This window comes from Hydrogenophaga sp. NFH-34, from assembly GCF_021401345.1.
Lineage (GTDB): Bacteria > Pseudomonadota > Gammaproteobacteria > Burkholderiales > Burkholderiaceae_C > Hydrogenophaga > Hydrogenophaga electricum.
Genome location: NZ_JACBGE010000027.1, coordinates 1 through 54,906, shown reverse-complemented (window position 1 = coordinate 54,906; position 54,906 = coordinate 1). Strand labels below are relative to the sequence as shown.

The 54,906-nt window shown below is 67.8% G+C and carries 56 protein-coding genes (1 of these 56 only partly in view); 36 read left to right on the top strand and 20 right to left on the bottom strand.

Annotation, left to right across the window (positions count from 1 at the left end):
* The 5 genes in view from L0977_RS21535 to L0977_RS21515 are tightly spaced (at most 54 nt apart) and all read left to right on the top strand, a layout consistent with a single transcriptional unit that may run on beyond the window.
* A protein-coding gene (locus tag L0977_RS21535; RefSeq protein ID WP_234266934.1) for an ABC transporter permease crosses the window boundary here: on the top strand, window positions 1-801 show its 3' end. The gene continues 1,194 nt to the left of window position 1, outside the view; the window shows 801 of its 1,995 coding nt (coding positions 1,195-1,995); its start codon lies off the left edge, out of view; it ends in the stop codon at window positions 799-801.
* 8 nt (window positions 802-809) lie between these two features.
* Complete coding sequence (locus L0977_RS21530) at window positions 810-2,234, top strand: efflux transporter outer membrane subunit (protein WP_234266933.1); 1,425 nt, start codon at window positions 810-812, stop codon at window positions 2,232-2,234.
* Entirely contained in the window at window positions 2,231-2,923 is a 693-nt protein-coding gene (locus L0977_RS21525; RefSeq protein ID WP_234266932.1) for an energy transducer TonB, read from the top strand. Before L0977_RS21530 ends, L0977_RS21525 begins: the two co-directional genes overlap by 4 nt.
* A gap of 54 nt (window positions 2,924-2,977) precedes the next feature.
* Entirely contained in the window at window positions 2,978-3,790 is an 813-nt protein-coding gene (locus tag L0977_RS21520) for a MotA/TolQ/ExbB proton channel family protein (protein WP_234266931.1), read from the top strand.
* A 1-nt stretch (window position 3,791) separates the two neighbouring features.
* The gene (locus L0977_RS21515) at window positions 3,792-4,223 is read left to right on the top strand and encodes an ExbD/TolR family protein (protein WP_234266930.1); all 432 of its coding nucleotides are present in this window, start codon (window positions 3,792-3,794) and stop codon (window positions 4,221-4,223) included.
* Between the two features lie 28 nt (window positions 4,224-4,251).
* Here the strand turns inward: L0977_RS21515 and pcaF are convergent, their stop codons facing one another.
* The 4 genes from pcaF to L0977_RS21495 all read right to left on the bottom strand — a co-directional run bounded on the left by pcaF (window position 4,252) and on the right by L0977_RS21495 (window position 9,716).
* Entirely contained in the window at window positions 4,252-5,454 is a 1,203-nt protein-coding gene (gene pcaF, locus L0977_RS21510; RefSeq protein WP_234266929.1) for a 3-oxoadipyl-CoA thiolase, read from the bottom strand.
* A 31-nt stretch (window positions 5,455-5,485) separates the two neighbouring features.
* Complete coding sequence (locus L0977_RS21505) at window positions 5,486-6,394, bottom strand: alpha/beta fold hydrolase (RefSeq protein WP_234266928.1); 909 nt, start codon at window positions 6,392-6,394, stop codon at window positions 5,486-5,488.
* Window positions 6,391-8,475 carry an acetate--CoA ligase family protein gene (locus tag L0977_RS21500; protein ID WP_234266927.1) on the bottom strand — a complete coding sequence of 695 codons (2,085 nt, stop codon included), beginning with the start codon at window positions 8,473-8,475 and terminating at the stop codon, window positions 6,391-6,393. Before L0977_RS21500 ends, L0977_RS21505 begins: the two co-directional genes overlap by 4 nt.
* 83 nt (window positions 8,476-8,558) lie before the next feature.
* Window positions 8,559-9,716, bottom strand: coding sequence for an acyl-CoA dehydrogenase family protein (locus tag L0977_RS21495; RefSeq protein WP_234266926.1), 1,158 nt, complete (start codon window positions 9,714-9,716; stop codon window positions 8,559-8,561).
* Between the two features lie 156 nt (window positions 9,717-9,872).
* On the opposite strand from L0977_RS21495, the gene L0977_RS21490 reads away from it, so the two are divergent.
* The 14 genes from L0977_RS21490 (at window position 9,873) to L0977_RS21425 (ending at window position 23,327) form a co-directional block, all read left to right on the top strand.
* Entirely contained in the window at window positions 9,873-11,207 is a 1,335-nt protein-coding gene (locus L0977_RS21490; protein WP_234266924.1) for an MmgE/PrpD family protein, read from the top strand.
* 1 nt (window position 11,208) lies between these two features.
* Window positions 11,209-12,345, top strand: a complete 1,137-nt coding sequence (locus tag L0977_RS21485; protein ID WP_234266922.1) for an AbrB family transcriptional regulator — start codon at window positions 11,209-11,211, stop codon at window positions 12,343-12,345.
* Window positions 12,346-12,434: 89 nt separating this feature from the next.
* Window positions 12,435-12,800 carry a hypothetical protein gene (locus L0977_RS21480; protein WP_234266921.1) on the top strand — a complete coding sequence of 122 codons (366 nt, stop codon included), beginning with the start codon at window positions 12,435-12,437 and terminating at the stop codon, window positions 12,798-12,800.
* Complete coding sequence (locus L0977_RS21475; RefSeq protein WP_234266919.1) at window positions 12,790-13,650, top strand: alpha/beta fold hydrolase; 861 nt, start codon at window positions 12,790-12,792, stop codon at window positions 13,648-13,650. Before L0977_RS21480 ends, L0977_RS21475 begins: the two co-directional genes overlap by 11 nt.
* Window positions 13,647-14,537 (top strand): NAD(P)-dependent oxidoreductase, encoded by an 891-nt coding sequence (locus L0977_RS21470; protein WP_234266918.1) that lies wholly within the window; start codon window positions 13,647-13,649, stop codon window positions 14,535-14,537. Before L0977_RS21475 ends, L0977_RS21470 begins: the two co-directional genes overlap by 4 nt.
* A gap of 49 nt (window positions 14,538-14,586) precedes the next feature.
* Complete coding sequence (locus L0977_RS21465; RefSeq protein WP_234266917.1) at window positions 14,587-15,816, top strand: ABC transporter substrate-binding protein; 1,230 nt, start codon at window positions 14,587-14,589, stop codon at window positions 15,814-15,816.
* A gap of 54 nt (window positions 15,817-15,870) precedes the next feature.
* Entirely contained in the window at window positions 15,871-16,638 is a 768-nt protein-coding gene (locus L0977_RS21460) for an ABC transporter ATP-binding protein (protein WP_234266916.1), read from the top strand.
* A complete protein-coding gene (locus tag L0977_RS21455) occupies window positions 16,635-17,345 on the top strand; it encodes an ABC transporter ATP-binding protein (RefSeq protein ID WP_234266915.1) in 711 nt (236 codons plus the stop codon). Before L0977_RS21460 ends, L0977_RS21455 begins: the two co-directional genes overlap by 4 nt.
* 8 nt (window positions 17,346-17,353) lie before the next feature.
* A complete protein-coding gene (locus L0977_RS21450) occupies window positions 17,354-18,235 on the top strand; it encodes a branched-chain amino acid ABC transporter permease (RefSeq protein WP_234266914.1) in 882 nt (293 codons plus the stop codon).
* Window positions 18,236-18,238: 3 nt separating this feature from the next.
* Window positions 18,239-19,183: a branched-chain amino acid ABC transporter permease gene (locus L0977_RS21445; protein WP_234266913.1), complete on the top strand. Its 945-nt coding sequence runs from the start codon at window positions 18,239-18,241 to the stop codon at window positions 19,181-19,183.
* Window positions 19,180-19,962 carry an N-acyl homoserine lactonase family protein gene (locus L0977_RS21440; protein ID WP_234266912.1) on the top strand — a complete coding sequence of 261 codons (783 nt, stop codon included), beginning with the start codon at window positions 19,180-19,182 and terminating at the stop codon, window positions 19,960-19,962. The genes L0977_RS21445 and L0977_RS21440 overlap by 4 nt, the downstream gene beginning before the upstream one ends.
* Before the next feature lie 50 nt (window positions 19,963-20,012).
* Complete coding sequence (locus tag L0977_RS21435) at window positions 20,013-21,008, top strand: Bug family tripartite tricarboxylate transporter substrate binding protein (RefSeq protein ID WP_234266911.1); 996 nt, start codon at window positions 20,013-20,015, stop codon at window positions 21,006-21,008.
* 4 nt (window positions 21,009-21,012) lie between these two features.
* Entirely contained in the window at window positions 21,013-22,443 is a 1,431-nt protein-coding gene (locus L0977_RS21430) for an NAD-dependent succinate-semialdehyde dehydrogenase (RefSeq protein WP_234266910.1), read from the top strand.
* Entirely contained in the window at window positions 22,440-23,327 is an 888-nt protein-coding gene (locus L0977_RS21425; RefSeq protein ID WP_326491097.1) for an NAD(P)-dependent oxidoreductase, read from the top strand. Before L0977_RS21430 ends, L0977_RS21425 begins: the two co-directional genes overlap by 4 nt.
* 42 nt (window positions 23,328-23,369) lie before the next feature.
* Here the strand turns inward: L0977_RS21425 and L0977_RS21420 are convergent, their stop codons facing one another.
* Complete coding sequence (locus L0977_RS21420; RefSeq protein ID WP_234266909.1) at window positions 23,370-24,278, bottom strand: LysR substrate-binding domain-containing protein; 909 nt, start codon at window positions 24,276-24,278, stop codon at window positions 23,370-23,372.
* A 154-nt stretch (window positions 24,279-24,432) separates the two neighbouring features.
* Here L0977_RS21420 and L0977_RS25720 point away from each other — a divergent pair, with 154 nt between their 5' ends.
* The 4 genes from L0977_RS25720 to L0977_RS21405 all read left to right on the top strand — a co-directional run bounded on the left by L0977_RS25720 (window position 24,433) and on the right by L0977_RS21405 (window position 26,651).
* Window positions 24,433-24,678, top strand: a complete 246-nt coding sequence (locus tag L0977_RS25720) for a hypothetical protein (RefSeq protein WP_442786660.1) — start codon at window positions 24,433-24,435, stop codon at window positions 24,676-24,678.
* 120 nt (window positions 24,679-24,798) lie between these two features.
* Complete coding sequence (locus L0977_RS25635) at window positions 24,799-24,921, top strand: hypothetical protein (RefSeq protein WP_326491098.1); 123 nt, start codon at window positions 24,799-24,801, stop codon at window positions 24,919-24,921.
* 275 nt (window positions 24,922-25,196) lie between these two features.
* Complete coding sequence (locus L0977_RS21410) at window positions 25,197-25,703, top strand: DUF4148 domain-containing protein (protein ID WP_234266908.1); 507 nt, start codon at window positions 25,197-25,199, stop codon at window positions 25,701-25,703.
* Window positions 25,704-25,979: 276 nt separating this feature from the next.
* Window positions 25,980-26,651 (top strand): nucleoside-diphosphate sugar epimerase, encoded by a 672-nt coding sequence (locus L0977_RS21405; RefSeq protein WP_234266907.1) that lies wholly within the window; start codon window positions 25,980-25,982, stop codon window positions 26,649-26,651.
* A 109-nt stretch (window positions 26,652-26,760) separates the two neighbouring features.
* Here the strand turns inward: L0977_RS21405 and L0977_RS21400 are convergent, their stop codons facing one another.
* Together L0977_RS21400 and L0977_RS21395 are read right to left on the bottom strand one after the other, a co-directional pair.
* On the bottom strand, window positions 26,761-27,609 hold the full coding sequence (locus L0977_RS21400; protein ID WP_234266906.1) for a helix-turn-helix transcriptional regulator: 849 nt from the start codon (window positions 27,607-27,609) through the stop codon (window positions 26,761-26,763).
* Complete coding sequence (locus L0977_RS21395) at window positions 27,602-28,396, bottom strand: acetoacetate decarboxylase family protein (protein WP_234266905.1); 795 nt, start codon at window positions 28,394-28,396, stop codon at window positions 27,602-27,604. Before L0977_RS21395 ends, L0977_RS21400 begins: the two co-directional genes overlap by 8 nt.
* Window positions 28,397-28,513: 117 nt before the next feature.
* Between L0977_RS21395 and L0977_RS21390 the strand changes: the two genes are divergently transcribed.
* Window positions 28,514-29,248, top strand: coding sequence for a 16S rRNA pseudouridine(516) synthase (locus L0977_RS21390; protein ID WP_234266953.1), 735 nt, complete (start codon window positions 28,514-28,516; stop codon window positions 29,246-29,248).
* Between the two features lie 10 nt (window positions 29,249-29,258).
* On the opposite strand, the gene L0977_RS21385 is transcribed toward L0977_RS21390, so the two are convergent.
* Together L0977_RS21385 and L0977_RS21380 are read right to left on the bottom strand one after the other, a co-directional pair.
* Window positions 29,259-29,987 (bottom strand): DUF2726 domain-containing protein, encoded by a 729-nt coding sequence (locus tag L0977_RS21385; protein WP_234266904.1) that lies wholly within the window; start codon window positions 29,985-29,987, stop codon window positions 29,259-29,261.
* Between the two features lie 204 nt (window positions 29,988-30,191).
* Window positions 30,192-31,031, bottom strand: a complete 840-nt coding sequence (locus L0977_RS21380) for an alpha/beta fold hydrolase (RefSeq protein ID WP_234266903.1) — start codon at window positions 31,029-31,031, stop codon at window positions 30,192-30,194.
* 94 nt (window positions 31,032-31,125) lie between these two features.
* On the opposite strand from L0977_RS21380, the gene L0977_RS21375 reads away from it, so the two are divergent.
* From L0977_RS21375 to ntrC, 6 genes are all read left to right on the top strand, one after another.
* Window positions 31,126-32,022, top strand: coding sequence for an EI24 domain-containing protein (locus L0977_RS21375; RefSeq protein WP_234266902.1), 897 nt, complete (start codon window positions 31,126-31,128; stop codon window positions 32,020-32,022).
* Window positions 32,019-32,867, top strand: coding sequence for a competence/damage-inducible protein A (locus tag L0977_RS21370; RefSeq protein ID WP_234266901.1), 849 nt, complete (start codon window positions 32,019-32,021; stop codon window positions 32,865-32,867). The genes L0977_RS21375 and L0977_RS21370 overlap by 4 nt, the downstream gene beginning before the upstream one ends.
* 274 nt (window positions 32,868-33,141) lie before the next feature.
* Window positions 33,142-34,557 (top strand): type I glutamate--ammonia ligase, encoded by a 1,416-nt coding sequence (gene glnA / locus L0977_RS21365; RefSeq protein WP_234266900.1) that lies wholly within the window; start codon window positions 33,142-33,144, stop codon window positions 34,555-34,557.
* A 215-nt stretch (window positions 34,558-34,772) separates the two neighbouring features.
* Entirely contained in the window at window positions 34,773-35,291 is a 519-nt protein-coding gene (locus L0977_RS21360; protein ID WP_234266899.1) for a hypothetical protein, read from the top strand.
* Window positions 35,288-36,412 carry a nitrogen regulation protein NR(II) gene (gene glnL, locus L0977_RS21355; RefSeq protein WP_370465313.1) on the top strand — a complete coding sequence of 375 codons (1,125 nt, stop codon included), beginning with the start codon at window positions 35,288-35,290 and terminating at the stop codon, window positions 36,410-36,412. Before L0977_RS21360 ends, glnL begins: the two co-directional genes overlap by 4 nt.
* 38 nt (window positions 36,413-36,450) lie before the next feature.
* Window positions 36,451-38,022 (top strand): nitrogen regulation protein NR(I), encoded by a 1,572-nt coding sequence (ntrC, locus tag L0977_RS21350; protein WP_234266898.1) that lies wholly within the window; start codon window positions 36,451-36,453, stop codon window positions 38,020-38,022.
* 77 nt (window positions 38,023-38,099) lie between these two features.
* Here the strand turns inward: ntrC and L0977_RS21345 are convergent, their stop codons facing one another.
* From L0977_RS21345 to L0977_RS21320, 6 genes are all read right to left on the bottom strand, one after another.
* Window positions 38,100-38,864 (bottom strand): exodeoxyribonuclease III, encoded by a 765-nt coding sequence (locus L0977_RS21345; RefSeq protein WP_234266897.1) that lies wholly within the window; start codon window positions 38,862-38,864, stop codon window positions 38,100-38,102.
* 10 nt (window positions 38,865-38,874) lie between these two features.
* Window positions 38,875-39,375, bottom strand: a complete 501-nt coding sequence (locus tag L0977_RS21340) for a dihydrofolate reductase (protein ID WP_234266896.1) — start codon at window positions 39,373-39,375, stop codon at window positions 38,875-38,877.
* 4 nt (window positions 39,376-39,379) lie between these two features.
* Window positions 39,380-40,288, bottom strand: coding sequence for a DMT family transporter (locus tag L0977_RS21335; protein ID WP_234266895.1), 909 nt, complete (start codon window positions 40,286-40,288; stop codon window positions 39,380-39,382).
* 136 nt (window positions 40,289-40,424) lie between these two features.
* The gene (locus tag L0977_RS21330; protein ID WP_234266894.1) at window positions 40,425-41,237 is read right to left on the bottom strand and encodes a thymidylate synthase; all 813 of its coding nucleotides are present in this window, start codon (window positions 41,235-41,237) and stop codon (window positions 40,425-40,427) included.
* A 1-nt stretch (window position 41,238) separates the two neighbouring features.
* On the bottom strand, window positions 41,239-42,681 hold the full coding sequence (locus L0977_RS21325; RefSeq protein WP_234266892.1) for an FAD-binding oxidoreductase: 1,443 nt from the start codon (window positions 42,679-42,681) through the stop codon (window positions 41,239-41,241).
* Window positions 42,678-43,157: a DUF2069 domain-containing protein gene (locus L0977_RS21320; RefSeq protein ID WP_234266891.1), complete on the bottom strand. Its 480-nt coding sequence runs from the start codon at window positions 43,155-43,157 to the stop codon at window positions 42,678-42,680. Before L0977_RS21320 ends, L0977_RS21325 begins: the two co-directional genes overlap by 4 nt.
* 21 nt (window positions 43,158-43,178) lie before the next feature.
* Between L0977_RS21320 and L0977_RS21315 the strand changes: the two genes are divergently transcribed.
* Window positions 43,179-44,420, top strand: coding sequence for a YihY family inner membrane protein (locus L0977_RS21315; protein WP_234266889.1), 1,242 nt, complete (start codon window positions 43,179-43,181; stop codon window positions 44,418-44,420).
* 4 nt (window positions 44,421-44,424) lie between these two features.
* Here the strand turns inward: L0977_RS21315 and L0977_RS21310 are convergent, their stop codons facing one another.
* From L0977_RS21310 to L0977_RS21300, 3 genes are all read right to left on the bottom strand, one after another.
* A complete protein-coding gene (locus tag L0977_RS21310) occupies window positions 44,425-45,708 on the bottom strand; it encodes a cytochrome P450 (RefSeq protein ID WP_234266887.1) in 1,284 nt (427 codons plus the stop codon).
* 34 nt (window positions 45,709-45,742) lie between these two features.
* Window positions 45,743-46,561 carry an alpha/beta fold hydrolase gene (locus L0977_RS21305; RefSeq protein WP_234266886.1) on the bottom strand — a complete coding sequence of 273 codons (819 nt, stop codon included), beginning with the start codon at window positions 46,559-46,561 and terminating at the stop codon, window positions 45,743-45,745.
* Window positions 46,562-46,646: 85 nt separating this feature from the next.
* Window positions 46,647-47,960 carry an O-acetylhomoserine aminocarboxypropyltransferase gene (locus L0977_RS21300; protein WP_234266884.1) on the bottom strand — a complete coding sequence of 438 codons (1,314 nt, stop codon included), beginning with the start codon at window positions 47,958-47,960 and terminating at the stop codon, window positions 46,647-46,649.
* A 137-nt stretch (window positions 47,961-48,097) separates the two neighbouring features.
* Here L0977_RS21300 and L0977_RS21295 point away from each other — a divergent pair, with 137 nt between their 5' ends.
* Both L0977_RS21295 and L0977_RS21290 read left to right on the top strand, forming a co-directional pair.
* Window positions 48,098-48,568, top strand: a complete 471-nt coding sequence (locus tag L0977_RS21295; protein ID WP_234266883.1) for a CBS domain-containing protein — start codon at window positions 48,098-48,100, stop codon at window positions 48,566-48,568.
* Between the two features lie 158 nt (window positions 48,569-48,726).
* Window positions 48,727-49,494, top strand: a complete 768-nt coding sequence (locus L0977_RS21290) for a hypothetical protein (RefSeq protein ID WP_234266882.1) — start codon at window positions 48,727-48,729, stop codon at window positions 49,492-49,494.
* Window positions 49,495-49,513: 19 nt separating this feature from the next.
* Here the strand turns inward: L0977_RS21290 and L0977_RS21285 are convergent, their stop codons facing one another.
* Entirely contained in the window at window positions 49,514-50,731 is a 1,218-nt protein-coding gene (locus L0977_RS21285) for a polyhydroxyalkanoate depolymerase (protein ID WP_234266881.1), read from the bottom strand.
* A 157-nt stretch (window positions 50,732-50,888) separates the two neighbouring features.
* On the opposite strand from L0977_RS21285, the gene L0977_RS21280 reads away from it, so the two are divergent.
* Window positions 50,889-51,545, top strand: coding sequence for a glutathione S-transferase (locus L0977_RS21280; protein WP_234266880.1), 657 nt, complete (start codon window positions 50,889-50,891; stop codon window positions 51,543-51,545).
* 138 nt (window positions 51,546-51,683) lie between these two features.
* Here the strand turns inward: L0977_RS21280 and L0977_RS21275 are convergent, their stop codons facing one another.
* Entirely contained in the window at window positions 51,684-52,106 is a 423-nt protein-coding gene (locus L0977_RS21275) for a cupin domain-containing protein (protein WP_234266879.1), read from the bottom strand.
* Between the two features lie 252 nt (window positions 52,107-52,358).
* Here L0977_RS21275 and aroC point away from each other — a divergent pair, with 252 nt between their 5' ends.
* Both aroC and L0977_RS21265 read left to right on the top strand, forming a co-directional pair.
* A complete protein-coding gene (gene aroC / locus L0977_RS21270) occupies window positions 52,359-53,459 on the top strand; it encodes a chorismate synthase (protein WP_234266878.1) in 1,101 nt (366 codons plus the stop codon).
* 184 nt (window positions 53,460-53,643) lie between these two features.
* Entirely contained in the window at window positions 53,644-54,789 is a 1,146-nt protein-coding gene (locus L0977_RS21265) for an MFS transporter (RefSeq protein WP_234266951.1), read from the top strand.
* The last annotated feature ends 117 nt before the right edge of the window (window positions 54,790-54,906 follow it).

The window sequence follows — 54,906 nt, the reverse complement described above, 5'->3', positions numbered from 1 at the left end:
GTGGCCGAAGGGCGCTTCTTCACGCGCGCCGAGGACCACGATCTGGCCCCGGTGGTGGTGATCGGTGACAAGGTGCGCGAGCGGTTTTTTGGCGAGGGCTCCGGCGTGGGACAGCAGATGCTGATCGGCAACACACCGTTCATGGTGGTGGGGGTGATGAGCATCAAGGGCGCCGACAGCACGGGCCACAACCGCGACGACGTCGTGCTGGTGCCTTACCGCTCCGGCATCCTGCGGCTGTTCCCCGTTGGCCGCCGGTTCGACCCGCATTACACCGTGGTGCAGGCGGCCGATTCGGGCAGCGTGCACAGCGTGCAGAAAGCCATTGAGGCGCTTTTGCGCCAGCGCCATGGGCGCGAGGACTTCTACGTCTACAACTCGGCCGCTCGCTTGCTGGCCGAGGCGGAGGCCAAAGACTCCATGACCCTCATGCTCAGCCTGATCGCGGCGGTGTCGTTGGTGGTGGGGGGCATCGGCGTCATGAACGTGATGCTGATGACGGTCAAGGACCGCACGCGGGAGATCGGTATCCGCATCGCCACCGGCGCGCGCCAGCGCGACATCTTGCGCCAGTTCATCACCGAGTCTGTGCTGCTGACCATGGTGGGCGGGACGGTGGGCGTGGTGATCGGGCTGGTGATCGGCGCGGTGCTGGTGGCCTGGAGCGTGCCGATGGTGTTCTCCGCCTCGGCCATCCTGCTGGCGTTCGGCAGCGCGGTGGCCACAGGCCTGGTGTTCGGGTTCATGCCAGCACGGACGGCGGCGCGACTGGATCCAGTCGTCGCGCTGGCGGGGGAATGACGATGCAGATGAAAGTCTCTGTGCTGGCCATGGCCAGTGCGCTGCTGGCCTCGGGTTGTGCGGTGGACACACGACCGGCAGACATGACCGTGCCGGCGCTGCCCGCTCAGTGGGTGGCGGCCGGCCTGGCGACAGGTGCGGCGGGCGCTGTCCAGGAGGACTGGTGGCGAAGCTTCGGCAGCGCCGAACTGGACGCACTGGTCGAACGTGCCCGGGCGCAAAGCCACGACCTGGCGGCGGCGGTGGCCCGGGTGGGGCAGGCCGAAGCGGTGGCACGGGCGGCGGGTGCGGCGTCATGGCCGGCCCTGACGGGCCAATTGAACGCCAGCCGCGAAGGCCGGATCGATGGCCACGCCAGTGTGGCGGGAACGGCCTATGGGACCGGGCTCGCGGCCAGCTACGAAATCGATTTCTGGGGCCGTCAGCGGGCCGATCGCGAGGGTGCGAGCGCCAGCCTGCAAGCGAGCGTGTTCGACCGCGACACGGTGCGCTTGAGCGTGACGGCGGGCGTGGCCAATGCCTGGCTGGAGGCCGTTTCCCTGCGCGAGCGGGCGGCCATCGGCGAGCGCCAGTGGCGCGGTGCCGAGCGCCTGCTGGCGCTGGTGGAATCGCGGGTCCGCGCCGGCGCGGCACTGCCGTTGGAGCAGGCCCAGCAGCGCGGCCTGGTGGCGGCACAGCGGCGCAGCGTCGAAGCGCTGCGACAGGCATCGCAGGCCGCCGAGACGGCGGTGGCGCTGCTGATCGGACAGGCCGGCGGTGTGGCCATCGGGACCGCGTCGCTGGCCGCGCTGCGGGTGCCGTCCATCGATGCCGGCTTGCCGGCCGAGCTGCTGGTGCGCCGTCCGGACATCGCCCGCGCAGAGGCCCGACTGGTGGCCGCGCAGGCCGATGTGGCAGCCGCCCGGGCGGCCCTGTTGCCCAGCGTGACCCTGAGCGCGGGCATAAGCTCGGGCGGTGAGCGTCTGCGGCACGTGTGGGACAACCCCGTCTATGCCCTGGCCGTTGGCCTGGCGGCCCCGATCTTTGATGCCGGCCGTCTGGCCGCCAGCCGCGACCAGGCCCTGGCCCAGCGCGAAGAACTGCTGGCCGGCTACCGCGCGGCCATCGTCGCCGCGTTTGGCGACACGGCGAACGCGCTCAATACCCTGGCCGGCGTGGACGCGCAAGCCCGTGCGCAGGCCGATGAACTGGCCGAAGCGCAGCGCGCGCTCACGCTGGCCGAGAGCCGGTACCGCGCGGGCGCCGACACCTTGCTGACCCTGATCGATGCCCAGCGCACGCTGTATGCCGCTCAGGACGTGGCGGCACAGCTGCGGGCGCAGCGCCTGCAGGCCTCGGTGGCGCTGTACAAGGCGCTGGGCGGCGGCTGGAGCCGGGGCGCCAGCACCGTGACCGCCGCGCGGGCCACCGCCCCCACAGGAGTTTCTCCATGAGTTCTGCGTTGTCTCTGTCGCCGACGGTACCCCGCTGGAAGGACGGCGGCCCCACGTTGTTGGCTGTGACCGGGGTGCACGCGGCCCTGCTGGCCGCCGTGCTGGTGGGCCTGAGCGAGCCGGCCCCCGACCCCGTGACGCCACCCACGCTGTCGGGCGTGCTGGTGGTCGAAGCCCCGGAGCAGGTGGCGCCGCCCGAACCCCAGCCCGTCGTGCAGCCCCGGCCGCAGCCAGCCCCCCGTCCTCGGCCTGCGCCACCGGTGAAAGCGCCCGCCACAGAGCGGTCGATCACCGCGCCGGAGGCGCCGCCAGAACCCGTGCAGCCCGTACCGGTGGCCAGTCTGCCCGCACCGCCTGCGCCTGCCGCTGTGGCGCCTGTGGCCGAACCCGTCGCGGCCCCCGCTGTCGCGCCGCCCATCGCCAATGCCAGCCACCTGAACAACCCGGCGCCGGTCTACCCGTCACTTTCCCGCCGGCGTGGCGAGCAGGGCACGGTGCATCTTGACCTGCTGGTGCTGGCCGACGGCACTGTCGGCGACATCGGTCTGAAACGATCCAGCGGTTTTGCCGCGCTCGATCAGTCGGCACTCAAAGCGGTGGCTCGCTGGCGCTTTGTGCCAGCCAGCCAGGGGGGCGTGCCGCTCGACTGGCGCTATGTGTTGCCGGTGACCTTCGACCTCAAGCGCTGAACGGTTTTCGCGCTTTCTGTTTCTTTCCATCCATTCGACTTCAAGGACTTACCCATGGATGCCAATACCTCACCCTACGGCCTGGCCGCGCTCTGGAGCCAGGGCGATCTGGTGATCAAGACCGTTGCCGTCATGCTGCTGATCATGTCCATCGCCTCCTGGTGGTTGATCATCACGCGCAGCTGGCGGCTGATGAAGCTGCGCCGTGCCGCCAAGGCGGCCGCGGCCTTCTGGCACACCAAGAGCTTTGCCGAAGGCTTGCAGGCCTTGCAGGCACCCGGCACCCCGGCGCCCGAACTCAACCCCTTCCGCCACGTTGCGCTGGAGGGCCAGGCCGCCGTGGCCCACCACGCGGGCAACCAGGAGGACCTGCACGGCCAGTTGAGCCTGGCCGAGTGGGCCGCCGATGCGCTGCGTGGGGCCATTGATGACAGCGCCGAACGCCTGCGCTCGGGCTTGTCGATCCTGGCGTCGGTGGGGTCTACCGCGCCCTTCATCGGCCTGTTCGGCACGGTCTGGGGCATCTATCACGCGCTGGTGGGCATCGGCACGTCGGGCCAGGCCAGCATTGACCAGGTGGCAGGCCCCGTGGGTGAAGCGCTGATCATGACCGCCTTCGGCCTGGCCGTGGCGATTCCCGCCGTGCTGGGCTACAACGCGCTCAACCGCGGCAACCGCTCGCTGACGGGGCAGCTCAAGCGCTTTGCGCGCCAGTTGCATGCCTATTTCCTCACCGGCTCGCCGGTCACCCGCGCCGCGTCGGGCTCCGCAGGCCACGGCGCGGAATCCGCCCCCCAACCACCGGCTCGCCCGGCCGTGCGCGCCGGCACGGCGGTCAACGGATCGCTGGCGGCACAGGGGCGCTGACATGGCTTCGGCGATCAACGACTTCGACGACGGCGACGATGCCGATGTCAGCGACATCAACATGACCCCGCTGGTCGACGTGATGCTGGTGCTGCTCATCATCTTCATCATCACCGTGCCGGTGCTCACCCACTCGGTGAAACTCGACCTGCCGCGCGCGCAGGCCGAGGTGAACCGGGTGGAGCCGCAGACGGTGACGATCTCTGTCGATGCGCAGGGCCTGGCCCACTGGGACGAGGTGGCCGTGAGCGAGGCCGAGCTGGCGTCGCGGTTGCAGGCCGCGGCGCAGCAGCAGCCCCAGCCCGAGCTGCACATCCGGGGCGACCGCAAGGCCGAGTACGAATCGGTGCTGCAGGTCATGGCCGCCGCGCAGCGCGCCGGGGTGCTCAAGCTGGGCTTCGTGACCGAGCCAGGCGCGGTGTCGGGACCCTGATGCCTGCCGGGTGTGCGGGCATCCGGCGTCAGACCCGCTCGATGACCAGCGCAATGCCCTGCCCGACCCCGATGCACATGGTGCACAGCGCGTAGCGCCCGCCCGTGGTGTGCAGCCGGTTGACCGCCGTGGTCGCCAGCCGCGCGCCGCTGGCCCCCAGCGGGTGCCCCAGCGCGATGGCACCGCCCCAGGCGTTGACCCGCTCATCGTCGTCCGCCAGCCCCAGCAGGCGCAGCACCGCCAGCCCTTGCGCCGCAAAGGCTTCGTTGAGTTCGATGACGTCCATCTGCGCCAGGGACAGCCCGGTCAGCGCCAGCACCTTTTCGGTCGCCGGTGCCGGGCCGATGCCCATCACACGCGGGGCCACCCCGGCCGTGGCCATGCCCACGACCCGGGCCCTGGGCGTCAGGCCGTAGCGGGCGGCCGTGGCTTCATCGGCCAGCAGCAGCGCGCAGGCGCCGTCGTTGACGCCGCTGGCGTTGCCCGCGGTCACCGTGCCGTCGGGGCGGACCACGCCTTTGAGCGCTGCCAGCTTGTCCAGGCTGGTCTCGCGCGGGTGTTCGTCGGTGTCCACCACGAGGGCCTCGCCCTTTTTCTGGGGGATGGTGACGGGCGTGATCTCGCGCGCCAGATGGCCGGCCTTCTGGGCGGCCACGGCTTTGAGCTGGCTGGCCAGGGCCATGCGGTCCTGGGCTTCGCGCTCGATCCGGTGGTCCGTGGCCACGTTCTCGGCCGTCTCGGGCATCGAATCGACGCCGTACTGGGCTTTCATCAGCTTGTTGACGAAGCGCCAGCCGATGGTGGTGTCGTAGACCGCGTTGGCGCGGCTGAAGGCGGCCTCGGCCTTGGGCATGACGAAGGGGGCGCGGCTCATGCTTTCGACACCGCCGGCGATCATGAGGCCGGCTTCACCGGCCTTGATGGCGCGCGCGGCGGTGCCCACGGCATCCAGGCCGGAGCCGCACAGGCGGTTGACGGTGGCGCCGGGCACCTGCAGCGGCAGGCCGGCGAGCAGCGCGCTCATGCGCGCGACGTTGCGGTTGTCTTCGCCGGCCTGGTTGGCACAGCCGTAGATGACGTCGCTCAGGGCGGCCCAGTCCACGCCGGGGTTGCGGGCCATGAGGGCTTTGAGCGGGATGGCGCCGAGGTCGTCGGTGCGCACGCTGCTGAGGGCGCCGCCGTAGCGGCCGAAGGGGGTGCGGATCGCGTCGCAGATGAAGGCTGGGGGCATGGTCGGGTCCGGGATCGGTCGAAGGCGGTGATCAGGAGGGACTGCAGGTGCCCGACGCGAACATGTCGAGCAGCAGGGCATGGGTGGCGTCGGGCCGTTCGTACTGCACCCAGTGGCCGGCATCGGGCAGGATGTGCAGGCGCCGTTCGGGCCGGCCTTGCAGCAGGGTCGGGCCGATCTGCTGGGGGCGCCCGGTGACGTCGTGTTCGCCCCAGAGCAGCAGCAGGGCGCCGCGGTAAGGGGTGAGGATGTCGGCCAGTTGTGCGTCGCGCGAGATGGCTTTGCTGCGAAAGCGCGTGGCGCGCGAGGCGTCGGCGTGCAATACCAGGGCATGCGCGTCGATGCGCGCGCGGTCGTGCAGCATCAGCAGGGCCAGGTTGTCGGCATGCGCCTGCCAGCGCTCAGCGCCGGCCAGTCTGCGCCAGTTGATCAGTTCGATGGTCCGCGGGCGCTCGCCGCCGTGGCCGGCGGTGCCCAGCAAGGCCAGGTGCCCCACACGGCCCATCGCCGGGCCGCAGGCCCATTGGGCGGCCACCAGACCCCCGAACGAGAAGCCGGCGAGGTCAAAGCGGGTGTGCGTGCCGATGAGCTGGCGCAGCCCCTGTTCGAGCGCCGCCACCAGGCGGACCATGCGGTCGGGGGCATGCGGAGGGCCGGGGAGGGTGTCGGAGTCGCCGAAGCCAGGCATGTCCGGCACCCAGACGCTGCGCCCGGCGGCGGCCAGGGCTTCGATATTGCGGGCCCAGTGCGTCCACGCGCCGTGACCGCCGTGCAGCAGCACCAGCGCGGGGGCGTCCGGCGGGCCCCAGTGGCGCCAGTGCAGGCGGGTGCCAGCCTCTCCGGTGGTGACGTGCGACTGGCCGTTCGCTGCCAGGGCGCGCAGCCCGCGCCGCGCCGCGACGAGGTGGCGGGCTGCGCAGGGGCCCTGTGCGTCGCTCATGCCTGGTAGATCAGTGCGTCGACTGCGGTCACGCCCTGGCCTTCCGGCAGGATCAGCAGCGGATTGACCTCGGCTTCCACCACGCGCAAAGCGGGCTGCAAGGCCAGTTGCGACAACGCGCTGACGGTGCGCGCCAGCGCTTCGAGGTCGCCGCGCGGCTTGCCGCGCAAGCCGGTGAGCGGCTTGAGGGCGTTGACCTCGGTGACCATCTCGCGCGCCGTCTCCACCGTCACGGGGGCCAGCCGGATGCTGCGGTCCTTGGCGATCTCGGCCCAGATGCCGCCGGCGGCCAGCATGATGATGGGGCCGGCTTCCGGGTCGACGCGGTAGCCCACCAGCACCTCGCCCAGCCCCTTTTGCATGGGCTGCACCAGCACCTCGTCGCAGGCCACACCGGGCGCCTTGTCGTCCAGATGCTGGCGCAGGGTGGTCATGGCCGCAGCGAGTGCCTGCTCGTCCTGCAGGTTGAGCAGCACACCGCCCACCTCGGTCTTGTGCGGGATCTCGGCCGAGCAGACCTTGGCCACGACCGGGAAGCCGAAGGGCAGCGGGGCGGGTGTGCCGGTGTCGTCGAAACGGCGCAGCGCGGCGGGGGCGTGTGGCACGCCGATCTGGTCGAGGATGCCGTAGGCCTGGGCTTCGCTGAGCGTGCGCACCTGGTCCGGCGTGTCTGCGGGCAGGGCCTGTGCCGGCGGGCCGGGCTGGCGGCGCGCGAACACCGCCGCGATGGCATCGGCACAGGCTTCGGGTGTGCGGAAGCAGGGCACGCCCGCGGCCGTGAGCGAGGCCAGGGCTTCGGGTGCATCGGGCACCAGCATGGCGGCCAGCGGCTTGGCGTGGCGGGCGCATTCGATGATGGGCTTGACCGCCAGATGCGGCTGGAAGCGCGCGGAAGAACCGACCACCGCGAGCACGAGATCGAATTCGGGCGCTGCGAGCAGGATGTCCAGCGCGGCCTTCATGGTTTCGTATTTGGTCCCGGCCAGGGTCAGGTCCAGCACGCGCCCGGGGGTGCAGGGCAGGCCGGCCTGATCGAGCAGCGCCAGGGTCTGCGCCGACGGCGGCTCAACCACCACGTCGCGCACACCGAGCTGGTCCACCGCCATCGCGGCGCCGCCACCCGTGGTGGTGACCACACCGACGCGTTTCGGTGCACTCTCCAGCGGAATGCGGCGCGCCAGCGGGAAGGTTTCCAGCAAGGCCTCGAGGATGCCTACGCGCGCGATGCCCAGGTCTTTGAAGAAGGCGTCGGCGATGTCGTCTTCGCCCGCGATGGCGCCGGTGTGCGTGGTGGCCATCTCGGCCGCGGCGGCGGATCGGCCCAGCTTGTAGGCGATCACCGGTTTGCCTGCGCGCCGTGCCGCGCGCGCGAAGGCCTGCAGCTCGGCGCCGTGGCGCAGGCTTTCGAGGAACAGCAGATAGCCCTCGATGTCGGGATCATCGAGCGTGGCCATGCAGATCTCGCCGATGCTCAGGTCGACTTCGTTGCCGACCGACACCAGGCCCGCAAACCCGACGCCCCGGGCCTTGCCGCGCGAGACCAGCGAACCGATCATGCTGCCGCTGTGCGAGGCCACCAGCACCTTGCCCACCGGCAGATCGGGCTCGGCGAACGCGGCGTTGGCGGTGAGCATCAGGCCGTTGCGCGGGTTCACCACCCCCAGGCTGCTGGGGCCGAGCAGGCGCAGGCCGGAGGCGGCGCAGAGGTCCCGCAGTGCCTGTTCGCGCGCCAGTCCCTCGGCGCCAGCCTCGGAAAATCCGGAAGCCAGCACGGTGATGGCCTTGACGCCGAGGCGGGCGCATTCGCGTGCCGCCTCGACCACGCTGCTGGTGGGCGAGAGCACGAACACGTGTTCAGGAACCTCTGGCAACGCCGCCAGCGAGGCCCAGGCTCGCTCGCCCTGCACGGTGGTGCGGTTTGGGTTGATGGGGTAGATCGCGCCGGCGAAGCCGCTGCGGCGCAGGTACTGCAGCGGGCGGCCACTGGTTTTCGAGGTGTCGTCGGACACGCCGACCAGGGCCACGCTGGTGGGGTTGAGCAGGGCCGAGGCCAGGGCGGCGCCGGTGGAAGGCTGGTTCATGCGTCTCGGTTTTCGGGAGTCGGGTCGGGCCCGGCCCGCAATGGGTACCGCGGGCCGGGAGGGCAGGGGCTGCGTGGCGCGAGTCAGTTCGCCGCTGGCGGGCGCTGCGAGAAGGTGCGGCCGAACACGCCTTCGGCGATGCGGTTCTTGAGCACCTCGATGGAGCCGCCCGCGATCATCCAGCCCCGCGTGCGCCGCACGCAGTATTCCACCAGACATTCCTGGCTGAACCCGGTGCCGCCCATGACCTGCAGCGCTTCGTTGGACACGTCCCAGCCCGCCATGTTGCAGGCCAGTTTGGCCATGGCGGTGCTCTGGGCCGATGGCAGACCGTGTTCGCCTTCGAGCGCGGCACGGTACAGCAGCATCTGGGCCTGCTCCAGCTTCATCGCCATCTCGGCAAACTTCCACTGGATGCCCTGGAATTCGCACAGCTCGCGGCCGAACTGTTTGCGGGTGAGCGCGTGTTCGCGCGCCAGGTTGAAGGCGTGTCGGCCCAGCGCGAGCGCGCGCGAAGCATTGCCCAGGCGCTCCACGTTGAAGCCGGAGATCTGCTTCTTGAAGCCACCCGGGCCCAGCAGCAGGTTGGCCACCGGGATGCGGCAGTTGTCGAAATACAGCTGGGCCCACTGCTCGCCGTTCATGAAGGCCGACGGCTCGCCGATCTGGAAGCCCGGCGTGCCGCGTTCGACCAGCACCGATCCGATGCCGCCCACGCCGGGACCGAAGCGCACGTAGATCAGGAACAGCCCGGCCTCCGGGCTGTGGGTGGAAAACACCTTGCTGCCGTTGATGACGTAGTGGTCGCCGTCGAGGCGGGCGCTGGTCTTGAGCTCGGTCACGGCCGAGCCGGCGTCGGGCTCGCTCATGCCCAGCGAAATCAGCTTCTTGCCGGCCAGCAGGTCGGGCAGGAAACGCGCTTTCTGCTCCGCGGTCGCATATTCGACGAAGGTGCGGATCGGGCCGAAGTTGCCGGCCTGCACGATGTCGGCGCTGCGCGGGCAGACCAGGGCGATCTGCTCGATGGCCAGCACCGCGTGCATGAGCGTGCCGCCCTGGCCCTGGTCTTCTTCGGGGAAGGCGATGCCGAGCAGGCCCTGTTCGGCCAGCAACGCGGCTGTCTCCCAGGGGTAATGGGTGGCGTGGGCCCGGGCGAGCGCGCCGTCCTTGAGTTTGTCGTTGGCGAAACGGGCGACCGAATCGGCAAAAGCCCGGTGTTCCTCACTGAGTGTGAAATCCATGCACTGTCCTGTGTGGTGGGTTCGATGACGGGCGGATATTGCCCGCGCCGACCGGGCTTGAGAACTTCCGCTTTTGTCATGAGCCTGAACAAATTCTCATACCAGCGCCACAAATGTGAAGTGGTCAGCGCCGGGCGCTGCGGCCAAGATCGGCCCATGACCGCTGCCCAGACTTTCGCCGCCTACGCCGCTTCCCTGTGCCACGCACCACTTCCTGCCGAGGTGGTGCACCACGCCAAGCGTGCCATCGTCGACTGGTACGCCGCGCTGCTGCCCGGTGCCGTCGAGGCGCCGCCCACGCTGCTGGAGAAGGCGCTGCAAGAAGACCTGGACCGCGGGGGCGCGCGCCTGGCGCTGGGCCGGGCGGCCACGGTGCGCGCGGCGGCGCTGATCAACGGAACGGCGGCCCACACGGTGGAGGTGGACGACATCTACCGCGAGGCCATCTTCCACCCGGGGGCGCCGACCATCGCCGCCGCCCTGGCCCTGGCACAGGCGCGTGGCGCCACGGGCCTGCAGCTGATCCGCGGTGTGGTCGCGGGCTACGAGGTGTCAACCCGCATCGGCGCCGCCATGGGGCGCGACCACTACCGCCACTGGCACAACACCGGCACCGTTGGCACGTTCGGCGCGGCCTCGGCCGCCGCGACACTGCTGGGCCTGGACGCCACGCGGCACGCGCATGCGCTGTGTACCGGTGCCACCTTCGCTGCCGGCCTGCAGCAGGCCTTCCGCATGGACTCCATGTCCAAACCGCTGCACGCCGGCCACGCGGCCGAGGCGGGCGTGCTGGCCGCACTGGCGGCCGAACAGGGGGTGACCGGTTCGCTCGATGTGCTCGATGGCGAGGCCGGTCTGGGCCGCGCCATGAGCGGTGACGTCGACTGGGCGCAGGCGGTGGCCACGCTGGGGCGGGATTTCCACATCACCCGCATGACCTTCAAGAACCACGCCTGCTGCGGCCACACCTTCGCACCCATTGACGGGGCGCTGGAACTGCGCGCGCGCATGGGCGATGTGCGCTGGCAGACGTTGCAGCGAGTCGAGGTGGCGACCTATGGCCCGGCGCTGGCGGTGGCCGGCAACTTTCACCCGCGCACGGCGGCCGAGGCGCGGTTCAGCATTCCCTTCGTGGTGGCCACGGCGCTGATTCACGGCAGCGTGCGGCTGTCGGCGTTTTCGGACGAGCGCCTGAGCGATCCCGACGTCCGGGCCCTGATGGCGCGCATCCACCTGAGCGTCGATCCCGAAATCGACGGGCGCTTCCCGGGGCAGCGCGCCGCGCGCCTGCGCTTCACCACCGAAGACGGCCGCACGGGCAGCTACCTGCAGCCCACGCGCAAGGGTGATCCCGAGCAGCCACTGACGGACGACGAGTTGTCCGGCAAATTCCTCGAACTGGCGGTGCCCGTGGTGGGCAGCGAGCGTGCGGAGCGCTTGCTGAGCCACCTGTGGACGCTGGAGGCGCGCGCGCAACTGCTGGACCTTTGAGATGGCGGTGGTTTCGCCCGGCGAACCGCCGTCGCCACGCCCCGATCTGCGCTTCAAACTGTTCACCCTGCTGCTGGCCTGGGCGGCGGCCGAGCTGTGCCTGTGGCTGCGCATGCCGATCCCGTGGATGCTGGGCCCGTTGCTGGCCACCGCGCTGCTGACCCTGGGCGGCCTGCCAACCCGCAGCGATCTGCGCCTGCGCAATGCCGGGCAGTGGGTGATGGGCGCTTCGCTGGGCCTGTACTTCACACCGCAGATCGTGGCGCAACTGCTGGGTCTCTGGTGGGCGGTGGTGTCTTCGGTGGTTTGGGCGCTGCTGCTCGGGCTGTTGTACGGTCACTGGCTGTACCGTTCGTGCTCGGGGCGGTTGCCGGGTGTGGACGACGCCGCGCTGCGGCCCTCGGCCTACTACGCCGGCGCGATCGGCGCCGCTTCCGAAATGACGCTGCTGGCCGAGCGCGAGGGCGCGCGCACCGATCTGGTCGCGGCCTCGCACAGCCTGCGCATGCTGATCGTGGTGCTGGTCATGCCTTTCGGCATGTTGATGGCGAAATCGTGGTGGCACCTCGATGTGGTGGCGCTCTCACCCGGCCTCACGAAAACCGCCAGCGTGGTGGGTCTCGCGCTGCTGGCGCTGGCCACCGGGGCGGGCGCGTGGCTCATGCGCTGGCGCCGTTTGCCCAACCCGTGGTTCCTCGGCCCCTTGCTGGTGGCGATCGCACTGGCCGTCACCCAGACCGCCCCGTCCGCGGTGCCCGCCGTGCTGTCCAACCTGGCGCAGCTGTTCATCGGTGTGAGCCTGGGTGTGCGCTTCAGCCCGGCTTTTGTGCGCACGGCGCCGCACTGGCTGTGGCGCGTTGCCCTGGGCACGCTGGGTCTGCTGCTGGCCTGTGCGGTCTTCGGCGGCTTGCTGGCGCTGGTCAGTGGCCTGCACCCGGCGACCGCCATGTTGGGGACCGCGCCCGGAGGCATGACCGAGATGTCCATCACCGCCAAGGTGTTGCAACTGGGGGTGGCCGTGGTCACGGCCTTTCAGGTCACGCGGCTGGTGGCTGTGCTGGTGCTGGTGCAGCCCGTGTACCGCCATTGGGCACGCCGCCTGACCGTGCCGGCAGGGGCGGGCGAGGGCGGCGCATGACAGTCATGACCAAAGGTCATTCCTTGCGGACAAATTGTCGGTTGTCCGGATGTGTGCGCTATGGAGAATCCACTTCCGGAGATGAACCCATGAACCCTACCCATCCGAACGACCCGAGTGGCGACTGGCTGGCCTACCGCGGCCGCTATGTCAACGTCACCTTCCTGCTCAAGAAGGGCGAGGCCGAGTACCTCGTCACCATCCACGAAGGCCGCGTGGTGCGCGTCCAGCCTGGTCCGCACGTGATGCCGCGCTGGACTTTCGCCCTCGTGGCCGGCGACGACACCTGGCAGCGCTTCTGGGCACCCACGCCGCAACCGCGTTTCCACGACCTCATGGCCATGGTCAAGTTCAAGACGCTCAAGGTCGAAGGCGATCAGGCCATCTTCATGAGCAACCTGCTGTATTTCAAGGAGCTGGTGCGCCAGCTCGGGAGCCAGATCCATGCGCGCTAAGAAAGAGGCCGTGGTGGGCGGCTATGTCAACGTCGAGATTGCGGGCCGTGCCTGCCGTGTCTACTATGAAACTGCCGGCGCCGGCCAGCCGCTGCTGTGCCTGCACACCGCAGGCAGCGACAGCCGCCAGTACCGCGGACTGATGAACGATGAGGCCATCACCTCGCGCTTCCAGGTCATCTGCTTCGACATGCCCTACCACGGCAAGTCGTCGCCCCCGGCGGGATGGGAGACACACGAATACAAGCTCACCAGCGACCTCTACGTCGAGACCATCACGGCATTCATGGACGCGATGGAGATCCATCGGCCCATCACCCTCGGTTGCTCCATCGGCGGGCGCGTGGTGCTGCACCTGGCGCTGCGCTGCCCTGAGCGCTTCAAGGCGCTGATCGGCCTGCAGTCGGGTGCGCACGTCAATCCCTATTACGAACTTGACTGGCTGCACCGCCCGGACGTGCACGGCGGCGAGGTGTGTGCGGGCATCGTCTCGGGCCTGATCGGCCCGCACGCCGACAACCAGGACCGCTGGGAAACGCTGTGGCACTACATGCAGGGTGGTCCCGGCATCTTCAAAGGCGACCTGCACTTCTACAAAGGCGAGGGCGATCTGCGCGGCATGGTGCAGAAGATCGACGTGTCGAAGTGCCCGCTGTACCTGCTCACCGGCGAGTACGACTATTCGTGCACACCCGAGGACAGTGAAGATCTGGCGCGCCTCATTCCCGGCTCGCAGCTGCAGATCATGCCCGGCATCGGTCACTTTCCGATGAGCGAGGCGCCGGCCGCGTTCATCAGCCACCTGCTGCCCGTGCTGCAGCGCATCGAATCCCCGGAAATCCAGCCATGAAAGTCGGCTTCATCGGACTCGGTCGCATGGGCTTTGCCCTGGCGTCCCACCTTGTGCGCAACCAGGTGGACCTCACGGTCCACGACCTTCAGATAGCGCCGGTGGACAAGCTGGTCGCGCTCGGCGCCCGGCGTGCCCCGGATGTGCAGCAGCTCGCGGCGGACGTGGACGTGGTGTTCACCATGCTGCCCGGCCCGAAGCAGGCGCGCGAAGTGATCCTGGGCGCAGGCGGTGTGCTGGCCGGTTTGAAGGCCGGGGCCCACCTGGTGGAGTTGAGCACCATCGACACCGACACGGTCGACGAACTGGCGCGCGCCGCCAGCGAGCGCCGCGTGCACTTTGCCGACGCGCCGGTGGGCCGGCTGGCGGCGCATGCGGACCGGGGTGAATCGCTGTTCATGCTGGGGGCTGAAGAGGCCGATCGGGCCGTGCTCGAACCCCTGCTGCTCAAGATGGGGACCACGGTGCTGCACTGCGGTGCGCCGGGCGCGGGCACGCGCATGAAGCTCATCAACAACCTGATGGTGCTGTGCTACTGCCAGATCAATTCCGAAGCCCTGGTGCTGTCCAGCGCGCTCGGGCTGGACGTGCGCAAGACCTTCGAGGTGCTCACCGGCACCACGGCGTCCAACGGCCAGCTCAAGGAAAAGTGGCCGGTCAAGGTGCTCAAGGGCGACCTCACGCCCGGCTTCGACATCGCGCTGGGCTTCAAGGACCTCACGCTGGCTTGCCAGGCCGCGCAGTCGGCCGGGGTGTCACTGCCCATGGGCAACCTGGCGCGCAGCCTGTTCCAGCTCGCACGGCATGCGGGCAAGGACGGGCAGGACACCTCGTCCATGACCGATTTCTGGGCCGAGTCCAACGGCCTGGACCCAATCCGCCTGTAGCGGCGGGCCGCATTTTCCCGTTCCACACACAAACCCTGGAGACACACTCATGAAACGGATTGCCCTTACCCGGGTGGCGCTTGGCGCTGCCCTGCTGGCCGCGTCGATGGCCGCCCACGCGCAGGATGCCAAGGCGAAGATCTCGGACGGCATGGTCAAGATCGGCGTGCTGACCGACATCAACGGACCCTTCATGGACAACGTTGGCCGCGGCTCCATCGTCGCGACCGAAATCGCGGTCGAGGAGTTTGGCGGCAAGGTGCTGGGCTACCCGATCCAGGTCGTGAGTGCCGACCACCAGAACAAGGCCGACGTGGGCTCGGCCCGGGTGCGTGAATGGCTGGACCGCGACAAGGTCGACGCTGTGACCGAACTGGGCAGCAGCGCCGTGGCGCTGGCCGCGATGAAGATCGCGCAGGAGAAGAACCGCATCTCCATCGTCACCGGCGCGGGCGCCGTGCGCATCTCCAACGAGGACTGCACGCCGACCAACCTGCACTGGGTGTACGACACCTATTCGCTGGCCAAGGTGGGCACGCAGTCCATCGTGAAGAACGGTGCCAAGAGCTGGTACTACCTGACGGCCGACTACGCCTTCGGCCATTCGCTGGAGAACGACGGCAAGGCGTTCATCGAAGGTGCGGGCGGCAAGGTGCTGGGTTCTTCGCGCTATCCCTTCCCCGGCAACGACTTCTCTTCGTACATCCTGAAGGCGCAGGCCAGCAAGGCCGACGCTGTGGCGATCGCCACCGCCGGGCTGGACCTGCAGAACGCGATCAAGCAGGGCAAGGAATTCGGTCTGGTCGAGGGTGGCCAGCAGGCGGTGGCCATGTTGATGAGCATCGTCGACGTGCACGGCATCGGCCTCAAGGACTCGGGCGGCATGCTGTTCGCGGAATCGTTCTACTGGGATCTCGACGAGTCCTCGCGCGCCTTCGCACGCAAGTTCTTCGAAAAGACCAAGCGCATGCCCACCGCGCTGCAGGCCGGCCAGTACTCGGCCACGCTGCAGTACCTCAAGGCCATCGAGAAGGCCAAGTCGGACGACGTGGCCGACGTGATGAAGGCCATCAAGAGCATGCCGATCAACGACGCCTTCGCCAAAAATGGCAAGGTGCGCGAAGACGGCAAGATGGTTCACGACATGTACCTCGTGCGCGTGAAGAAGCCGGCCGAGTCCAAGTCGCCGTGGGACTACTACACGGTGCTGGAAACCGTGCCCGGCGACAAGGCTTTCCATCCGCTGGCCGAGAGCAAGTGCTCCCTGGTCAAGAAGTGACCTGATCTTCCTGGGCATTGCCGGCCGTTCGTGGCCGGGGTGCCCCGCGCCCCCATGCAACCAGACATCATCCTCGAGGCCCGCTCGCTGGGCAGGGACTTCAACGGCTTCACGGCCGTCGACAAGGTCTCCCTGGCGGTGCGCAAGGGCGACATCCACGCCATCATCGGCCCCAACGGTGCCGGGAAGACGACGTTCTTCAACCTGCTGACCAGCTTCATCAAGCCCTCGCGCGGCCAGGTGTTCCTGGACGGCGCGGAGATCACCGGCAAGTCGCCGGCCGAGATCGCGAACCTGGGCATGGTGCGCTCGTTCCAGATATCGGCGGTGTTCGGCCACCTCACGGTGCTGCAGAACGTGCGCATCGCGCTGCAAAAGCGCGACGGCGGTGCGCCCAACTTCTGGAGCGCCAACCGCCTGCTGGAGCGTTACAACGAGCGCGCCCTGGAGATCCTGCGGCTGGTGCGCCTGGACAGTGCCGCCGACCGGCTGGCGGTGGAAATCGCCTATGGGCAGAAGCGCGCGCTCGAACTGGCGACCACCATCGCGCTGGAGCCGCGCGTGATCCTGCTGGACGAGCCCACGCAGGGCATGGGCCACGAGGACGTGGAACACATCATGGCGCTGGTGAAGTCGTTCGCCGCGGGCCGCACCGTGGTGATGGTGGAGCACAACATGAAGGTGGTGGCGGGTATCAGCGACCGCATCACCGTGCTGGCACGCGGCAGCGAGCTGGCCAGCGGCACCTACGCGGAAGTCTCGGCCAACGAGGCCGTGATCGAGGCCTACATGGGCCGCAAGAAGCACAGGAGTCCGAATTGACGAGCAGCCCTCTCGCCCTTGAGGTGAAGCACCTCCAGGCATGGTACGGCGAGTCCCATGTGCTGCATGGCATCGACATCGAGGTTCGCCAGGGCGAATGCGTGTCGCTGCTGGGCCGCAACGGCGCCGGCCGCACCTCCACCCTGCGCGCGATCCTGGGCCTCACCAGCCAGCGGTCCGGCGAGGTGCGCATCCATGGCCGCGACGTGATGTCGCTGCCGACGCACCAGATCGCCCGCCTGGGCGTGGGCTACTGCCCGGAGGAGCGTGCCATCTACGCCTCGCTCAGTTGCGAGGAGAACCTGCTGCTGCCGCCGGTGCTCAAGCCGGGCGGCATGTCGCTGGACGAGATCTACGACCTGTTTCCCAACCTGAAGGAGCGCCGCAAGAGCCAGGGCACCCGACTCTCGGGCGGTGAACAGCAGATGCTGGCGATGGCGCGCATCCTGCGCACCGGGGCCGACATCCTGTTCCTGGACGAAATCTCCGAAGGGCTGGCCCCTGTGATCGTGGAGAAGCTGGGGCAGGTGATCGAGGCCCTCAAACAGCGCGGCTACACCATCGTGCTGGTGGAGCAGAACTTCGAGTTTGCGGCCGATCTGGCCGACCGGCTCTACGTGATCGAACACGGGGAGGTGGTCTCGCACCTGCCGGCTGCAGAGATCGCCTCGCAACAGGCAGCGCTCAAAGAGCTGCTGGGCATCTGAGGACCACCATGGAGTTTTTTGGACTGCCACTGCCCGTCGTCATGGGCCAGATCGTCGTCGGTCTGGTCAACGGGTCTTTCTACGCGATTCTCAGCCTCGGCCTGGCCGTGATCTTCGGCATGCTGAACATCGTCAACTTTGTGCATGGCGCGATCTACATGCTGGGTGCGCTGCTGGCCTGGCTGCTGCTGACCAAGCTGGGCGTGAGCTACTGGTGGTCGCTGCTGATCGTGCCGTTGCTCATCGGCGCTTTCGGGTGTGTGCTGGAGCGCACCATGCTGCGCCGGCTCTACCAGATCGATCACGTGTTCGGCATCCTGCTCACGCTGGGGCTGGCCTACATCATCGAAGGCCTGGCGCGCTACTGGTTTGGCGCTGCGGGCATGTCCTTCGACGCGCCCGAAGCATTCAGCGGGGCCTACAACCTGGGCTTCATGCGCCTGCCCAAGTACCGGGTGTGGGTGATCGTGGCGTCGCTGGTGGTGTGTTTTGCCACCTGGGCCATGATTGAAAAGACCAAGCTGGGTGCCTATCTGCGTGCCTCGACCGAGAACCCGGCCATCGCGCGCAGCTTCGGCATCAACGTCTCGGTGCTGGTCACGCTGACCTACGGTCTGGGCGTGGCGCTGGCCGGCTTTGCCGGCGTGCTGGCCGCGCCGATCTACCAGGTCAGCCCGATCATGGGGCACAGCCTGATCATCGTGGTGTTCGCCATCGTGGTCATCGGCGGCATGGGGTCGATCCTGGGTTCCATCATCACCGGCCTGTTCCTGGGGCTGGTCGAAGGCCTCACGCGCGCCTACTGGCCTGAAGCCTCCACCGTGGTCATCTTCGTCGTGATGATCCTGGTGCTGATCCTGCGGCCCTCGGGCCTGTTCGGTAAGGAGTGACCCGTGAACACGCAAGCCACTGAAAAGAAAATCACGGTCGCTGTGCTGCTGCTGGCCCTGGTGCTGCCGGTCTGGCTGTACCCGGTGCTGATGGCGCAACTGGCCTGCATGGCCCTGTTCGCCTGCTCGCTCAACCTGCTGTTCGGCTATGCCGGCCTGCTGTCGTTCGGCCACGCGGCGTTCTTCGGCATCGCCGCCTACGCCACCGGCTACATGACCAAGGCTTGGGGCTTCACGCCCGAGCTGGCGCTGCTGGGTGCGCTGCTGCTGGTGATGTTGGTGGCCTTTTGCACCGGCTCGCTGGCGATCCGGCGCAAGGGCATCTATTTCTCCATGATCACGCTGGCGCTGTCGCAACTGGTGTACTTCATCATCGTGGCCGCGCCTTTCAGCAACAACGAGGACGGCTACCAGGGCGTGCCGCGCGGGGCTTTCCTCGGCCTGCTCGACCTGGGCAACAACTACGTGTTGTATTACTTCGTGCTGGCGATCGTGGTGCTGACCTGGTGGGGCGTGCACCGCGTGGTCAACTCGCCCTATGGCGAGGTGCTCAAGGCGATCAAAGACAACGAACAGCGCGTCACCTCGCTGGGCTACAACGTCAACCGCTACAAGGTGCTGGCCTTCACGCTGTCGGCCGGTGTGGCGGCCATCGCTGGCGGGCTCAAGACCCTCGTGTTCGGGCTGGCGAGCCTGTCGGATGTGCACTGGCACCTCTCCACCGACGGCGTCATCATGATGATCCTGGGCGGCATCGGCTCGCTCATCGCGCCGGTTTTCGGCGCCACCATCCTGGTGCTGGTGCACCACCTGCTGTCGGGCGAGTTCGATGCGCTGGTGCCCGTCATCATGGGCGTCATCTTCGTCGCCTGCGTGCTGGCCTTCCGCGGAGGCGTTGTGCAGTATCTGCACACCCTGGTGCGCCTGCTCACGAGGCGCGCTCCATGACCGCGCCGTTCGAGGTCCTGGCCATCAAGTACGCGACCGTGGAGCGCGTGCGCCACAGCAACTTTCTGCACCCGGTCGATGGCGATCCCGACGCGCCCATGGCACTGGATTTTTTCGTCTGGCTGGTGGTGGGGCAGGGCAGCGTGACGTTGGTGGACACGGGCTTCAGTCCGGCGTCGGCACTGGTGCGTCAGCGCCAGTACCTGGTATCGCCGCTGGAATCCCTGCGCCGCCTGGGCCATGCCCCCGGCGATGTGAGCGACGTGGTGATCACCCACCTTCACTACGACCACGCCGGCAATCTCGGCGACTTTCCTTCGGCCCGCATCTGGGTGCAGGACCGGGAGGTGCGTTACGCAACGGGCGACTGCATGTGCGACCCGAAGCAGAACCACTTTTTTTCCACCGACGATGTCGGTCTGCTGATCAAGCGGCTGTACCGGGGCGATGTGCGCCTGGTCGACGGCTTTCACGAACTGCGTGAGGGCCTGGAGTTGCACCGCGTGGGCGGCCACACCGATGGCCTGCAGGTGGTGCGGGTATGGACTGCGCGCGGCTGGGTGGTGCTGGCGTCCGACGCTGCCCACTACCGCGAGAACCTCGTCAAAGAGAACCCTTTCCCCGCCATCTACAGCCTCGACGACATGTTGCAGGGCTATGCCCGCATCCGCGCGCTGGCCGACAGCGAAGACCACATCGTGCCCGGTCACGACCCCATGGTCTGCACGCTGTACCCAACGGCCGGCGTGCCGGGCGTGCACGCCTACCGCATCGCGTGACCCGGCCCGCGGTGGTCATCCGTTCCGCCATCACCATCAGGAGACATTTCATGCGCTTTTCCCACAAACGGGGCTTCCTCATCCGCGCGGTCGCGCTGGCCGGCGCACTGGCCACCGGCAGCGGGGCCTGGGCCCAGACGGCCAGCGACTGGCCGAACCGTGCCGTGACCATCGTTGTCGGTTTCACGGCCGGCGGCCCCACCGACGTGGTGGCCCGCATCCTGGCCGAGCAGCTCAGCGCACGTTTCAACCAGAGCTTCGTCGTCGACAACAAGGCCGGGGCGGGTGGTGGTGTGGCGGCCACGCTGGTGAAGAAGGCCGCTCCGGACGGCTACACGCTCATGTTCGGCAGCAGCGGCACCTTGTCCATCGCGCCCAATCTGCAAAAGAGCCTGGGCTACGACCCACTGCGCGATTTCACCGCCATCGGGCTTGTGGCGAGCTATCCGTATTTCCTCGTCGTGCCCGCCACCTCGACCATGGCCACGTTCGACGACTTCCTCAAGAAGGGCCGTGACCCGGCGTCCAACCTGACTTACGCTTCGGCCGGCAACGGCGCGGTGAACCACCTGGCCGGCGAATGGTTCAAGGCCGAGACCGGTGTGAAGTCGGTGCACGTGCCGTACCGGGGTGACTCCGCCGCGGTCACCGATCTGGTGGGCGGGCGGGTGGACTGGGCTTTCCTGGCCGGCGCCGCCGCGCTGCCGCAGGTGAAGGCCGGCAAGATGCGCATCCTGGCGTCGGCCAGCGCCACGCCCGGGCGTGGTGGCGAAGGCATCCTCACGCTGGGTGAGTCGCGCTACAAGGGTTTTGCGGCCGAACCGTGGAACGGCCTGATGGCGCCGGCTGGCCTGCCGCAGCCCATCGTCGCCAAGCTCAACACCGCGATCAACGAAATCATGCACCGCAAGGACATCGTGGAAAAGCTGGCCGGCATGGAACAGTATCCGTTCACCGGCACGCCCCAGCAGTTCACGAACCACATCAAGGAACAGACGGAGCGCTGGGGCGCTGTGATCAAGGCGGCCGACATCAAGGTTGAGTGACGACATGCAGTATTCCCAGTTCATTGCGGGCGAGTTCCGCCAGGGGGCCTCGGCCACCCGTTTCACGGTCATCAACCCGGCCACTGGCCAGCCACTGGGCGATTACGCCCATGCCACGCGCGCCGATGTGGACGAGGCGGTGGCGGCCGCGGCCGAAGCCTTTCGCACCTGGCGCAAGACTTCGGCGCTCGAGCGCTCGGCGCTGCTGCGCCGTGTGGCCACCCTCATGCGCGAGCGCGGCCAGGCCATGGCCGAGCAGATTGCACGCGAACTCGGCAAGCCCTACGGCGAAGCGCAGAAAGAGGTGGTGACCGCCGCCGAGATGTTCGAGTGGGCCAGCGAAGAGGCGCGCCGCATTTACGGCCGCACCATTCCCGCACGCGGCGAAGGCATCACCCAGACGGTGGTGTGGGAGCCGGTGGGCCCCGTGGCGGCCTTCGCCGGGTGGAATGCGCCGGCCATCACGCCGTCGCGCAAGATCAGCGGCGCGCTGGCTGCGGGCTGCACCATCGTGATCAAACCGTCGGAGGAAACCGCTGGCGTGGCGCTGCTGATTGCCCGCGTGGTGCAGGACGCCGGCATCCCCGATGGGGTGGTGAACCTGGTGTTTGGCGACCCGGCCGAAATTGCCGACATGCTCTGCGCCGCACCGCAGATCGCGATGGTAACCTTCACCGGCGCCACTGCCATCGGCAAGATCATCGGCGCCAAGGCGGCGCAGACCATGAAGCGCGCCACGCTGGAGCTGGGGGGCCATGCGCCCGTGGTGGTGTGTGACGACGTCGACGTCGACCGCGTGGTCCGCATGGCGGTGGCCACCAAGTACCGCAATGCCGGCCAGGTGTGCACCTCGCCCACGCGTTTTCTCGTGCAGGCGCCCATCTACGCCGCGTTCTGCGAGAAGTTCGTGAAGGCGGCCGAGGCGGTGGTGGTGGGCGACCCGTTTGATGCCGCCACGCAGATGGGCCCGCTCAAGAACCAGCGCCGGCTTGATGCGATCGACCGCATGGTGCAGGACGCGCGCGAGCGCGGGCTGGCCGTGGCCACGGGTGGCGAACGCATCGGTCGCGAAGGCTTCTTCTACCGGCCCACGGTCATTCTGCAGCCCACGCTGGACAGTGATGTGGCGTCGATCGAGCCGTTCGGGCCGATCGCGCTGATCAGCCCGTTCGAGCAGCTGGACGACGCCATCGCAGAGGCCAACCGCCTGCCCTTTGGTCTGGCCGCGTACGCCTACACCAACCACCTGCAGCGCGCCCACCGCCTGGCCAACGAAATCGACAGCGGTGTGGTCTGTGTCAACGAATGGCAGGCCTCGTTGCCGGAGACGCCGTTTGGTGGCCACAAGGACAGCGGCCTTGGTTCCGAAGGCGGCATCGAGGGCGTGCAGGAGTTTCTGCGCATCAAGTGCGTGCGCCAGGGAGCCGCCTCGTGAGCGCCGCAGTGCTCGGTTTTGTCGGCGTCGGCGTGATGGGCGAGGGCATGTGCAGCAACTTGCTGCATAAGTCCGGCTGCCCGGTCCATGTGGCCGATCTCAACGCCGAAGCCGTGGCCCGCCTGGCGGCGCAGGGCGCGGTGGCGTCCAGCCTCGAAGGCCTGCGTCAGTCGGTGCACACGGTGTTCCTTTCGCTGCCCTCGATCGACCAGGTCGAGGCGGTGTGCTTGGGCACCGGCGGGCTGATTGTCGAGGGTGGCTCGATCCGCACCGTGGTCGACATGAGCACCAGCGACGTGCCCCGCACCCGCGCACTGGCCGCGAAGCTGGCCGAGCGGGGCGTGAATTTTCTGGATGCGCCGGTGGCGCGCAGCCGCGAGGCCGCCCGCAACGGCACGCTGCTGATCACCGTGGGCTGCGACGCCGCACTGTTCGAAGCGGTGGCGCCGCAGTTGCGCTGCATGGGCTCGGACGTGCTGCACTGCGGCGGCGTGGGTGCGGGCCAGGTGGTGAAGATCATGAACAACATGGTCCTGCTGTCCACCGTGCACGCGCTGGCCGAGGCCATGGCCATCGCGGAGGCTGCGGGCGTGGACAAGGCCCTGCTCGCGAACGTGCTGCGGCTCGGCTCTGCCGACTCCTTCGCCCTGCGCCTGACCGGCGAAAAATACCTTGCGCGCGACGACTTCCCGGAAAAGCTGTTCCCGACCGCTTATGCGCTGAAGGACCTGAAGCTGGCACTGGGCCTGGCGCACGCTTCGGGCATCCGACCCACGGTGGCCGAAGCCGCAGCCGACCTGCTGGGCCAGGCCGCCGACCAGGGCTACGCCATGAGTTACTACCCGGTGGTCTACCGGCTGATCCGGCCGAGCCCGCAGGCCTGAGCACCAGCGCCTGCCCGACGGTGCACCGCGCCGGCACCCGCCTCACGCGGTGGCCGGCGCGGGTGTTTCCTGGGCTTCGTGCAGCAGCCAGTCCTTGAACGAGGCGATCTTGCTGGAATAGCGCTGCAGCGAAGGGGTCACGATGTAGTGGCCCTTGCCGGTGCGCAGCGGGCTGGCGAAAGGGCGCACCAGGCGGCCCGCGCGGATGTCGGCGTCCAGCATGTGCTGCTGGCCGATGGCGATGCCCAGCCCGTCCATGGCGGCTTGCCAGGTCAGGATCGAGCTGCTGAAGATCATCTTCTCGGCCTTGTTGTACACGCCGTCCAAGCCCGCGTGGGCCAGCCAGGTGGGCCAGTCGTTCTTGCGGTACTTGGACACCAGCAGCCGTTTGCCGTGCAGCGCCTCGGGCAGGCGCAGGCCACCGTGGGCCGCTTCCAGGAAAGCCGGCGAACACACCGGCTCGATCACGTCTTCCAGCAGCAAGGTGGCGTCGGCGTCCGGCCAGTGGCCTTCACCGAACACGATGGCCAGGTCGCATTTTTCGGTGCCGAAATCCAGCGGGGCGCTGCTGTTGGCGATGTCCACCTCCACATCGGGGTACTGCACCTTGAAGCGCGGCAGGCGCGGAATGAGCCACCGCGCCGTGAGCGTGGTGTAGGTGCGCAGCCGGATGACGTTGTCCGAATATTTCTGCGTGATGAACTGGGTGGCTTGCGAAATCTCCTCAAAGGCCGGCCCGATGCGCTGCGCGTAGACCTCACCCACGTCGGTGAGCCGCACGCCCACGCGCTCGCGGGTGAACAGCTGGACGCCCAGGTATTCCTCCAGCACCGCGATCTGCCGGCTGACCGCCGACTGGCTGACCAGCAGTTCATTCGCCGCGGTGGTGAGGTTGTAGGTTCGTGCGACGACTTCGAAGACCTTGAGGGGATTGAGGGGCGGAATCTTCATGGTGGTGGCCGGTACCGCCCCATCATAGAGAAATCGACGCCGCCGGACCACGGTGATCGCCCATGTCCCCGTGCTGTGCGGGCCCGCGCCGGTGGCACGCGGATCAGGCCGCGGGGTGCCCTGCCGGACGCGGAAGTGGGCGGTCGAAGTGTCCATGCCGTCCGAAAGCATGGGCCGGCGCGCTTGCGTCTACCAGAGGGCGACCAGCCTCAACTTCGACGTCATCGTCTGCGATCTGCGCGAGCCCGCGCCACCGAGCTGGACGCAGCACGGTGTGAACTTCCCCCGCGAGATGCCCGATGACCTGACCCTGCGGATGCGGCCCGATGCCCGCACCGCGGTGGTGGCGCTCACGCACGACCCCAAGCTCGACGACCAGGCCTCGATCGACGCCCTGTAGTCCGAGGCGTTCTGCGTCGGCGCCATCGGTTCGCGCCGCCACACGCACCCGCGGCGCGAACGGTTTGCCTTGCGTGGGCCGGCAAGGCTCTGCATCGGCAGCAAGACCCTGGCCGAGATCGTGTCTGTCAAAAACGGCGCCAACCCCCACCCGATGCCGTTGCCGGTGCCGGTGGCCGAAGGCAAACAGGCGTTGGGCCCTGGCGCCGACACCGCATCACCAGCCACCGCCTGCGCGCTCTGACTGCATCACCTGGGTGCTCCGGCGGTTGGCTGGGTGCCTCGGTGGTTGTTGGGACGCCGGGTAGGCCTGACAAAATTATTTCTATTTTAGAAATTATTAATGGATGATTTTGTGATTTATCTTCTGATTCGGAAATTTTAAAGTTCATCCCAAGGCAGCGATACACGCACTGACCGCCGCGAAACGCGGTGAAACGCAGCGATACCGGGCCGAAAAGACCGCCGGGGTCGTGCCCGGCACGATGAACCTCTGACATTCCACCGAAAGGAACCATCATGAACACCCAACGTCGCTTCACTTCCGTTTTTGCTGCTGCCGTGCTGGCCATCGCCGCCGGTCAGGCCGTGGCCGCCGACCAGGGCCTGAGCCGCGAGCAGGTCCAGGCCGAACTGCAACAAGCCATTCGCAATGGTTCGCTGGTCGCCGGCGGCGACAGCGGCCAGACCCTGGCTGAACTCTCGCCCAACCGCTACCCGGCCGTGCAGGCCCAGGGCCTGAGCCGTGAACAGGTCAAGGCCGAGCTGCAACAGGCCCTGCGCGACGGTTCGCTGGTCGCCGGTGGTGACAGCGGCCAGACGCTGGCTGAGTTGAGCCCGGCGCAGTACGCGGCCAAGGCCGACGTGGTGAAGGTCCAAGCGGCCGCACCGGAGCAAGGCAAGACGCGCGCCGAAGTGAAGGCCGAGTTGCGCGAAGCGCTGCGCACGGGCGACATCGTGGCCGATGGCGACAGCGGCATGAAGCTCAACGAGCTCTTCCCCGGTCACTACCGCAACGTGCAGTAAACCCCGCCCATGCCCGCTGCGGGCATGGCGGATCTGTGCTTCTCCTGGAAATCTCCCTTCAAAGCCCGTCGGCGATCAACCGGCGGGCTTTTTTTGTACGACCCTTGTTGGGGGGGGCGTCTTGGCGGCGGGCGCTGTTGCCGGAGGTTGGCGCTTGGGTTGCCGGGCAGAATGGAGCGCGTTGACCGCACATCTTCCCCTCTTTGTGATGGGCCCCGGGATGGCCGCTCTCCCCAAAAGCGCAGGCCTGGTATTCGCTTCTGAAAGTCACCCACCATGACATGGCAAGCCCCCACCCGCCAAGTGTTGCTGGCCGGCGCCACGGGCCTCGTCGGCGGCCGGGTGCTGCAAGACTTGCTGCTGGATCCGACGGTTTCGGCTGTCCATGCTCTCAGCCGCCGCCCCTGGGTACTTGACCATCCCAAACTCCAGATTCATCTCGTGGATTTCAACCGTTTGCCAGTGCTGCCGCCCGTGGACGAGGTGTATCTGGCGCTCGGGACCACGATCAAGGTGGCGGGCAGCCAGGCCGCGTTCCGCGCCGTGGATTTCGAGGCCAACCTGGCCGTGGCCCAGGCTGCCTGTGCGGTGGGTGCCCGGCGGATCGGGGTGGTGAGCGCGGTCGCTGCGAATGCGCGGTCCTCGGTGTTCTACAACCGGGTCAAGGGCGAGCTGGAAGACGCGCTCAGGAGCATGCCGTTGACGGCGCTGGTGATCGCCCAACCCTCCTTGCTGCTGGACAACCGGGATGGTCTGGGGCAGCCGCCCCGGTTGGGCGAGAAGCTCTCGATTCCTGTCGCGAGGATTTTGGCGCCGTGGATTCCATGCGCCTACCGCCCGGTGTGGGCGCAGGCCGTCGCCCGCTCGCTGGTTCGAACGCTCCCGCAGGCCCGGGGCGTGGTGGTACTGGCATCCGGCTCCATGGTGCAGATGGCTCGCGAGCCGTGAGTTGCCGGATCGGGCCACTTCTCGGCGGTTGAATGAACACCGGCATTCAGAACCCTCAGCGCTGCCGGTCTGGGCGAGGCTGTGCGCCCGCCCTTCGCGCTGCTGCCGATCAGGGAGCGGGGATTTCTGGCCAGGGAGTCGCCGCTGGCCGAGACAGGGCGGCGAGCCAGTCGCCCGGGGTGTAGCCAAAGGCGCGGCGGAACCAGCGTGTGAAGTGGGCCTGGTCGGCAAACCCGCATTCGGCGGCCACCTGGGCTGGCGGGTGCTGCTCGGCCAGCAACTCGCGCGCCTGGTGCAGGCGCAGCACCCGGAGGTAGTCGGACGGTGCCATGCCCAGCCAGCGGCGTGCCACCTGGTGCAGGCGTTCGCGGCTGACGCCGCAGCGGCGGGCCAGGTCGGCCACCTGCCACACGCCGTCTTGCGCGGCGTGGCGCATCTGGCGCAGCAGCGCTTTTTCCGCCGGGGAGGGGCGATCGGTCGCTGGCGGCCCGTCGGTGGTGCCCCATTGCGGCAAGGCTTCGCTCAGCCACTGCCGCACGGTGTCCGCCGTGTCCAGTTCGCGGGCGCGTTGTGCCAGGGCTGGCAGATGGCTGACGCCGCTGCCGTGCGGTGCGTGCAGGGCATGTGCCTGCAGCCACGGGTCGGGGACGTAGAGCATCACGATGAGCACGGTGGCCGTGGCGGCGTCGCCCTGCGTTTCGACCAGACCCATGTGGACTTCGCCGGGCGCGATCGCCAGCAGGTCGCCCGCGCGCAGGTGCAGCAACCGGCCGGCCAGGCTGCATCGGCACTGGCCGCTGACCACAGCGCCGAACGACCATTCCGTGTGCCAGTGCGGCACCCATTCCTGACCAGCCCGGTAGTGGCGCACCGCTTCCAGTCCTGACAGCTGCAGCCGCCGGACTTCCGAACGCGCCGGCGCTGGGCGCGGTGCCCGGGACTGCGGGTGGTCAGGCATCTCGCGCGCCGCAGACGGTGATGCCCACCCAGCCGGCGCTGGCGGTCAGCGCCTGCAAGGGGCCCAACAGGGCCAGTTCTTCATGGGGGTGATCGAACACCTGCAGCGTGGCGGTGGCTTCGTGCCATTCGCCGCCGACGCGGTGCTGGATGTCGGGCCTGACCAGATGCGGCTGCGGCAACTGCGTGGGCTGGCGCAGATCGGGCCAGCCCACGGCGCCCACGGCAGGCAGCGCCAGGAAGCCCATCGGCTGCCCGGGGCGGCCCGTGAGTTCGGCGCGTGCCTCGATGAGACGCCGGTCTTTCACCGCGAGCGACGCACCCAGCACACGGCCGGCGCGCAACGGTGCCGCGGCCGGATGGTCGAGCGGCAGGCTGCGCGTGAGCCAGGTGCTGCCGGTTTTTTTGGGCCAGCCCTGCAGCAGCCCGCGGATCAGCGAGATGTCCTGGTCGACCCAGATGGCTGGGCAGTAGGCGCAATGGCTGCCGTCGGGGCGCTGCACTTCCAGCACGATGATGGTTTCGCGGTACTGGGCGAGCACGGGGTCGGCCAGTTCGTGGCCGTCGGTGCAGGCCTGCCAGTCGGCGAAGTGCACGCAGCCCCGGCCGAGCGGTTTCCCCAGGCTGGGAGGGACCAGCGCGCTGGCCGTGTCGGCCTGGCACTCGAAAGCCACGTTGAGCAGCCAGCCGGCGTAGTGCCAGGGGGGTGGCGGCACGACGGCGGCGCGGCCGCTGGCGGTGAAAGGGGCGGTGAAGCTGCGGTGGTTCCAGTCGGAGAGCGTGTTCATGCCGCGCAGTGTGGCGAAGCGGGCCGGGCCTGGCTAGAACGCTGGTGAAGCGCTGCGCGCCCGACGCGGTAGGATGGCGCGTTTTTGCGCACCCATTCCATGCCCGCTCCTTCCTCATTGCCGTTGCACGAAGTGCTGTTCAGCCAGGGTTTTGGCACTCGGCGGGTCTGCTGGGGGCTGGTGCAGCAGGGGCTGGTGGCGCTGGGCGAGGACCGCCGTGTCTGCGACGATCCGGCCGAGGTTGTCGCGACGGACGGTCTGGTGTTCTGGGTGCAGGCGGTGCGCTGGGAATTCCACGAGCGCGCCTACCTGCTGCTGCACAAACCCGCCGGCTACGAATGCTCGCAAAAGCCCGGTGCCCACCCCAGCATCTACACGCTGCTGCCGGCCCCGTTGCGTCAGCGTGGCGGTGGGGCGGCGGCGGGGGTGCAGGCGGTCGGTCGGCTGGACCAGGACACCACGGGCCTGCTGCTGCTGAGCGACGACGGGCAATTCATCCACCGTCTGACGTCGCCCCGTCACCACGTGCCCAAGGTGTATGAAGTCGGGCTGCGCCATCCGGTGGAAGAGCGGCAGGTGCAGCGCCTGCTGGCCGGGGTGGTGCTGGACGACGATCCACGGCCGGTGCGCGCCGCCGCTTGCGAAGCCACCGGGGACCTGGCGCTGCGCCTGACGCTCACCGAGGGCAAGTACCACCAGGTCAAGCGCATGGTGGCAGCGGTGGGCAATCGGGTCGAAAGCCTGCACCGCAGTGCGATCGGCGTATTGACCCTGCCACCGTCGCTGTTGCCTGGTCAGTGGCGCTGGCTCACGGCCGACGAGGTGGCCGCTCTGCGCCAGCCCGCGCGCTGAGGCGGGTTTTTCAGAGCAGTTCGCCCTTGCGGCTGTCCAGCGGGACGAGGAAAGAATTGTCCTGCCACTGCGAGGCATCGGCGCGCGAATCGCCGGTGGTGCTGGTGGGCCAGGAGGACACGGGTCCGAAGTCGCTGCTGCCGCGGTTGCTGCGCTGGCGCTGGATCGCGCTGCGCAGGTTGTTCTGCGCGGCGATGACGGCACGCTCTTCGCGTTCACGCTCGCGCATGGCCTGGGCGGTGGGGGTCTCGCCCAAAAATTCGGCGCGGATTTCCGTCACCGTGGGCAGGTTGGACGAGTGCACCACCCAGTAGGGCATGCCGCACTGGGTGAGCAGCGAGTTCTTGAGTGCGCGGGTGCTGCGCGGGATGCCGGAGCGACCGGGCACGTCGATGCAGCCGATCACCCGCCCGTCGGAGCGGCAGACCGTGAACGTGCAATACACCCCGGCCAGCAGCTTGTACCAGTCCATGCCCTGGTCCTGGTCGCGCGGCAGCGTGAACCGGGTGACGGGCACCTTGATCAGGATGTGGTGGTCATAGAAAGCCCGCGCGAGCCAGTGCCAGACACGCACTTCCTCGCTGTTGGCCACATGCCGGGTGTTCAGGGGCCAGTGTTTGGGGATGCGGCGCTGCCGCCGGGTGCGCCGGTTGTCCCAGGTCCTGTATGCCCAGGCGCCCAGCGCCAGGCACAGCGGGGCGAGCGCAGACAGCAGCCAGGGGTTGGACCAAGGATTCATGAAGGGGAAGGGGCATCCGGGTGTGTCAAAGTGTAGACGGGCAGGTGCGACAAGTCACGAGGATGTGACCTCCGTATGTCGAATGGTTCCGTGATTTACTGCCGAAATCTCGGAAGGTTGGCCGGATTTGAGGGTGTTTCGCCATCAAATGGCGCGAAATTCGCGCAGCAGGCATCCGGCGGCAGGAAGGCCGGTAGCACCGGTTCAGCCCAGCGAGGCGAGGAAATCTGTCACATGCTGTTGCAGAAGGTCGGGCTGGTCACGGTGGGGGCTGTGTCCGCATTGGGGCAGTACAGCCAGGCGGGCGTGGGGCGCCGCGCGGCGGATGTCCTCGATCTGGGCCAGTGTGCCGTATTCATCGTCTTCGCCCTGAATGGCCAGCAGGGGCGCGGTGATCCGGGCGCACTCGGCCCGGATGTCGAAGGGGCGAAAGTCCTCACTGAGCCACACGTCGTTCCATTGCCAGAAGGCGTTGTCGACATCGTGGTGGTAGCGGGCCAGGCGATCGCGCAAGCCGGGCCGGCCGTCGCTGCCCGGCAGGAGGTACTGGTCCCGCGCCTGCGCGATCGCCTGCAGCGACACCGGTTCGACCATCACGTGCGGGGCCATGACCACGCAGCCGGTCGTGTCATGGCGGCTGGCGTGCAGCAGCGCGATGGTGGCGCCGTCGGAGTGGCCCACGAGCACCGGCCGCTGCACGCCGAGGGCGGTCAACAGGGCAGGCAGCACGGTCCAGGCCTCTTCATGCATGTAGTCGGGCTGGTGGCGACCGGAGCGCCAGAAGCCGGCTTGCCGCGAGGGGCCACGGACATCGGGAATCGGGTCCGAGCGGCCGTAGCCGCGGCGCGAGTACAGCCAGCCGGCACGGCCCGTGGCTTCGCACAGTGTCTGGGGCCAGTGGCGTCCGCGCTGGGGCCACAGGTCCACACAACCCAGGCCTTCGTGCAGGAACACCAGCGGTGCGCGGTCGGTGGGGCCGGGAATGTGGGCGACTTCCAGCGTCACACCTTCGATTTTTACGGTCTGGGCAGCGGGTTCGGACATGCCGCGATGCTAGCGCCGCGGCGCCGTGCGGGATGTCACCCGCGTCCCGGACCCTGGCCGGCAAAGGCCAGGCGGATGCCGTATTCTTGGCACCATGAAGTTGCTGTTAGATGCGTTCTGGCGCGCGGTGGCCTATTGCCTGCATCCCAAGGTGATTGGCCTGTCGTTCCTGCCGCTGGTGCTGATGATCCTGCTGTCCTTCGGGCTGGGGTATTTTTACTGGGAGTCGGCGGTGGCGGCCACAGCCGCCTGGCTGAACGACTATGCCTTGATGCAGGCTTTCCTGGGCTGGCTGGAGCGCGTCGGTCTGGACGGCATGCGCACGGTGTTCGCGCCGTTGCTGGTGCTCATGATCGCCACGCCGGTCATCGTCTTGCTGTGCCTGCTGCTGGTGGCGCTGTTCATGACGCCGGCGATCGTGGAGCTGGTGGCGCAGCGGCGTTTTCCGACGCTGGAGCGCCGCCGGGGCGGCACCTGGCTGGGGGGGCTGTTCTGGTCCCTGGGCGTGACAGCCATGGCGCTGGTGGCGCTGTTGCTGTCGATGCCGCTGTGGCTGATTCCCCCGCTGGTGCTGATCCTGCCACCCCTGATCTGGGGCTGGCTCACCTACCGGGTGTTTGCGTTCGACGCGCTGGCCGTGCACGCCAGTGCGGACGAGCGCCGCACTCTCATGCGCGTGCACCGGGGGCGCCTGCTGCTGATGGGCGTGCTCACAGGGTATCTGGGGGCGGCGCCCAGCGTGCTCTGGGCCTCGGGGGCGCTGTTCATCGCCCTGGCACCCCTGCTGGTGCCGGTGGCCATCTGGATCTACACCCTGGTGCTGGCGTTTGCTTCGCTCTGGTTCGTGCACTACTGCCTGGCCGCACTGGAGCGCCTGCGGGGCACGGCCGCCGCCGTGGATGTGGTGGAGGCCGGGGCGATGCGTTCCCCGGCGCCAGTGTCCAGCCCCGAACCGCCGGTTCTGCCCCCTGTTTCCGGAGACCCTTCTTGAGTGCCTTGCCCCCCGATGCTTCCCTGTCCTCCGCTCCGGCCTTCGGCCTGATCATCGTCGGCGACGAAATCCTCTCGGGCAAACGGGCCGACAAGCACCTGCCCAAGGTGGTCGAGCTGCTGCAGGCACGGGGACTGGCCCTGTCCTGGTCGTTGCTGGTGGGGGACGATCCCCGCCGGATCACGGCCGCCTTGCGCGACGCGTTTGCTTCGGCGGACGTGGTGTTTTCCTGCGGCGGCATTGGCGCCACGCCGGACGACCACACCCGGCAGTGCGCGGCCGCTGCGCTGGGTCAGCCGCTGGTGTTGCACCCCGAAGCCCGGGCGCTGATCGAACAGCGCATGCGGGAGACGGCGGCGGAAAAGGGCGAGGTGTTCGACGCGGAGCGGCCCGACAACGTGCACCGCTACAACATGGGCGTCTTCCCCGCGCAGGCCCGGATCGTGGCCAACCCCTACAACCGCATCCCCGGCTTCTCGTGCGATGGTCCTGGCGGCGGCACGGTGCACTTCGTGCCCGGTTTTCCGGTGATGGCCTGGCCGATGATCGAAAACCTGCTCGACACCGATTACCGACATCTGCACCGCCAGGGCAGCTGGCAGGAGCGCTCGGTGGTGGTGTTCGGGGCCATGGAAGCCGCGCTCACGCCTTTGATGGAGGCCATCGAGCAGGCGCACGCGGTCAAGGTGTTCAGTCTGCCCAGCGTCGACCACCCGCAATTCGGCCGCCATATCGAACTGGGGGTCAAAGGGGAGCCCGAAGCGGTGACGCCTGCGTTCGCGCAGCTGCTGGCTGGGCTGCGCGGCTTCGGGGCCGATTTGGGCCCCGAGATGGTGCAAAATTGAATGCACCAAATTGGGATTGTCCGTTTGATCCATTTTGGTGCGCATGAGGTGCTTTCGATCCGGTGCAGTGCGCGCTGCGGGCTGGAGGGGGCAGACAAGGGCCGCCAGCGATCCTGCGGGAACCTTTGTGGCGCATGGGCTCGGTGATAATCCCCGTCCGTGTGCGCCGTGTTCAGCCGGGTGATGCGGCGCAGCGGGCCCTGATGGCATGAATGATGCTAGTCAAAAGGGTCTCTTTTTTTGATTACCACCCACTCAGCAACAGGAGCATTTGATGGCAAAGACCGTCGCAGACGTGATGCAATTGGTGAAGGACAACGACGTCAAGTTCGTTGATTTCCGCTTCACCGACACCCGTGGCAAGGAACAGCACGTCACCGTGCCGATCTCGGCTTTCGATGAAGACAAGTTTTCCGCCGGCCACGCTTTCGATGGCTCCTCGGTCGCTGGCTGGAAGGGTATCGAAGCATCCGACATGCTGCTTATCCCCGATGCCAACACGGCCAACATCGATCCCTTCTTCGAAGAAACCACGCTGTACCTGCAGTGCCACGTGATCGAGCCCAGCGATGGCAAGCCCTATGAGCGCGACCCGCGCTCCATCGCCATGCGCGCCGAGGCCTACCTGAAGGCTTCCGGCCTGGGCGATACGGCTTTCTTCGGTCCTGAGCCCGAGTTCTTCATCTTCGACAACGTCTACTGGAAAAACGAGCCGGGCAACGTCGGCTTCCAGATCGAAGAGTACGAAGCTCCCTGGAACTCCGGTGCCAAGCTCGAAGGCGGCAACCGCGGTCACCGTCCCACCGTCAAGGGCGGTTATTTCCCGGTGCCCCCGGTCGACAGCACGCAGGACATGCGCGCCGAAATGTCCCTGATCCTCGAATCCCTGGGCATCCCCGTCGAAGTGTTCCACCACGAAGTGGCGGGCGCTGGCCAGAACGAAATCGGCACCAAGTTCTCGACCCTGGTCGAGCGCGCCGACTGGACCCAGGTCCTGAAGTACGTGGTCTGGAACGTGGCCAACGCCTACGGCAAGACCGCCACCTTCATGCCCAAGCCTTACGCGGGCGACAACGGCTCCGGCATGCACGTTCACCAGTCCATCTGGAAGGACGGCAAGAACTTGTTCGCTGGTGACGGCTACGCCGGCCTGAGCGATTTCGCCCTGTACTACATCGGCGGCATCATCAAGCACGCCCGTGCCCTGAACGCCATCACCAACCCCGGCACCAACTCGTACAAGCGTCTGGTGCCTGGCTTCGAAGCCCCGGTGAAGCTGGCTTACTCGGCCCGCAACCGCTCGGCCTCGATCCGCATCCCGTTCGTGGCCAACCCGAAGGGCCGCCGTATCGAAGCGCGTTTCCCCGATCCTTCCGCCAACCCCTACCTGTGCTTCTCGGCCCTGATGATGGCGGGTCTGGACGGCGTGGAAAACAAGATCCATCCGGGCGAAGCCGCCACCAAGGATCTGTACCACCTGCCGCCGGAAGAGGACAAGCTGGTCCCGACCGTGTGCTCGAGCCTGGATCAGGCCCTCGAATACCTGGACAAGGACCGCGCGTTCCTGACCAAGGGTGGTGTGTTCACCGACCCGATGCTCGATGCCTACATCGATCTGAAGATGCAGGAAGTCACGCGCTTCCGCATGTCGCCGCACCCGGTCGAGTACGACATGTACTACAGCCTGTGATGCCAGCGCGGTGCGGTTCTGTTTCGCACCGCTGGTCCACGGAACCCACGGCCTTCGGGCCGTTTTCTTTTTTCCGGGTGCTGGCAAAGGCCGGTGCTGGCGGTGGGCGGATGGCACTTTCGCGGGGTTTTTCAGTCATACTGATACATTCGTTGCATGGCTTCACCCATTGCAGGTGGCGTCCGCTCTGTCGATCCCCCGATTCCGTTGATCCGATGCCCTTGAAATCCCTTCTCCTTCCGCTGGCCGTGGCTGTGATGGGCACCCTGTCGATCGCTCACGCGCAGGAGCGCATCTACCGCTGTGGCAACGAGTACACGAACAACGCCGAAGCGGCCAAAGCGCGTGGTTGCAAGCTCATGGAAGGGGGCAACCTGACCGTGGTGCAGGGCACGCAACCGCAGCAGCAGGCCGCTGCCGCGCCGCGCAGCGCGAGCGAACCGAGGCCCACCGCTTCCCGCATCGACAGCCCGGCCCAGCGGGCGCGGGACAGCGATGCCCGTGCCATCCTGGAGTCCGAACTGCGCAAGGCTGAAGAGCGCCTGACCGCGGCCCGCCAGGCCTATGCCAATGGCGAGCCGGAGAAGCAGGGCATCGAAGGGCGCAACCACCAGCGCTATCTGGACCGGGTCGCCGAACTCAAGGCCTCCCTGGACCGGGCCGAGAGTGATGTCAACAGCATTCGGCGGGAGCTCTCCCGCTTGCCAGCGGCGGGTGTGAGCACGGCACAATAGGGGGCTTGAAAAAGCCACTCATCCCCCTTCTTTCCAAGTCCAGCAAGGGCGCAGCCACGGCAGTCTCGCCGTCCCACCGTTTTCACGCCCTGGACCTGCTGGCCACGCTGGTGGCGGTGGTGTCCCGGGACGGTACGGTGCTGTTTGCCAATGCGGCGCTCGAAGATGCCCTGGGCATGTCTCGGCGCAGCATCACCGGCGCACCGCTGCAGGACTGTTTCACCGAACCCACGCTGCTGCAGAGCGCGCTCAACGGGGCCAGCGAAAACGAGTACGCGGCCCTGCGGTACGACGCTTTTTTGCGCCGCCTGAGCTATGAGCCTTTGCCGGTCCATGTGGTCGTGGCGCAGACCGATACCGCCGGAGAGATCATCGTCGAGCTGTTGCCTCTGGAACAGCAGACGCGGCAGGAGCGGGAAGAGCGGCTGATGGATCAGGCGCAGGCCAACAAAGAGCTGATCCGCAACCTGGCGCACGAGATCAAGAACCCGCTTGGCGGCATCCGTGGCGCCGCGCAGTTGCTGGAGCTGGAGCTCGACAACAAGCAACTGACCGAATACACGCAGGTCATCATCCACGAGGCCGATCGCCTGCAGTCGCTGGTGGACCGGCTGCTGGCGCCGCACCGGCGCCCGCACGTGGTCGGCGATGTGAACATCCACGAGGTTTGCGAGCGCGTGCGCTCGCTGATCCTGGCAGAGTTTCCGCGCGGGCTGAAAGTGGTGCGGGACTACGATGCCTCGATTCCCGACTTTCGCGGCGACCGCGAGCAACTGATCCAGGCCGTGCTCAACATTGCCCACAACGCGGCGCAGGCGCTGGCCGACCGCATCGCCGCGGGCGACGCGCAGATCACTTTCCGCACGCGCGTGGGCCGGCAGGTTACCTTTGGTAAACAGCGTTATCGGCTGGCATTGGAATTGCATGTGATCGACAACGGGCCCGGTGTGCCGGACTCGATCAAGGACCGCATCTTTTTCCCGCTCGTGTCGGGACGCGATGGCGGTTCTGGCCTGGGGCTGACGTTGGCGCAAACCTTCATCCAGCAGCACCATGGCCTGATCGAGTGTGAGAGCGTGCCGGGTCACACGGACTTCAAGATCCTGATTCCGTTGCCTTGATACCCACACACGCCGCCTGAGGAAGGAACACACCGCCGATGAAGCCGATCTGGATAGTGGATGACGACCAATCGATCCGCTTCGTGCTTGAAAAGGCGCTGTTGCGCGAGAACCTGCCCACCCGCAGTTTTACCAACCCGCAGGAAGTGCTCAAGGCACTGACCGACGCTCCGGAAAGCGAAGGTCCGCAGATCCTGGTCAGCGACATCCGCATGCCCGGAGGGTCTGGCCTGGAGCTGCTGGAGCGGGTCAAGGAAAAGCTGCCGGGCCTGCCGGTGATCATCATGACCGCCTTCTCCGATCTGGACAGTGCGGTCTCCGCCTTCCAGGGCGGGGCTTTCGAATACCTGCCCAAGCCGTTCGATCTGCCCAAGGCGGTCGAGCTGATCCACCGTGCGGTCGAAGAAAGCCAGCGCGAAGAGGTCGCCATCGAATCGGTGTCGGCCGCTCCCGAAATGCTGGGGCAGGCGCCGGCGATGCAGGACGTGTTCCGTGCCATCGGCCGACTGAGCCAGAGCAACGTCACGGTGCTGATCACCGGCGAGTCCGGTTCGGGCAAGGAGCTCGTGGCGCGCGCGCTGCACAAGCACTCGCCGCGTGCCAGCGGTCCGTTCGTGGCCATCAACACCGCCGCGATTCCCAAGGACCTGCTGGAGAGTGAGCTATTCGGCCACGAACGCGGGGCTTTCACCGGGGCGCAGACCATGCGGCGCGGCCGCTTCGAGCAGGCCGAGGGCGGCACGCTGTTCCTCGACGAAATTGGCGACATGCCGTTCGACCTGCAGACCCGCCTGCTGCGGGTGCTGTCGGACGGGCACTTCTATCGCGTGGGTGGGCACAGTGCGGTCAAAGCCAATGTGCGCGTGATCGCCGCCACCCACCAGAATCTGGAGCAGCGCGTCAAGGAAGGCGTGTTCCGCGAGGACTTGTTCCACCGTCTCAACGTCATCCGCCTGCGCCTGCCGGCTTTGCGCGAACGTCGCGAAGACGTGGCCATGCTCACGCGCTACTTTCTCCAGCAGAGCGCCAAGCAGCTCGGCGTGGAGCCCAAACGCATCGCCGATTCGGCTCTGCGCCTGCTCAGCGGTTTCGATTTCCCGGGCAATGTGCGGCAGTTGGAAAACGTCTGCCACTGGCTGACGGTGATGGCGCCGGCCCAGGTGATCGAGGTCAAGGATCTGCCGCCCGAGGTGCTGGCTGGCGCCGGGGCCGGTGCGGTGGCGCTCAGCGAGAGCCCCCCGCCAGCGGCCGAGTGGAGCCCTCCGGTGCCGCTGACCATGCCGCCCGCCATGCCCGCGCCTGCGGTCGCTTTGCCGATCGCGGTGCCGGAAATGCCTGTGGCGAATGGCCTGGGTGTGCCCGCGACCGCGCCCGTGGCCGACGGCACCGGGATGTCCTGGGAAGGCGGTCTGCGCCGCGAGGCCCAGATGCTGCTGGAGGCCGGGCGCCACGATGTGTGGGATGTGCTCACGCGCCGCTTTGAAACCCTGCTGATCCAGACGGCGCTGGCCAACACGCGCGGGCGCCGCATCGAGGCGGCGCAGAAACTGGGCATCGGCCGCAATACCATCACCCGCAAGATTCAGGAACTGGGTCTGGACGACCTCTGATCCGTGGTCCGGTCGATGTCCCTGCCACGGGGCCGATGGGGCCGCGCGGGGCGGCCGGGCCCCTGGGGGCAGGGCCTTCAGTCCAGGGTGATGACCACGGGAGCGTGGTCGCTGGGCTGCTTGTTCTTGCGCGGGGCGCGGTCGATCTCGCAGGCGCTGGTGCGCGCCCTGAGCGCTTCGCTGACCAGAATGTGGTCGATGCGCAAGCCCCGGTTCTTCTGGAAGCCGAGCATGCGGTAGTCCCACCAGCTGAAGGTCTTGGGTGGGTGTTCGAACAGCCGGTGCGCGTCGTGCAGGCCCAGGGCCACCAGCGACTGCAGCTGGGTGCGTTCTTCGGTCGTGCAGTGGATGGTCTCGTGCAGACCGACCGGGTCCCACACGTCGGCGTCGTCAAAGGTGATGTTGTAGTCACCCATCAGCACCAGTTGCGGATGTCGGCTGAGTTCGTCCTGGACCCAGGCGCGCAGAGCGTCGAGCCAGCGCATCTTGTAAGCGAACTTGTCGCTGCCGCGCTCCTGACCGTTGGGAAAGTAGGCACCGATCACGCGGATGCCCTCGATGGTGGCGCACAGCACGCGCGACTGGTCGTCCTCGAAGCCAGGGATGTTGCGCACCACCTCTGCAGCCGGCGAGCGGCTCAGCAGCGCCACCCCGTTGTAGGTTTTCTGCCCGAACCACTGCGCGTGATAGCCGGCGTCGGTGAAGGCCTGAACGGGGAATTTGTCGTCGGTGAGCTTGAGCTCCTGCAGCGCCAGCACATCGACGGGGTTGGTCGCGAGCCAGTCAAGCACTTGCGGCAGGCGGACGTTGAGGGAGTTCACATTCCAGGTGGCCAGTTTCATGGGAGACCCTTCAAGGGGTGCGGACATAGGTCACAAAAGCCAGGGCCAGGCCCTGGGCGCTCATGCCGGTCTGACGCTCGGCCTCCTGCCATTCGGGGCCGAGCACGGGGGCGAACGCATCGCCTTCAAAATTGGCCGCGATTTCGGTCACCACCACCCGGCTGGCCAGGGGCAGGGCCTGTGCGTAGACCTGGGCACCGCCGATCACCCAGGCCTCGCCGGCGGGCGGGCAAAGCGCCTGGGCGGCTTCGAGCGAATGGGCGACCTGGGCGCCGTCGGCGTGCCAGCCCGGATCGCGGGTGAGCACGATGTTGAGGCGCCCGGGCAGCGGCCGGAACTTCGGCGGCAGCGAATCCCAGGTCTTGCGGCCCATGATCACGGGGCAGCCCAGGGTGGTGCGCTTGAAGTGGGCCAGGTCTTCGGGCAGGTGCCAGGGCAGGGCGTTGCGCAGGCCGATCACGCCGTTGGCGGCGCGGGCGTAGATCAGGTTCAGGCGGGTGGTCGCGGTCATGCCGTCATTGTGCCGCGCCGGTCGTGCCACCAGAGGGCGCCGCGCGGGCCGGCCAGAGCACGCTGGCGATGGCGACCATCACGAACACCATGGCGAACCAGTCCTGCCAGTGCGGCATTTCGCCGGTGATGAAGGTGGCGCTGAGCGTGCCCACCAGGGGAATGGCCATCACGCTCATGGCGCTGGTGGCGGGGGGCAGCTCGCGCGCCAGGCCGAACCAGATCAGTTGGGCGAAGCCGTAGTTGATGATCACGCCGTAGAACAGACTCAGCCACATGACGCCGCTGAAGCGCGCCGGCTGGGGCAGCGGCTCCAGCGCGATGGCCAGCACACCGACCACGACGCTGCCCAGCAGCAGCATCCAGACGGTGACCACCAGCGCGGAGAGGGTGAGCCGCGCACGGCGGAACAGGAGGGTGCCCAGCGCCCACGAGGCGGCCGCTCCGAGCATCCAGGCCACGCCCGCCGGGCGGCCCGAAAGGCGCTGCAACTCGTGCCAGAGCAGCAGGCCGATGGCGATGCTCACGCAGACCACCGCCAGCCGCACGCGCGGCGTGATGCGTTCGCCGAAGAAGGCCGCACCCAGCAGCACCGTGAAGATGGGCATGGTGAAGCCCAGGATGGCGGCCCGGCCCGAGGCCAGCTCCTGCACACCGAAGATCGACAGCGTGTGCCAGCCCAGCACGTTGGGCAGCCCCAGGGCGGCGATGACGCCCCACTCGCGCCCGGTCGGCCACATGCGTTCGCCGCGCGAGGCCACCCAGACGAACAGCCAGGCTGCGCCCAGCAGCATGGTGCTGGCGCGGAAATACAGCGGCGTGAGCTGTTGCAGCGACAGCTTCATCATGGGCCAGTTGACACCCCACATGAGGGTCAGGGCCAGCAGGCCCCAGAGTTGGCGGCGGGTGATCATGGGTGCAAGGAATGCGGGACGGGCCTGTTCACCCGGAGCCTGAAGGGGCGCCTGCGAACAAGGTAGGGCGGGTTGGCGTGGGCGGAGAACGGCAGCGGCAGGCCGCTGCCGCGCCAGGCGGCGCAGCAGTGCTGGGTCACACCGCGACGGGTGCCTTGATGGCCGGGTGGTGCTGGTAGTCCTGCACCTCGAAGTCCTCGTAGGCGTAGTCGAAGATCGAAGGCGGCCGGCGCTTGATGTGCAGCGTGGGGTAGGGGAAGGGCTGGCGCGAGAGCTGCAGCTCGACCTGTTCGCGGTGGTTGCTGTAGATGTGGCAGTCGCCGCCGGTCCAGATGAAGTCGCCCACCTGCAGGTCGCACTGCTGCGCCAGCATGTGGGTGAGCAGCGCGTAGCTGGCGATGTTGAACGGCACGCCCAGGAAGATGTCGGCGCTGCGCTGGTAGAGCTGGCAGCTGAGCCGGCCCTCGGCCACATAGAACTGGAAGAAGGCGTGGCAGGGCATCAGCGCCATCTTGGAGAGGTCGGCCACGTTCCAGGCGCTGACGATGATGCGGCGCGAGTCCGGGTTGGTTTTCAGGGTCTTGACCACTTCAGCGATCTGGTCGATGTGGCCGCCATCGGGCGTCGGCCATGAGCGCCATTGCACGCCGTAGACCGGGCCCAGGTCGCCATCGGGTTGGGCCCATTCGTCCCAGATGGTCACGCCGCGCTCGCGCAGCCAGTTGTTGTTGCTCGACCCGGTCAGGAACCACAGCAGTTCCTGGATGATGGACTTCAGGTGCACCTTCTTGGTGGTCACCAGCGGAAAGCCTTCGTTCAGGTCGAAGCGCATCTGGTGGCCGAACACGCTGGTCGTGCCGGTGCCGGTGCGGTCGCTCTTGTGCACCCCATGGGTGTGCACATGGCGCATGAAGTCTTCGTATTGCGAGCGGACGGGGCGGGTGGTCATGTCAGGGGGGCGGTGCGCTCAGCACGCGGCCGGGGTTGAGCAGGTTGTGGGGGTCCAGCGCCTGTTTGAGCGTGCGCATCAGCGCCAGCGCGACCGGGTCTTTGTAGTGGGGCAGCGTGGCGGCCTTGAGGCTGCCAATGCCGTGTTCTGCACTGATGGAGCCCCCGAATTGGAGCACCTGGTCGAACACCAGGTGGTTGACGCGGGTTTCGTGTTCGGCCAGGAAGGCCTTCGGATCGCCCTCGGCGGGAGCCTGCACGTTGTAGTGCAGGTTGCCGTCCCCCAGGTGGCCGAAGTTGACCAGGCGCACGCCAGGGATCTGGCGCGCGAGCAGCGCGTCGGTGTCGGCACAGAACGCCGGAATGCGCGAGACCGGCAGGCTGATGTCGTGCTTGATGTTCAGGCCTTCTTCGGCCTGCGCCAGCGGAATGCTCTCGCGGATGTGCCAGAGACCGTGCGCCTGCTGCAGGTTCTCGGCCACCACGGCGTCGCTGACCAGGCCCTGTTCGAAGGCGGTTTCCAGCAGGCGCTCGAACTGGGCCCGGGCGTGGGCTTCGGATTCGCTGTCGCTGTTTTCCAGCAGCACGCCATAGGGAATGTCGGCCTGGTCGATGAAGGGCACGCGCAACTGCGGCATGTGCCGGGCCACCAGGCCGAGCGCAAAGCGGCCCATGACCTCGAAGCCGGTCAGCCCGGCGCCCAGGTGCCCGTGGGCCAGGCCCAGCAGGGCCACCGCGGCTTCCAGGTTCGGGACGGCCGCCCAGGCGGTGAGTTGCGCCGCCGGCCGGGGGTAGAGCTTCATCGTGGCCGCGGTGATGATGCCCAGCGTGCCTTCGCTGCCGATGAACAGGTCGCGCAGGTCATAGCCGGTGTTGTCCTTGCGCAGGCCGCTCAGACCGTGCCAGACCTCGCCCTGCGCGGTGACCACTTCCAGGCCCAGGCACAGCTCGCGGGCATTGCCGTAGCGCACGACCTGCGTGCCGCCGGCATTGGTGGCGAGGTTGCCACCCAGGGTGCAGCTGCCTTCGGCCGCGAGCGACAGCGGGAACAGGAAGCCGGCGCGATCCGCCGCTTCCTGCACGGTCTGGAGCACGCAGCCCGCTTCCACGGTGATGGTGAGGTTGTCGCCGTCCAGCGCGCGGATGGCCTGCATCCGCGTCAGCGACAGCACGACCTGGGTGCCGCTGTCGTCGGGCACCGAGCCGACCACCAGACCGGTGTTGCCACCCTGCGGCACGATGCTCACGTTGGCTGCCGCACAAGCCTTGACCACGGCCGCCACCTCGGCGGTGCTGGCCGGTCGCACCACCGCCAGCGCCCGGCCGCGCGCGCGCCGGCGCCAGTCCTGCTCCCAGGCCACCAGATCGGTGTCCGGGTCATCGGGGGTGAGCACGTGGGCCGGGCCCACGGCCTGGCGCAAGGTGTGAATCAGCAGCGGATTCATGGCTGGGTACGGGCTGGGCTGGTGGCTTCCTCGGCATGGCGGGCGGCATCGGCGGCCACGGCTTCCTTGCCGGCGGCCTTCAGGCGCTGGCGCACGTGGGCGGCGCAGGCCACGAACAGCAGCAGGCACAGCAACACCTCGATGCCGGCCAGCCAGGCCGACAGGCCCTGCTCGCTGGTGGCACGGACCACACCTTCGGTGAAATAGAGCCACACCAACAGGCTGAGCCAGCGGTAGGTGTACATGCGGTGGCGCAGCAGGCCCGACAGGGGCAGCGTGAGCGGCAGCACCTTGAGCACCCACCACGAACCGCCCGGACGCAGCGGGGCCAGCCAGAGTTCCCAGGCCAGGCCCAGCACGATCAGCCCCAGCACGCTGCCCACGGCCAGACGGCGCGTCCAGCGCACGGTGGCGACCGGTGCGTTCAGGGCGGGGGATACGGGGGGCGGGGAAGACAACTCGGGCGCGGCGGGCATGGCAGGTGGCATGATACCGGGATGACTGTATCCGAGCGTGTGCGCGAAGTGCCGGCCCTGCTGGGCCTGCTGTGGCGCCATCTGCTGGCGTTTCCGTGGCGGACCACGGCCCTGACCCTGCGCGAGCGCTTCCGCGAAGACCGCCTGGGCGTGACCGCCAGCAGCCTGACCTTCACCACCACGATTTCGCTGGTGCCGCTGTTCACCGTGGCACTGGCCATCTTCAGCGCCTTTCCCATGTTTGCGCGCCTGCAGGACACCCTGCAGCACTGGCTGGTGGCCCGGCTGGTGCCGGACAACATCGCCAAACAGGTGCTTGCCTACCTGAGCCAGTTCGCCGCGAAAGCCGGGCAGATGGGCTGGGCGGGTGCGCTGGTGCTGCTGGTCACGGCGCTGGCGCTGATCCTGACCATCGACCGCAAGCTCAACGACATCTGGCGCGTGCGCCAGAGCCGGCCACTGACCCAGCGCATCCTGGTGTACTGGGCGGTGCTCACCCTGGGTCCGCTGCTGCTGGCGGGCAGCCTGACGGTCACCTCCTACGCGCTGAGCGCTTCGCGCGGGCTGGTCTCGACGCTGCCCGGCGGCGTGCGCTTCCTGCTCGATTCGCTGCAGTTCGGTCTGGTCATGGGCGGCGTGGCCGCGCTCTACCGCTACGTGCCCAATACCCGTGTCCGCTGGAGCCATGCGCTCACCGGCGGCCTGTTCGTGGCGCTGGGGCTGGAGCTGGCCAAGAGCGTGCTGGGCTGGTACCTCAAGACCGTGCCGACCTATTCGGTGGTGTACGGCACGTTCGCCACCGTGCCGATTCTGCTGGTCTGGTTCTACGTGGCCTGGGTGATCGTGCTGCTCGGGGCGGTGGTGGCGGCCTACCTGCCCAGTCTGCTGGCAGGCATCGCGCGGCGTGGCAACTACCCGGGCTGGCGTTTCCAGCTGGCCTTGGAGACCCTGGCCCAATTGCAGGCGGTGCGCGAAGGGCCGCAGCGCGGGCTGAGCCTGGAGGCCATTGCCCAGGCCCTGCGCGTGGACCCACTGCACCTGGAAGACCCGGTGGGTGCCCTGGTGGGGCTGGACTGGCTGGGGCGGCTGGACGAGGAGGACGAGCGCTACGTGCTGCTGCAGGACGCGGCGAACCTGCCGTTGGCGCCGCTGGCCGAGCGCCTGCTGGTGCCGGCCTCGCGCAGCACCGAAGCCTTCTGGGCCGCCAGCGGGCTGCGGCAGATGACGGTGGCGCAGGCGCTGGCGGCACCGTCGGTGCCCTGACCGGTCAGCCGATCCGGAACGGGGCGCCCAGGAACCCCCGGAAGCGGGCGCGGCCACCGCGTTCGGGCGGAGCGCTCAGCTCAAAACGCGGGAAGCGGCGCAGGAAGCGCCCGATGGCGATGCGGCCTTCGAGCCGCGCCAGGCTCAGGCCCGCGCACTGGTGGATGCCGAAGCCAAACGCGAGGTGGCGGTTGGGTTCGCGCCGCAGGTCCAGCCTGTCCGGGTCGGGAAACACCGCCGGGTCGCGGTTGGCGGCGCCGATGCACAGCGTGACCAGGGCCCCCGTGGACAGGTCGACACCACCCACCTGCGCCGCCTGGAGCGCGCGCCGGTTGCCCAACTGGTTGGACGACTCGAAGCGCAGGCACTCGTCCACCGCGCGGCTCAGGATGGCTTCCAGGGTCTCGATCTGGCCCGCGTGCGCGCACAGGTCGCTGAGCAGGTCTTCGCGCGCGGCGGGGTGTTCGTGCATCAGCACCAGGCCGTTGCCGATCAGGTTGGTGGTGGTTTCGTGGCCGGCGTTGAGCAGGAAGATGCAGTTCTGCAGCAGCTCGACCTCGCTGAGCTTTTCGCCGCTGGCTTCGCCCTGGATCAGGCGCGTGAGCACGTCGCGCTCCGGGTCGCCGGGGTGCCGGCGGCGTTCGGCGACGAGGCCGCGCAGATAGGCCAGCATCTCGGTCACGCTGCGGTTGCCCGCCGCGTGCTGCGCGGGTGTAGGCACGGGTTCGAGCGCGCCCAGGATGGCCAGCGACCAGTCGCGCAGCGGGGCGCGCTCGGCGTGGGGCACGCCCAGCAGGTTGCCGATGATCTCGACCGGAATGGCGGCGGCAAAGTCTTCGATCAGATCGCCGCCGCCCTGGTCCTCGATGCGGTCCAGCAGGCTGTCGACCAGCGCGACCAGGCCGGGCTCCATGTCGGCGATGGCGCGGCGCGTGAGCGCACCCATGATGAGTTTGCGCACGCGCGTGTGCAGCGGCGGGTCGTTGAACACCAGGCTGGTGGTGTGGTGCTCGTACAGCGGCGCGGGCTCCGTGTCGCTGCCGAAGGGGGGCACGTTGTATTTCGGCGCGAACTCGACGTGTTTGTCGGAGCTGAACAGCGCCGCGTCGCGGTACACCGCCATCAGGTCGGCGTGGCGGGTGAGGAACAGCGAACCGTCGGGCATGCGCCGCACCGGGTCGTGTTCGCGCAGCGCGGCGTAGACCGGGAACGGGTTGGCCAGAAAGTCCGGTGGCAGGGCACGCAGGTCGAAGCCGGCGGCGATCTCGCGGGCGCGGTCCCCGCTCATGGGCGGGGTGATCTGCTCGGGCGTGACCATGGTGTCAGGCCCGCAGGAAATCGCGGATGGCGAACAGCGTGGCGTCCGGCGTTTCGGTCATCTGGTGGTGGCCGACCGGCAGCGTCACCACCTGCAGCTTCTGGCCGGCCGCCTTCGCGGCGTTGATCAGGCCCTGTGCCGCCTTGGGGTGCGTCATCTGGTCCTGCCCACCCAGCAGGAACAGCACCGGGCTGGTGAGTGCGGCCATGGCCGCTTCGCCGCCGGTGTAGCGGTCGCACGCCACAAAGCCGCGATGGAACACGTTCACCGCCGGGTTGCTGCGCAGCACGCGCCGGCCCAGCGCCATGCCGGCGCCGTAGACCCAGGTGCCCGGGCCCAGGGCCGAGGGCGGGGCCGCCAGCGTGGAGCGCGAGAACACATTGACCATGGCCAGCGCTTTCTCGGGTTCGTTCAGCGATGCCTCGATCAGCGCGGGCGAGACCTTCATCGGGAACGCTGTGCCCACCAGCACCGTGTGCGTGATGCGGTCTTTCAGGCGGGCCGCGGCTTCCATGGCGATCAGCGATCCCCAGCTGTGGCCGATCAGGGCGGCCTTCTGCACGCCCGCGGCATCGAGCAGGGCGCCGATGAAGTCGGCCGCTTCTTCCACCGTGGCCGGCGCTTCGCCCTGGCTCTTGCAGTGGCCCGGCAGGTCGACCGCCAGCACGTTGAAGCCGTGGTTCGCGAGGTAGCGGCTTTGCAGGATCCAGACACTGTGGTCATTGAGCACGCCGTGGATGAAGACCACGGTGGGCTTGGCGGCATCGAAGGGCTTGCCGCCGGTGTAGCAGTAGGTCTTGGCGCCGTTGACTTGCAGTTCCATGTTCAGGCCTCCCGCCGGGCCGCCCCAAGGGAGGCCTTCGCCCCCTCGGGGGGCAGTGAATACACGAAGTGATGAACGTGGGGGCTCATTGATTCCCCGCCTTCTCTGCCGCTTTGAGCGCGCGCTTCAGATCGTCGATCAGGTCGTCCGGGTCTTCCAGGCCGATGGAGAGGCGGATCGTGCCGGGGCCGATGCCGGCGCCCGCCAGTGCCTCGTCGCTCATGCGGAAGTGCGTGGTGCTGGCGGGGTGGATCACCAGCGAGCGGCAGTCGCCCACGTTGGCCAGGTGGCTGAAGATCTTGAGCGTTTCGATGAAGGCCTTGCCCTGTTCGCGCGATCCCTGGATGTCGAAGCTGAACACCGAGCCGGCACCCTTGGCACCGTGGCGCAGCAGCTTGTTCGCCAGCGCGTGGCTGGGGTGCGATTCGAGCAGCGGGTGACCGACGCGGCTCACCAGCGGGTGGCTGGCGAGGAAAGCCACCACCTTCTCGGTGTTGCCCATGTGGCGCTCCATGCGCAGCGGCAGCGTCTCCAGCCCCTGCAGGATCAGCCAGGCGCTGTGAGGGCTGAGGCAGGCGCCGAAGTCGCGCAGGCCTTCGCGTCGTGCGCGCAGCAGGAAGGCGCCGACGGTGCTCTCTTCGCTGAAGGTCATGCCGTGGAAGCCGTCGTAGGCTTCGGTCAGCTCGGGGTACTTGCCCGAGGCATCCCAGTCGAAGCTGCCAGCGTCCACCACCACACCGCCGATCACGGTGCCGTGGCCGCTGAGGAATTTGGTGGCCGAGTGGTAGACCAGATCGGCGCCGTGCTCGAAGGGCTTGATCAGGTAGGGCGTGGTCAGCGTGCTGTCCACCAGCAGCGGCACCTTCGCCTCGTGCGCGATCTGGCTCACCGTCGGGATGTCCAGCACGTCCAGGCCCGGGTTGCCCACGGTCTCGCCGAAGAACAGTTTCGTGTTGGGCCGCACGGCGGCCTTCCAGCCGTCGATGTCGCCGGGCTTCACGAACGTGGTCTCGATGCCGAAGCGCCGCAGCGTGTAATGCAGCAGGTTCTGGCTGCCGCCGTAGAGCGCGGTGCTGGCGACAATGTGCGAACCCGCGCCCATCAGCGTGGCAATGGAGAGGTGCAGCGCCGCCTGGCCGCTGGCCACCGAAATGGCGCCGATGCCCCCTTCCAGCGCCGCCATGCGCTGTTCAAACACCGCGTTGGTCGGGTTGCTGATGCGGCTGTAGACGTGGCCGGCGCGCTCCAGGTTGAACAGGGCGGCGGCGTGATCGCTGGATTCGAAGACGAAGGAGGTCGTCAGGTGGATGGGCACGGCGCGCGCGCCGGTGGCGGGGTCCGGCGCGGCACCGGCGTGCAGCGCCAGCGTGTCGAAGCCGGGGTCGGAATAACCGGGCATGTCGGGGTCTCCTCGAAAAAGGCGGGTGCATCGCAGGTCGGGGTGGCGCGCTGCCTGCGTTTCAGGGCGGATTGTGGGCTATATTCATACCCACGCCAGCCCAGCCGGCGACAGCACCTATCCCGAGGAGAAGCGCCATGAAGGTCAGTGACATCCTGCGTGTCAAAGGCAACACGCTCTACACCATCACACCCGAAGACCATCTGGCCGACGCTGCCAAGCTGATGTCCGAAAAAGACATCGGGTCGCTGGTGGTCATGGCCAACGGCCTGGTGGTGGGCATGCTGACCTTCCGCGAAGTGATTCAGGCGGTGGTCAAGAACGGCGGCAGCTTCGCGGCCACGACGGTCTACCGTGCCATGGACCCGGGCCCGCTGACCTGCACCATGGCCACCGAGATGGACGAGGTGCGCCGCATGATGCTGGACCGCCACGCGCGCTACATGCCCGTGATCGAGAACCGCATGCTCATGGGCGTGATCAGCTTCTACGACGTGGCCAAGGCCGTGGTCGATGCCCAGAACTTCGAGAACAAGATGCTCAAGGCCTACATCCGCGACTGGCCCGAGGAAGAGCCGGAAGGCAAGAACGAACCGAACCTGCCCTGAAGGCATTGGCGCTACGCCCCTGGAAAGCCCTGCATAGCAGGGCTTTTTGCTGCCTGCACAGGGCGGGGAACCCGTCCCAGGGTGTTGCCTTCGCGAATATCTAGAATCCCTGTTGCGGCGCTTGCCGGCGCCGTTATGACGAAACAGGGAGAACGATGATGAAAGCGACGAAGGACGCTGGGCTGCGCGTTGGGTTGATGGCTTCGGTCATGTTGTTGGGCGGTTGCCTGACTCTGGACCCGTACCAAGTGGCGCGCGAGCAGAAACAGAAGGAAAAATGGCTGGGCACCCCGGTCGACGTGCCTGTGCAGGCGCCCGCTTTCGACGAGAAGCAGGCTCGGACACGGCTGGTGGCGGGCAACGCTCGCATCCAGGGCGGGCTGTATCACCGGATCGTCCGCCATGGCCGGGATGCGGGTGTCGAAGACGGGTTGCTGGGTGTTGGCTCGAACGAGCAGTCGGCCGCCAACATCCGGGTGTGGCTGATGCCGCTGACCGATCACGTGCAGCAGTGGCTGCAGCTGGATGAGAAAAACCGGCAGGACCGCAATGGGTTTTTCACCAGCAACAATACCCGCATCGAAAACCATATTCCCCATCCGAAGGTGTTTCGGCAGGCGTGGATGGCGCGCACCGATGCCAGCGGGAACTTCGTGATATCGGGCGTGGGACCGGGGCGCTACGCGCTGGTGTCTGACGACATTTCTATCTACACCATGCGTCGCAAGGACCACCACGTCGGAACGGACTACCAAGCATCCGGCTACATGCAGAATGGCCATACCGTCACGCCCGTAGGCGGCACGGTGGCCCAGGTGGAATCCACTTACCAGCGGATGAGGACGGTCGTGCGCTTCCGCAAGGTGCTGGAGGTGGCTGACCGTCAGGTGATCGATCTCGGTCGCGAACGCATGTGGGTGCGCTGAGAAGGGCGCTTGGCCGCTCTCAAGCCGCCACCGAGTGGATCACCTCGCGCACACGCGGGTAGATCTGCTGGTTCCACTTGCGGCCGCTGAACACACCGTAGTGGCCCACGCCGGTCTGGATGTGGTGCGTTTTCAGGTAGGGGCGCACGTTCTTGCACAGGTCCTGTGCGGCGACGGTCTGGCCGATGGCGCAGATGTCGTCGCGCTCGCCTTCCACCGTCATCAGCGCGGTGCGGCGGATGGCGCCCGGGTTCACGGTGCGGCCCCGGTACTGCAGCTTGCCCAGGGCGAGGTCGTAGGTCTGGAACACCTTTTCCACGGTTTCCAGGTAGAACTCGGCCGGCAGGTCGTTGACGGCCAGGTATTCGTCGTAGAAGGTCTGGATGGTGCGGGCTTCGTCGGAGCGGCCTTCGACCAGGTGCTCGTACATGTGCTGGAACGATTGCTGGTGGCGCTCCATGTTCATGCTCATGAAGGCCGTCAGCTGCACGAAGCCCGGGTAGACGCGTCGCATGAAGCCGGCGTGCGGCAATGGCACATGGCTGATGAGGTTCTTCTCGAACCATTCGATGGGTTTGCCCGTGGCCAGGCGGTTGACCTCGGTGGGGTTGACGCGGCAGTCCACCGGGCCGGCCATCAGCGTCAGGCTGCGCGGGGTGGCGGGGTGGTCGTCCTCGGCCATCACGGCGGTGGCGGCCAACGCCGCCACGCAGGGCTGGCAGACGGCGACCATGTGCACGCCTTCACCGACCGTCTCCAGAAACCGGATCATGTAGCTGATGTAGTCCTCCAGCCCGAAGGCGCCGTGGCGCAGGCCGACATCGCGGGCGTTGTGCCAGTCGGTGATGTAGACGTCGTGGTCCTGCAGCAGGGTGCGCACCGTGTCGCGCAGCAGCGTGGCGAAGTGCCCGGACAGGGGCGCGGCCAGCAGCACGGGGGGTTGGGGGGGCAGGCCGTCGGCGTTCTTGCGGAAGCGCAGCAGGGTGCCGAAAGGCAGTTTGAGCACAGCCTCTTCGTTCACTGGCACCTCGCGCTCCCCGACGAGCACGCTGTCGATGCCGTAGGCCGGCCGGGCGTGTGTCAGCCGCAGGCGGGAAATCACCTCGCAGGCGGCGGACATCTGGCGCAGCAGGGTTTTTTCGGTGTCCCGGACCCAGAGCGTGGCGCTCAGGTTCTGGGCCAGCAGGCGCAGGGGCGACAGCAGGTCGTTCTGGAGCTGATAGGCCTGGTACAGCATGAGCATCTTCCTGTGGATGCCGGGGCTGGCAGCAATTTGTGGGCCAGCTCACGTCGGCCGCAGCCATTGCACCGCCCTGGTGCGTGGAGGCCCGGTCAGACCGTTTGCAGATGGCACAAGGCTTGCTGAGCGTCTGGCCTCAGAGGAGCAACTTGTCATGGCCAAAGCGGTATTGACCATCAGCAGCAAGAACTACGGCGCCTGGGCCCTGCGTGGCTGGCTCATGGCGAAACTGGTCAAGCTCGATTTCACCGAGCACGTGATCCCGCCCGACGACCCGGACATGAAGGCCGAGATGCTGTTGTTGTCGTCGTCCATGCGGGTGCCGGCGATCGATCACGATGGCGTGCATGTCTGGGACACGCTGGCCATCGGCGAATACCTCAACGAGATCAAGCCCAAGGCCGGGTTGCTGCCGGCCGATCGGGCGGCCCGCGCCCATTGCCGCGCGATCTGCGGCGAAATGCACTCGGGGTTTTCGGCGCTGCGGTCGTCGCTGCCGATGAACATCAAGGGGCGGTTTCCGGGGTTCAAGATCTGGTCGCGCGCCAAGACCGACATCGAGCGCATCCAGGCGATCTGGCTGGACTGCCTGGAAACCTACGGCGGCCCATACCTGTTCGGTGCCAAACCCTGCATGGCCGACGCGATGTTCGCGCCGGTGGTCACGCGTTTCCTGACCTATGACGTGGACATGCCCGAAGCCTGCGCCGCCTACTGCGGCCACATCATGGCCTTGCCGGCCATGCGCGAATGGGTGGCCGCGGCCCAGGCCGAGCCGGACGAAATCGACGAACTCGACGCGGAGTTCTGATCCACGCCTTCGCCTGTTGCGGCCTTCAGGCCAGGGCACCGTGGAACGGGCTGGGCCCGGTCACAGGTGCCGTCACCCACCAAGCGCCGAAGGCGCGCCACGGAGGGGGGCGCCGTCAAGCGGCGCAGGGAGGCCTCTTCACGGCCAGGGGGTGGGCGGGGGAATGTCGCAAACCGGGTCGACATCCACGCTCTTGAAGTCGGCCGGCGACACGATTTCCAGGTATTCCATGTCCGGCGAGTAGTCGAACAGGTAGTGGCGGATGCCGGGGCGCTGGTGCACCACGTCGCCGGCCTCGACCAGGGTGACCTTGTCCTCGTACATGAACTTGGCCCAGCCCTTGGTCATGATCACGATCTGGAAGTCGGCTTCGTGGCGGTGCCAGCCCGTGCCGCCATCGGGTGGCAGGTTGGCCTTCACCAGGTGTGCGATCACCTTGCCGTGCGTGGCCTCGGCGACCCCCAGGTCGCGATACAGGAAAAAATCGCGCAGACCGCCGCCCTTGAAGTCGGTGTCGGCGGGTTTGACGTGGGAGAAGAGGGTTCCGGTCCGGTCCAGCATGGTGCGTTCCTTTCGGTGTGAGGGGGTTGGAGGCGGCCTGTGCCTGGCCGCTTTGCGTGATGCACAAAGCATTCCACGGTGCATCGGGGTTCGCGCTGGTGCGGCGTGCACGGCAAGGGCCCGGCGCACGTTGCCTGGCGCTGTGGGGTGCACCGTTGCGGCGCTGGCCGGGGATCCGCCTGCCCGGCGGGAGGCGGTGCATGCACCAGCGCGGGCTGTGGGCCCGGGGATGGCGTCGGGGATAATCGCCGGATGAGCGGCAACACCTTCGGCACCCTGTTTTGCATCACCAACTTCGGTGAATCCCATGGCCCGGCCATCGGCTGCGTGATCGACGGCTGCCCGCCCGGCATGGCGCTGACCGAGGCCGACATCCAGCACGATCTGGACCGCCGCCGCCCGGGCACCAGCAAGTTCGTGACCCAGCGCAACGAGCCCGACGCGGTCGAAATCCTCAGCGGCGTCTACGAAGGCAAGACCACCGGCACGCCGATTGCCCTGCTGATCCGCAACACCGACCAGCGCAGCAAGGACTACGGCAACATCCTGCAGACCTTCCGCCCGGGCCACGCCGACTACGCCTATTGGCAAAAGTACGGCATCCGCGACCCGCGCGGTGGTGGCCGCAGCTCGGCCCGCCTGACCGCGCCGACGGTGGCGGCCGGTGCGGTGGCCAAGAAGTGGTTGAAGGAAAAGTTCGGCACCACCTTTCACGCCTGCATGACGCAGGTCGGCGAGCTCCCCATCGGTTTCGAGAGCTGGGACCATGTGCCGAACAACCCGTTTTTCGCCCCGGTGGCCGACGTGTCGGCGCTGGAGGACTACATGAACGCGCTGCGCAAGAGCGGTGATTCGTGCGGCGCGCGCCTGCGCGTGGTGGCGAAGAACATGCCGGTGGGCCTGGGCCAGCCGCTGTACGACAAGCTCGACGCCGACATCGCCCACGCCATGATGGGTCTGAACGCGGTCAAGGGCGTGGAGATCGGCGCCGGCTTTGCGTCGGTCGCCGACAAGGGCTCCACCCATGGCGATGCGCTCACGCCTGGCGGCTTTGCCGGCAACAAGGCCGGCGGCGTGCTCGGCGGCATCAGCACCGGGCAGGACCTGGACGTGTCGGTCGCCATCAAGCCCACCAGCTCCATCCTGATCCCGCGCGACTCCATCGACGTGGCGGGCACGCCGACCGAGGTCATCACCAAGGGCCGCCACGACCCCTGCGTGGGCATCCGCGCCGCACCCATCATGGAAGCGTTGCTGGCCCTGGTGGTGATGGACCACGCGTTGCGCCACCGCGCGCAGTGTGGCGACGTACACGTGGACACGCCCGATATTGCCGCGGCTGGACGTGCCTGAGCAGAGCAGCAACGATCTGCCGCAGGGCCGCCCCAAGGCGGATCAGCCCCCTCGGGGGGCAGCGACCCGTGAAACGGCAGAGCGTGGGGGGCAGGGATTCAGCGCCGGGCCGCCCCAAGCGGAATCCGCACCCCCTCGGGGGGCAGCGACCCGCGCAGCGGCGGAGCGTGGGGGCCAACAGCTCCTGCCGTTTGCCGCCCTGTCCGCGAGCTACTTCGCGCACATCGGCTTCTTCAACCCCTACCTGCCGCTCTGGCTGAAAGACCTGGGCTTCGGGCTGCTCGCCATCAGCGTGCTGACCTCGGTGCAGTCGGCCACGCGGCTGTTTGCGCCCTACGCCTGGGGCACGCTGAGCGACCGCACGGGTGAGCGCGTCAAGCTGCTGCGCTACGGGGCCACGGCGGCGCTGGTGTTTTCGCTGGCGCTGTGGTTCCCGCTCGGGCCGGTGGCGCTGTTCGGGGTGCTGCTGCTGATGTTCACCCACACCAGCGCCATGATGCCCATGAGCGAGGCGGCGCTGGCGCACCTGGTCAGCCAGGGCGGGGCGTTCGATCCGAAGCGCTATGGCCGGGTGCGCCTCTGGGGTTCGCTGGGTTTTCTGGTCACCGTGATGGTGGCGGGCTGGTGGTTCGAGCGTTTCGGCCTGGGCCACTTCCCGGGCTGGACCCTGGCGACCCTGCTGGCGGTGGTGGCCAGCGTCTGGTGCCTGCCGGACCACCGGGAAGCGGCGCACCAGGAGACCGACCACCCCGCCATCTGGCCGCTGCTGCGCCAGCCGCCGGTGCGCTGGTTTTTCGCGGCGGTGTTCTTCCATGTGCTCTCGCACATCTTCATCTACGTCTTTTTCTCGCTCTACCTGGACAGCCTGGGCTACAGCAAGACGGTGATCGGCCTGCTGTGGGCGGTGTCGGTGGTGATCGAAATCGGCTGGTTCTTCACCCAGGGCCGCTGGCTGCCGCGCCTGAGCCTCACCGGCTGGCTGGTGCTGGCCGCGGGGCTGATGGCGCTGCGCATGGCACTGACGGCCGGCCTGCCACAGGTCTGGCCGCTGCTGCTGGCGGCCCAGGCCCTGCACGCCATCACCTTCGCCGCCCACCACACGGTCTGCATCGCGCTCATCTCGCACCACTTTCCCGGCCGGCTGCGCGGACGCGGGCAAGCGCTCTACACCGTGATCGGCTACGGCCTGCCGGGCGTGATCGGTGGCCTCGGCGGCGGGGTGCTGTCGCAGCGCCTGGGGCTGGCGAGCGTGTTCTGGCTGTCGTCGGCCTGCGCGCTGGTGGCGACGCTGTGCGCCTGGCGCCTGCGCCGCATAGAACACGCGGCCTAGCTGTGATGTCTCAATAGGTTGTTAACCCGGAAGGGTCTGGGAGACTGGAGTTACGACGCTTCAGAACTCTCAGAGGAATCCCCCCGGATGAACAGCCACAAGAATGCCAGAACCACC

What these genes read in the sequence shown, in the direction of transcription:
- L0977_RS21530 (WP_234266933.1), top strand. Translation starts at nt 810, where the DNA reads ATGAAAGTCTCTGTGCTGGCCATGGCCAGTGCGCTGCTGGCCTCGGGT.
- L0977_RS21525 (WP_234266932.1), top strand. Translation starts at nt 2,231, where the DNA reads ATGAGTTCTGCGTTGTCTCTGTCGCCGACGGTACCCCGCTGGAAGGAC.
- L0977_RS21520 (WP_234266931.1), top strand. Translation starts at nt 2,978, where the DNA reads ATGGATGCCAATACCTCACCCTACGGCCTGGCCGCGCTCTGGAGCCAG.
- L0977_RS21515 (WP_234266930.1), top strand. Translation starts at nt 3,792, where the DNA reads ATGGCTTCGGCGATCAACGACTTCGACGACGGCGACGATGCCGATGTC.
- pcaF (WP_234266929.1), bottom strand. Translation starts at nt 5,454, where the DNA reads ATGCCCCCAGCCTTCATCTGCGACGCGATCCGCACCCCCTTCGGCCGC.
- L0977_RS21505 (WP_234266928.1), bottom strand. Translation starts at nt 6,394, where the DNA reads ATGAGCGACGCACAGGGCCCCTGCGCAGCCCGCCACCTCGTCGCGGCG.
- L0977_RS21500 (WP_234266927.1), bottom strand. Translation starts at nt 8,475, where the DNA reads ATGAACCAGCCTTCCACCGGCGCCGCCCTGGCCTCGGCCCTGCTCAAC.
- L0977_RS21495 (WP_234266926.1), bottom strand. Translation starts at nt 9,716, where the DNA reads ATGGATTTCACACTCAGTGAGGAACACCGGGCTTTTGCCGATTCGGTC.
- L0977_RS21490 (WP_234266924.1), top strand. Translation starts at nt 9,873, where the DNA reads ATGACCGCTGCCCAGACTTTCGCCGCCTACGCCGCTTCCCTGTGCCAC.
- L0977_RS21485 (WP_234266922.1), top strand. Translation starts at nt 11,209, where the DNA reads ATGGCGGTGGTTTCGCCCGGCGAACCGCCGTCGCCACGCCCCGATCTG.
- L0977_RS21480 (WP_234266921.1), top strand. Translation starts at nt 12,435, where the DNA reads ATGAACCCTACCCATCCGAACGACCCGAGTGGCGACTGGCTGGCCTAC.
- L0977_RS21475 (WP_234266919.1), top strand. Translation starts at nt 12,790, where the DNA reads ATGCGCGCTAAGAAAGAGGCCGTGGTGGGCGGCTATGTCAACGTCGAG.
- L0977_RS21470 (WP_234266918.1), top strand. Translation starts at nt 13,647, where the DNA reads ATGAAAGTCGGCTTCATCGGACTCGGTCGCATGGGCTTTGCCCTGGCG.
- L0977_RS21465 (WP_234266917.1), top strand. Translation starts at nt 14,587, where the DNA reads ATGAAACGGATTGCCCTTACCCGGGTGGCGCTTGGCGCTGCCCTGCTG.
- L0977_RS21460 (WP_234266916.1), top strand. Translation starts at nt 15,871, where the DNA reads ATGCAACCAGACATCATCCTCGAGGCCCGCTCGCTGGGCAGGGACTTC.
- L0977_RS21450 (WP_234266914.1), top strand. Translation starts at nt 17,354, where the DNA reads ATGGAGTTTTTTGGACTGCCACTGCCCGTCGTCATGGGCCAGATCGTC.
- L0977_RS21440 (WP_234266912.1), top strand. Translation starts at nt 19,180, where the DNA reads ATGACCGCGCCGTTCGAGGTCCTGGCCATCAAGTACGCGACCGTGGAG.
- L0977_RS21435 (WP_234266911.1), top strand. Translation starts at nt 20,013, where the DNA reads ATGCGCTTTTCCCACAAACGGGGCTTCCTCATCCGCGCGGTCGCGCTG.
- L0977_RS21430 (WP_234266910.1), top strand. Translation starts at nt 21,013, where the DNA reads ATGCAGTATTCCCAGTTCATTGCGGGCGAGTTCCGCCAGGGGGCCTCG.
- L0977_RS21420 (WP_234266909.1), bottom strand. Translation starts at nt 24,278, where the DNA reads ATGAAGATTCCGCCCCTCAATCCCCTCAAGGTCTTCGAAGTCGTCGCA.
- L0977_RS25720 (WP_442786660.1), top strand. Translation starts at nt 24,433, where the DNA reads ATGCCGTCCGAAAGCATGGGCCGGCGCGCTTGCGTCTACCAGAGGGCG.
- L0977_RS21410 (WP_234266908.1), top strand. Translation starts at nt 25,197, where the DNA reads ATGAACACCCAACGTCGCTTCACTTCCGTTTTTGCTGCTGCCGTGCTG.
- L0977_RS21405 (WP_234266907.1), top strand. Translation starts at nt 25,980, where the DNA reads ATGACATGGCAAGCCCCCACCCGCCAAGTGTTGCTGGCCGGCGCCACG.
- L0977_RS21400 (WP_234266906.1), bottom strand. Translation starts at nt 27,609, where the DNA reads ATGCCTGACCACCCGCAGTCCCGGGCACCGCGCCCAGCGCCGGCGCGT.
- L0977_RS21395 (WP_234266905.1), bottom strand. Translation starts at nt 28,396, where the DNA reads ATGAACACGCTCTCCGACTGGAACCACCGCAGCTTCACCGCCCCTTTC.
- L0977_RS21385 (WP_234266904.1), bottom strand. Translation starts at nt 29,987, where the DNA reads ATGAATCCTTGGTCCAACCCCTGGCTGCTGTCTGCGCTCGCCCCGCTG.
- L0977_RS21380 (WP_234266903.1), bottom strand. Translation starts at nt 31,031, where the DNA reads ATGTCCGAACCCGCTGCCCAGACCGTAAAAATCGAAGGTGTGACGCTG.
- L0977_RS21375 (WP_234266902.1), top strand. Translation starts at nt 31,126, where the DNA reads ATGAAGTTGCTGTTAGATGCGTTCTGGCGCGCGGTGGCCTATTGCCTG.
- glnA (WP_234266900.1), top strand. Translation starts at nt 33,142, where the DNA reads ATGGCAAAGACCGTCGCAGACGTGATGCAATTGGTGAAGGACAACGAC.
- L0977_RS21360 (WP_234266899.1), top strand. Translation starts at nt 34,773, where the DNA reads ATGCCCTTGAAATCCCTTCTCCTTCCGCTGGCCGTGGCTGTGATGGGC.
- ntrC (WP_234266898.1), top strand. Translation starts at nt 36,451, where the DNA reads ATGAAGCCGATCTGGATAGTGGATGACGACCAATCGATCCGCTTCGTG.
- L0977_RS21345 (WP_234266897.1), bottom strand. Translation starts at nt 38,864, where the DNA reads ATGAAACTGGCCACCTGGAATGTGAACTCCCTCAACGTCCGCCTGCCG.
- L0977_RS21340 (WP_234266896.1), bottom strand. Translation starts at nt 39,375, where the DNA reads ATGACCGCGACCACCCGCCTGAACCTGATCTACGCCCGCGCCGCCAAC.
- L0977_RS21335 (WP_234266895.1), bottom strand. Translation starts at nt 40,288, where the DNA reads ATGATCACCCGCCGCCAACTCTGGGGCCTGCTGGCCCTGACCCTCATG.
- L0977_RS21330 (WP_234266894.1), bottom strand. Translation starts at nt 41,237, where the DNA reads ATGACCACCCGCCCCGTCCGCTCGCAATACGAAGACTTCATGCGCCAT.
- L0977_RS21325 (WP_234266892.1), bottom strand. Translation starts at nt 42,681, where the DNA reads ATGAATCCGCTGCTGATTCACACCTTGCGCCAGGCCGTGGGCCCGGCC.
- L0977_RS21320 (WP_234266891.1), bottom strand. Translation starts at nt 43,157, where the DNA reads ATGCCCGCCGCGCCCGAGTTGTCTTCCCCGCCCCCCGTATCCCCCGCC.
- L0977_RS21315 (WP_234266889.1), top strand. Translation starts at nt 43,179, where the DNA reads ATGACTGTATCCGAGCGTGTGCGCGAAGTGCCGGCCCTGCTGGGCCTG.
- L0977_RS21310 (WP_234266887.1), bottom strand. Translation starts at nt 45,708, where the DNA reads ATGAGCGGGGACCGCGCCCGCGAGATCGCCGCCGGCTTCGACCTGCGT.
- L0977_RS21305 (WP_234266886.1), bottom strand. Translation starts at nt 46,561, where the DNA reads ATGGAACTGCAAGTCAACGGCGCCAAGACCTACTGCTACACCGGCGGC.
- L0977_RS21300 (WP_234266884.1), bottom strand. Translation starts at nt 47,960, where the DNA reads ATGCCCGGTTATTCCGACCCCGGCTTCGACACGCTGGCGCTGCACGCC.
- L0977_RS21295 (WP_234266883.1), top strand. Translation starts at nt 48,098, where the DNA reads ATGAAGGTCAGTGACATCCTGCGTGTCAAAGGCAACACGCTCTACACC.
- L0977_RS21290 (WP_234266882.1), top strand. Translation starts at nt 48,727, where the DNA reads ATGAAAGCGACGAAGGACGCTGGGCTGCGCGTTGGGTTGATGGCTTCG.
- L0977_RS21285 (WP_234266881.1), bottom strand. Translation starts at nt 50,731, where the DNA reads ATGCTGTACCAGGCCTATCAGCTCCAGAACGACCTGCTGTCGCCCCTG.
- L0977_RS21280 (WP_234266880.1), top strand. Translation starts at nt 50,889, where the DNA reads ATGGCCAAAGCGGTATTGACCATCAGCAGCAAGAACTACGGCGCCTGG.
- L0977_RS21275 (WP_234266879.1), bottom strand. Translation starts at nt 52,106, where the DNA reads ATGCTGGACCGGACCGGAACCCTCTTCTCCCACGTCAAACCCGCCGAC.
- aroC (WP_234266878.1), top strand. Translation starts at nt 52,359, where the DNA reads ATGAGCGGCAACACCTTCGGCACCCTGTTTTGCATCACCAACTTCGGT.